Raw genomic sequence first — 57671 nt, forward strand, 5'->3', positions numbered from 1 at the left:
TATTCTCCAAAAATCAAATTAGCTCGAGCTTCGTAAAGGGTATCGGCAGCCTCGTCAGGCCTGTGCTGGCCTGGTCTTCCGGTTCAATGTGAACTCGTGATGCCAGGCCCAATTGCCAAACCCGAGATTCTCAAAGGTGGCGTAGTATACGCTGACTCAGGGATGTGCTCAAGTCCCGAACAAATAAAGATCCCGGAGGATCGCGTAAATTGCCCTAAATCCACCCTCTTTCTGCGAAAGAAACGGTCTCTCCACGCCCAATAACCAGATGGTCAAGCACACGAATATCCATAAATTGGCAGCTTTCTACCAACCTTTGGGTGATTAACTGGTCAGCGCGGCTGGGTTCGGCCCGGCCCGATGGGTGATTATGAGCGAAAATAACACTCGCTGCATTAAGTTTAATGGCCTGGCGCACCACTTCGCGCGGATAAACCTCAACATGGGTGAGTGTTCCGGAAAACATTCTCTGATGTTCAATCACTCTGTTATGGTTATCCAAAAACAACACCATGAAAATTTCCCGCTCCTCTGATGCCAGCTCATTTTGTAAAAACTGCCGGACAACATGAGGATTATTCAGCGTATCCATTTCCGCCAGAGCGGATGCGTGAAAGCGGCAGGCCAACTCAGTAATCGCATTCAGTTCGGCATATTTCGCCACCCCAATTCCGCCCACCTTGCGAATTTGAGCCAAATCAGCGCTTAATAAAGCCCTGAGAGAACCAAAATGAACCAGTAACTGGTGTGCCAACGTCAGCACATGCACACCTCGCTTGCCAGTACGTAAAAATAATGCCAGAAGTTCTACATCCGTCAGCGCTTTCGCACCATATTTCATCAGTTTCTCTCGCGGGGGAAGCCCTGCCACATTCTCCATCACACCTCCTGTTGCCACGCCTGCACGTCAAACCGGTGCCACAATGCCATCTGCATCTCTTCCTGGCGAATGGACAATACGCTGGCTGCGAGCCTGTACGCAGAGAATCAAGGGCAGTAAAACCTCGTTTGCATGATTTGTGGTAACATGCCGCATCTTGTTTTCATACAGACGGGAACATCACCATGGGTTTGTCCGGTAAAAAAATTGTCCTGGGTATTAGTGGCGGCATTGCTGCCTATAAAACCCCTGAACTGGTACGCAGGTTGCGCGACCATGGCGCAGAAGTGCGTGTTGTTATGACCGAAGCGGCAAAAGCGTTCATCACCCCACTCACTCTGCAGGCCGTATCCGGGCACCCGGTATCAGAAAGCTTGCTGGATACTGCAGCAGAAGCAGCAATGGGGCATATTGAGCTGGGCAAGTGGGCAGACCTGGTGATTCTGGCTCCGGCCACAGCTGATTTAATTGCCCGGGTGACTGCCGGCATGGCAAATGACCTGGTCAGCACGATGTGCCTGGCGACACCCGCCCCTGTTGCCGTCGTTCCGGCCATGAACCAGCAGATGTTCCGGGCCACAGCTACCCAACAAAATATTGAACGCCTGGCCGAACGTGGGTTACTTATTTGGGGCCCGGACAGTGGTAGCCAGGCCTGTGGCGACGTAGGGCCAGGCAGAATGCTTGACCCACTGGTAATAGTTGAAATGGCAGAGCAACATTTCAGCCACAGCCAGGACCTGAAAGATCTGAATATCATGATAACAGCAGGCCCAACGCGTGAACCCCTGGATCCCGTAAGGTATATTACCAATCACAGTTCCGGAAAAATGGGTTTTGCTCTTGCTGCTGCCGCAGCAAAGAGAGGGGCCAATGTCACTCTGGTCAGCGGGCCGGTATCACTCCCCACTCCGCAAGGCGTACTGCGTGTTGACGTAACAACCGCGCAGGAAATGAATGCGATTGTGCAGCAATCCGTGCAAAAGCAGGCAATTTTCATTGGCTGTGCCGCCGTCGCCGATTTCCGCGCCGAACAAATCGCTGCGGAGAAAATAAAAAAACAAAGTGATGAAGACGGGTTGATCATAAAAATGGTAAAAAACCCGGATATTATTGCTGGCGTGGCCGGGTTAACGGAAAACCGCCCTTATGTTGTCGGGTTTGCTGCCGAAACAAGTAATGTGGAAGAATATGCCCGGCAAAAACAAACCCGCAAACACCTGGATTTAATCTGCGCAAATGACGTTTCTGTTGCAGGCCAGGGGTTTAATAGTGATATGAATGCGTTGCACCTCTTCTGGCAAGATGGGGATAAAGCGCTGGCGTTAACCAGCAAAACCCAGCTTGGTCAATTGTTACTGGACGAGATCATTACCCGTTATGATGAAAAAAATCGACGTTAAGATTCTGGACCCGCGTGTTGGCCAGCAATTTCCCTTGCCAACTTACGCCACCTCTGGCTCCGCCGGGCTCGATCTGCGCGCCTGTCTTGATGAGGCTTTCGACCTCGCCCCCGGGCAAACCACACTGGTGCCGACCGGGCTGGCTATCCATATTGCAGACCCTTCGCTGGCGGCAGTAATTTTACCGCGCTCCGGGCTTGGTCATAAACACGGTGTTGTGCTGGGTAACCTGGTTGGCCTGATTGATTCCGATTATCAGGGGCAGTTAATGGTATCGGTATGGAACCGTGGGCAAACCACTTTTACTGTCGAGCCCGGTGAGCGCCTGGCACAAATGGTTTTTGTACCGGTCGTACAGGCTGAATTTAATATTGTTGAAGATTTTGCCACTACGGATCGTGGAGAAGGCGGTTTCGGCCATTCTGGCCGCCAATAATAATCCAGGGACAGCCCCGCCAGACATCAGTAATTCGATGATGGCCCCGCAGGAAAATCAGCCTGCGGGTCAGGATTAATGTGTGGGCATTACCTGGTCATTGCTTATTTCAGGGGTATTTTAGAACATGGCAGAAAAACAAACGGCGAAAAGGAATCGTCGCGACGAAATACTGCAGGCGCTGGCCCAAATGCTTGAATCAAGTGATGGCAGCCAACGTATTACCACAGCAAAACTGGCTGCCACGGTGGGTGTTTCTGAAGCCGCACTTTACCGCCATTTTCCCAGCAAAACGCGCATGTTCGATAGCCTTATCGAATTTATCGAAGACAGCCTTATCACTCGTATCAACCTGATATTGAAAGATGAAAAGGATACCACCGCGCGTTTAAGGCTGATCGTGCTGCTTATTTTGGGGTTTGGCGAACGCAACCCAGGGTTAACCCGCATTCTTACCGGCCATGCATTAATGTTTGAACAGGACCGGTTACAGGGGCGTATTAATCAATTGTTTGAACGTATTGAAGCCCAACTGCGCCAGGTGATGCGGGAACGGAAAATGCGTGAAGGAGAAAGCTACACAGTAGATGAAACGCTGTTAGCCAGCCAGTTACTGGCTTTTTGCGAAGGCATGCTGTCACGCTTTGTACGCAGCGAATTTCGTTACCACCCAACAGATGATTTCGAAGCGCGCTGGCCGTTGCTGGCCGCTCAGTTGAATTAAAAAAAGGGCCCTGAAGGCCCTTTTTACTGGTGAGGTTTACACCCCATATTGTTCGCGATATTCACGAACCGACGCCAGGTGTTGAGCCATTTCTGGCTTTTCTTCCAGCCAACTGATGACGTCTTTCAGGGTAATAATGGAAATGACTTTGCAGCGGTAATCGCGCTCCACTTCCTGAATAGCCGAAATATCGCTACGCCCACGTTCCTGGCGGTCCAGCGATATCAGCACCCCGGCAAGGGACGCACCATTCGCCTGAATAATCTCCATTGATTCACGAATAGCTGTACCTGCAGTTATCACATCATCTACCAGCATTACCCGGCCTTGCAGAGCGCTGCCAACCAGGTTTCCCCCTTCACCATGGTCTTTTGCTTCTTTGCGGTTAAAGCAGTAAGGCACATCCCGCTCATGGTGTTCCGCCAATGCGACAGCAGTGGTTGTCGCAATAGGGATCCCTTTATAAGCCGGGCCAAACAGCAGGTCAAAATCAATACCGGAGTCCACCAGCGCCTCAGCATAGAAACGCCCCAAAAGTGCCAGATCACGCCCGGTATTAAACAGCCCCGCATTGAAGAAATAAGGGCTGATACGCCCGGATTTCAGGGTAAACTCACCAAACTTCAATACCTGCTTGTTAAGCGCAAATTCAATAAACTGGCGCTGATACGGTTTCATGGATTCGCTCCTTACTGTAGCAATTCTGTTCATGCACGCAGGTGGGACATCTCTGCCACAATGCGCCAACCCGCGGGCAAAAAAAAGGCGACTCACAGGCCGCCTGAAAATTAATTTTCTAACGCCGCCTTCTGCGACGCGATGATAGATTCGATTCCCCCACGAGCCAAAGCCAGCAACGTGAGAAGCTCTTCATGGCTGAACGGCTCGCCTTCAGCTGTGCCCTGCACTTCAATCATGCGCCCGTCTTCCATCATGACCACGTTCATGTCAGTTTCGGCAACTGAATCTTCCACATACTCCAGGTCACAAACTGCTTCACCATTCACGATACCTACCGATACCGCGGCAACCATCCCTTTCATTGGGTTAGCTTTCAGTTTGCCGTTTGCCACCATAGCGTTCAGGGCATCTGCCAGCGCCACACAGGCACCAGAAATAGAGGCAGTGCGTGTTCCACCATCAGCCTGCAGGACATCGCAGTCCAGCGTGATGGTGTATTCACCCAGCGCTTTCAGGTCTATTGCGGCACGCAATGCACGGGCGATAAGGCGCTGGATTTCCATAGTGCGCCCACCCTGCTTGCCCTTGGCTGCTTCACGCGCGTTACGGGTGTGAGTGGCACGCGGCAACATACCGTATTCTGCGGTTACCCAACCCTGGCCCTGGCCTTTCAGAAAGCGGGGGACGCCTTCTTCTACCGTGGCGGTACACAGTACTTTGGTATCGCCAAAAGCCACCAGAACAGAGCCTTCAGCGTGTTTGGTGTAATGGCGAGTAAGAGTGACGGGGCGTACTTGTGTGTTACTACGGCCTGCTGGACGCATGAGTCTTCTCCGGTCAGAAACGAATGTGGCTGCGCATTATACGGACTTCGCGACCTTATTCCTATCCTGATGGGAGCATGCTGGCTATAATCCCCTCATCCATTTATAAAATTGGTTACTGATATGATCCGTAGCATGACCGCCTACGCCCGGCGTGAAATTAAAGGCGATTGGGGCTCAGCCTCCTGGGAACTGCGCTCAGTCAACCAGCGCTACCTCGAAACCTACCTGCGCCTCCCGGAACAATTTCGCAGTCTTGAACCCGTGGTGCGCGAGCGTATTCGTGCACGCCTGACCCGCGGCAAAATCGAATGCACCCTGCGTTTTGAGCCAGACAGCCATGCTCAGAGTGAGCTGATTCTCAATGAGGAACTGGCAAAACAACTGGTGCAGGCCGGTAACTGGGTAAAAATGCAGAGTGATGAAGGTGAAATCAACCCACTGGATATTCTGCGCTGGCCGGGCGTGATGTCTGCCAAAGAGCAGGATCTTGATGCCATTACCAGTGAAATCATGGGTGGGCTGGAATCCGCACTGGATGACTTTATCGTTGCCCGTGAAACCGAAGGCCAGGCGCTTAAAGTATTAATTGAGCAACGCCTGGAAGGTGTCAGCAAGGAAGTCAGCAAAGTGCGAGCACAAATGCCGGATATTCTGAAATGGCAGCGTGAACGCCTGGTGAGCAAACTGGAAGAAGCGTCCGTACAGTTAGAAAACAACCGTCTTGAGCAGGAACTGGTTCTGATGGCACAACGGATTGATGTGGCTGAAGAGCTGGATCGCCTGGATGCCCACGTTAAAGAAACCTACAACATCCTGAAGAAGAAAGAAGCGGTTGGCCGCCGGCTGGACTTTATGATGCAGGAATTCAACCGTGAGTCGAATACGCTGGCATCTAAATCTATCAATGCCGAAGTAACCAACTCGGCTATTGAGCTGAAAGTGTTAATCGAGCAGATGCGCGAGCAGATCCAGAATATTGAATGATGTTTGTTGGAAGTCAACAACTGACATAAAACGATTCAAAATCAAATTATTATGTAGATTTGAAGGTCATAAAATCCAAAGCTATCCTGTCTTGTTTGGGTAGTTATGGGTAGTAGATTGGGGAGTATTTTCTCGCTATAGTTTGCAGAGTGAGACTGTACTCCCCAATTTTTTTGAGGCTGAAAAGTGGGCAAGTTGCATGATAAAACCGTCAAGAAACTGATCAAGGAAAAACCTTCAGTCCGGCATGCCGATGGTGATGGACTATATCTGATGACCCCCAAGCGCGGCGATGCCTACTGGATGTTGCGCTATACCACCGCGGCCACAAAACTCCGGCGTGAATACACCATAGGCAAGGTAGTTGACTGGTCACTCGCCGATGCCCGGGATGAAGCGGCCAAGCTGAGGTTGGCGATCAAGCGAGAGGGAGCCGATCCGGTTCAGGAAAGACAAAAGGTCAACGGTAATCCCTTCAAGACCCTGAATGATCTGTATGCCGACTATTACCAGCTACGGCAACGGGAAATTGCTACACACGAGAAAGAACGCAGCCTTTACGAACGCGAGATTGCCTGGCGCATTGGCAAAGTCGAGTTGGAGAAGATAAGGCCTCTCGATGTCAGTGAGATCCTGCGCGACATCGCAAACGGCTATGGCGACAAACCGCCGAGGCCAACCATTTCCAACGACGTTATGCGCATGCTCAAGCGCATCTTTGATCACGGCATGAAGTTGGACGTAACCCAGTTCAACCCAGCCAGTCCGTTCCGTCCCAGGGATGCCGGCGGGGAGGAACAAGCCGCTAACTACCCAATGACCGAATCCGAAGTGATTGAGTTCTTCACCAAGCTCAGAGCGATCCCGGCACAGTTCAGCCGCGAAAACTACTTAGCATGTGCCCTGCTGATAGCCACCTGTACCAGAAAAATGGAGCTTTTGGCCGCTCCATGGCACGAGTTTGACTTGACGAATCGGCTGTGGCACCTCCCCAAAGAGCGCACCAAGAAACGCCGTGCTATCGATATCCCACTCAGTGAACCGGCACTGTCATGGCTGGAAGAATTAAAGATCCGCAGTTGTGGCAGTGACTGGGTGTTCCCGGCCAGGCGGATAAGCAGGCAGGCTCGCACTCCCCACGTGTGTGAGAACACCCTGAACCATGCGCTGAAAAAGTTGTTTGAGCAGGGCTTCTTCTCGTTTGATAAGCGCCGGGTCCATGATTTGCGCGGTACCGCCAGAACTATGCTCGGTAAGATGGGGGTTGACGACAGCCTTGCCAAGCGTTGCCTGAATCAGCAAGCTGGAAATAGGGTCGATGAGATCTACAACCGGCATGCCTATTTTGAAGAGCGCAAAGAAGCACATACCAAGCTCGGTGAGTGGCTGGCCCCTTTTGTTAATGGCAGTGAGACAAATAAGATTGTCGATTTTGATGCGGTTTGCAAATCATAATTTTCACGGTATTAATTGGCGTGAAATGACAAATATACAAACTTCCAGAAGCAGATTGGTTTGATAAATTCCTAAATCACGTCAATAATTGACGTATATTTTATTGTTTACAAACCACCCTGAGGCTAGCCATGCTCAATACTGAAGCCAGACAGCAGCTGCAGAAGGTGCTGCCCTTGGATATGGTAGCCACCAAATCATGGCTGGAGGCACAAGGGCTCAACTTGCACTTTCTGGACAATGCTGTGCGCAACCAGACCCTGATCCCTCTTGCAGCAGGTGTTTACTCCAGGCAGGAAGCAAGGCTCTCCTGGAAAGGCATCGTTGCCTCTTTGCAGCGCATGTCCGATGCCCCCATCCATGTCGGAGGCTTAACCGCGTTAGAGCTTGAAGGCCTCGGTCATTACCTGTCCAAGGGAAGCAAACCAAGGGTTCAGCTCTATTCCGATGCTGCGCTCCCCAAGTGGCTGGACAGAATCAAGATCCCAGCGCAGATTGAGTGGCACGGTACGCGCCGCCTGTGGCCTGAGACGCTGATGCAAGACGACAAGTATCTCCGGCAAGACACTTGGCAGGCATCACTCCCCCCACTCCGCTATTCCTGTCCAGAGAAAGCCATTCTGGAACTCTTGGCAGCGATGCCCAAGACCATCAGCTTTGAACATGCTGACCAGCTTATGCAGGGACTTCACAACCTCTCACCACGCAAGTTGGATGCCTTGCTGAAAGCCTGTTGCAGCATCAAGGCGAAGCGGCTCTTTCTCTGGTTGGCAGGAAGGCACCAACACGCCTGGCTCAAGCACCTGAAACCTGATTGTTATGAGTTGGGAACCGGTAAGCGACTGATCGCCAAGGGCGGCAGGCTGGAGCCAACCTGGCAAATCACTGTACCGAAGGAGATGTAAAGCACATGGATAGACAAAGCCATTACTACCGACAAGTCCAGCTATTGCTGCAGCTCATTCCCTTCGTTGCCCGGCATGACTGTTTCGCCCTTAAAGGTGGAACGGCTATCAATTTGTTCGTTCGTGACTTTCCCCGGCTCTCGGTCGATATCGATCTGGTTTTTCTACCCATGATGGAGCGGAATGAGGCCCTGAAGACCATCAAGGACAATCTTGGAGCACTGGCCTCGACCATCATGGTCAGTCTCGAAAATACCAGGGTTATCCGTTCGTTTCAGGATAAAGCGGATGCCCTGCGTCTACTGGTGGAGCGTGATGCCGTTCAAATCAAAATTGAACTCTCACCCGTACTGCGCGGCACGGTTTACGAGCCCCTGGTCATGCCGGTCAGTGAAGCCGTCGAAGAGGAGTTTGGCTTTGCCGAGATGGCCGTGGTGAGCTTCGCGGATTTGTATGCGGGCAAAATTTGCGCAGCGCTGGATCGCCAACACCCGCGAGATCTTTTCGACATCAAGCAGTTGCTCGATAGCGAAGGGCTCACCGATGACCTTCGCAAAGCACTGCTGGTGTACATCATCAGTCACCCGCGGCCTATTGCCGAACTGCTCAGGCCACACTTCAAAGACATTTCCGCTGTCTATGAAGGGGAATTTCGTAACATGGCCGATCAGGACATTCCACAGGCTGAACTGGAGGCGGCACGGGAGCAGCTGGTGAGGCTCATCCATACCTCGCTGACACCACAGGAGCGGGCGTTTTTATTGTCATTCAAAAATCGTACACCCGATTGGTCACTCCTTGAGCTCTCCGGTATCGACCGGTTACCTGCCGTCCGCTGGAAACTGCAAAACTTGGCCAAGATGCCCCCCGAAAAGCATGTAGAAGCTTACGTCCGGCTCGAAAAAATCCTGAAGATATAAAAATCCCCAGCACACCATGTGTCGGGGATCTGATCTTGCTCAAGTGGCCTTTCGCTGTTCAATCCACCACAACAGATCCGAAAGTCGCCACGCCACACAGTGAGCGCTCAGCTTGACCCGTTTGGGCACCAGCCCTTGCCGCTCCATGGTCCACCACTGTGTGCGACTGACGCCGGTAATCGCCCTGCGATCATGCTCTCTGACCAGTCGTTCACACTGGCCAGACTGGCTGAGTACTTGAGCACGGACATCTTCAGTGGGCAATACGAAGGTTTGTTCATTCATTACGTTTTCCTCCGGAGATTGAATGGGAAAAGTGGGAAACTGGGAAATTAGTCATCAAGTTCCAGCTCCTGTATTCCGGCATAGATGCGTTCAGGCCACAGTGCGAAAAAACGATGGGACTTACCTTGGATCATGAGTTTTAGCGTTGCCCGCTCAGGCTCGTTGGTTGCAAGCCATCCCCGCTGGAGCATCGGCATCACCTCACGCATGTACTGGCCAGGCATGTCCAGCTGCCGCAGAAACTGTTTCTTATCGATCAGCCATTGCCGCTCACCATCAAGCTCTCGGATGTAGCCCAGCAAAGAAGTGGCATTTTGATGACCGAGTGGTTGCAGAGCCTTCTCCCATTTCGGCAGCAAAACTTTTAAGCGGGACAGAACTTGGTGTTCCTCAGAGTTCATCACATGACCCCGAGCAGCCAGCCACTGCATCCAAACCTGCTTCACTGAATCGACGGACTCTTCCTCATCCCAGGGCACCAGGTAATTTCTAGAAGCAAGAGAAAGTACCGTTGCAACCAGTGCAAAGCGCTGCAGCACGCGAATTACCTGCGATGACATATTGCTGGTTCGCCACTGATCAACCAACCGCTGGATCTCAGACTTGGCGTAGTGGGCAAGCTCATCCGTCGATGTCAGCAGGTTCATCCATTCGGGGAACAGGCTCCCGTGATACCGGCTGGTCTGCAGCTTCAAATGATCGACAAACAGTTGCGGACACTGAAAGCGATGCAACGCATCAAAAGTGCCAAATCGACCAAAAACAGGTATTTCGACCAAACGGATCTGTTGACCGGCCTTAGGCCGCTTCCCAAGCGATTGAAAAACTTCTGACAGCCAAACTTCACCGCTGCTCAACGCCAATGTCCGCCAGTGAGAAGGTCTGGCGAGTGCTCCGCTTTCCGTTGCCCGCAGCTTACTGGTACCCGCGACTATATGGTAAACAGCAATATCGACGTCCTCTGGCCGTGCCAGGCCAATTTCATCCAGTGCGAGTAACATGTCATGCTGCTCGGCGGCCACCGCCGCCAAGCCATTCGCCGTGGAAATCCAGCTGCGAACGAAAGATCTATCGCTGTAAACCGATGCCGCCAATTCAAGTAGCGATGTCTTCCCGGAGGAGGAAGGCCCGACCAAATGAAAAATACCGTTCTCCACGGCGGCTGGATGTAGCAGCGGCGCGGATAGCGCCACGCCCACCACAAACACCATCAACGGATTTCCGGTACATAGAGCGCCCACCTGTGATTGCCACTGCGCCAAAGTGCCGGCGCATTTCAGCATCGAGTCGTTCAGTTGACCGGCGTAGTAATAAGGTTCAGCGTTTGTACCAACGGACCAATCCTGAGTGACATAAACACTGTCATGCCACCCCGTAGTATCGACACAAATTCCTGAAGGGGCTTTCAGAATCTCTTGCAGCAAATAGCGCTGCAAACGCGACCAGCTTTGTGGATAGGGCTCTAACCAATAGCCCGAATCAATCAGGGCATCACGTACCTGGCGTGACTGATCACCATGTAATACCCGGTTGAATACTATGTCCTGTAGCAAAACACTATCCATGTTGCGCCACTGGATTAACGCACCAAAACCATGTTTACGGGTATTTCGCCGAGTTCTGGCTACAACCCTTATCCACCCGCCAACAATCTGCCAATCGCCCTTTTCAAGGCATTCCAGATGTGCATCAGTTAGACGAAACTCCATTATCGCTTCCTATTACAACTCTGCCATCCAGCGACGAACATCCACCGCTCTGAAACGTACAGCCTTGCCCATTGGATTAGGCTTGATGGGCTGAGGAAACTTGCCAGCTTTGACATAACGGCGCAAAGTTGGCTGGGATAGTTTGGTTAGTGAACACACTTCTTCATACGTGAGTAGATTGTTCAGTGATGCGATATTCATATGTTGGTATCTCCCATAACATCTTGATTTGTCATGAGCGATCATACCGTTCACCGAGTACAATCCTCGTCGCTGGAATTGTCCATTTTGGGCACATTGAGCGATATTTATCGGTGCTGCAAATACAGGAATGAGAACAAAGAATTAAAACTATCAACTCACAAACCAGAATGTAACAAATTGAATTTTAATGACTAAACCCAAACCGTTACATGTCACGCTATTCATTCGTGACATGTAACGCCAGAATTTTTATTCTAAACACTCACAGAACTGTTCAGAATATTCATGGAGAGCGCTATGGCTAAAACACTGAAACAAATGTTGGAAGAACAGCCTGAGCATGTTGTCGCGGCTGCGGCAGAAAAGGCATCATTGATACTGGCAGAGCTGGATAAGAAAAAGCAGCTCGAAGAGGGAGGGAAAATGGATGGCAGTGATCAAAGCTAATCGTCGGTAAAGGTTCGGAAGTCATCATCATAGCTTCCCAAAAGCCATCGTCTCTGATGCCGACGCTTCGCAGACCTTTCCTGCGCAATGCTATGCCGCTGCTTGAACATCCACACGATAATAACCGAAATACCCAGGGCCAATGCCGCAGTCCATTTAAAGCACAGTAGAGCGATCCAAAAGAGCACCATGAGCCTGGGAAGGCGCATATACCAGCAAAGCACACGCCACAACCACACTACCAAAGGCAAACAGATCAACAACCAGACGAAGTTGGTGTTGCCATAGGCCGCCAATCCTGTGACAAAGAGCAGCATCAAGAGAATATTGCCTAGGAATTTCATCGTCGGGGACTCTCCCGAAAAAATTTCACATGTGAAAGTCAGCACGTTTAAAGACAGGCTACCACGGCACAGGAAAATGCAAGCTCTAACCAGCTTAGTTACGTGGTTTTTGATCATCTTCAGACATAGTTTGGTTCGCTTTATAGCTATATAGGCACCAGGCGAACACTGCAGTGAAAAACAGCCAGAGCCCGAACATTCCCCATTCAAAGGCATTCATGATTACCCTCCTGCTAGCGGTATAGAATTCATCATGGATCCAGATCCACGAAATCACAACAACCAATTGAAAGTTATTAACTTTGTTCTGAAAGAACATTTTTAGTGGAAAACGTATTGGCCCACATTCCACACTGGAAAAAAGCTGGCTATTCCTAGCCAATGCCTACCCATTAACTTTCCACATAACTATCTATCTGGAATCTTGGCGCTCAAATTCCACATACGTGGAAACAAAGTTCGAAATCACAGGTTGGAATAAACCCACCGATGCGCCTATCTATCTGGAATCTTGGTGCCAGCATTCCCCTCTGGACTATTACGACTGATATTCCAGAACCTAGATGGAACCTGAGGCGTATGGAACGTTGGCGGATAAATTCCTATCTATCTGGAATTTCAGAGAAGGCAATCGGACTTTCGCGATTACAGCTCACCAAATCACAAATTCGAAGCCTAAGCCCGACGCAATATATGTGGATCATCAAAAACCCATCGAAAAACTACCTCTCAGTCATTATCACTAACGAACACAGGGCAATGACACCCATACTCCATCCAAAAGCGATCTGTTGGTGGCTTTTTGAATGCTGAATCGAGCTGACCGATGACTTAGGGTGTTTTTTGATTGCCCACTATTGGCCGATACTCCGGATTAAAACAGATGAATGGGTACCTATGCGGCATTAAGCGGGTGAAACCAATAGAGGCTCAATGAGTAGTAGCGTATACTCGACAACCAATAGCAATGGTGATAACCACCTCAGCCCCAAATGTCATGGCAGGCCCCACCTATGAGGAGCAAGTAATGTCCGAGATGGATGATCGCTGGTTATCGGTCGATGAGATCAGCCAGTACCTGGGTGTCAGCAGTGACACCGTTTATCGCTGGATTGATAAGCAGGGCATGCCCGCCCACCGCATGGGACGTCTTTGGAAGTTTAAGAAAGATGAAGTTGATGAGTGGGTCAAGGGTGGCGGCGCGGCGGACAGGAGCAAGATGAATGAGCAGGAAGAATAGAAATGACAATTCAGTCGATCTGAATAGAATCCTCCCTGGGAGGCTATCAAGCCCCATGAAAACCACTAGTCCACGACTTCGAAGGGTTGGTAATGGGGCCCTATGGTTAGAATAGTGCAGACAAAGCAAACCATGGAAAGCTGCAGAGGCGACACCTTTGACGGTTGGCCTGCCCGTACCCTGCTGGAGGCGGGCGACATTCCCATTGCCCAAATCGCCGAGCTTGCCCTGCGTGAAGGTCAGAGCTCAAATCCTTTGTACCGGGTCCACCGCTGGTTTGCACGCCGAGTGGGCTCTCAGTTCCGTTCGATCATCACCGCGCTGACCCTTCCCCCTGACAAGACCGACGCCTTTTGGGATACCTATCTCGGAAAGACCTCCGTGCATGGCGCCGTCGTTCTCGATCCCTTCATCGGCGGCGGGACAAGTTTGGTGGAGTCCATGCGCTGCAACGCCCGGGTGATTGGTTTTGATATCGACCCGGTCGCGACCTTTATTACCCGATTTGAATTGGCCGCCTCCCTAATGGAGGATCACTATCCGGAAATCGAGCAGATCTGCAATGAGATCGCCCAACTCATTATGCCGTTGCATCGAACTATGGTGGACGGTGTCGAACGGGATGTTCTTCATCATTTCTGGGTCCAGGTGAAGCAGTGCTCGAATTGCCAGAACGACGTAGAGCTCCATCCCCATTTCCAACTGGCCTACTCCAAAGAGAAGGGCCTGCAGTGGGTATTCTGCAAGGACTGTCATGCGGTCCACGAATTGCCGATTGAACGCAAGGTGCTGCACTGCTCTTGCGGCAAGCGCACCACTATCAGCGCGGGCACGCACGGCAACGGGATCATGACTTGCCCGACCTGCAAGCACACACAAAAGATCGCAGCGGACGACCTTGACGGTGCCGAACGTCCCGCTTGGAGACTCTTTGCCCAGGAGTATCTGGTCGGAACCGGCAAGAACTGCACTAGGCATTTCAAGCGTGTCGAAGAGGCGGACAAGGCATTGTACGACCGAGCCACCCGTAAGCTGCGGATGATCGGGGGTGGCTTGCTTGTGCCGGCGAGAAGCATTCCCCGCGAGGGGCGTTCGGATGGACGACCTCTGATCCACGGGATTCGGCATTACGCAGACTTTTTCAATGACCGGCAGAAGCTCCACCTGCACCTTCTCGGTTCGGCCATTGGCCGAGTGGAAAGCGATGAGGCGCGGCGCTGCCTTGAGTTGGCCTTCAGTGAGCATCTCACCACGAACTGCATGTACACGGCCTATGCGTTTGGCTATCGCAGAACGAGCCCAATGTTCTCCATTCACTCATACCGGCACATCACTCGTCCGGTTGAGCTGAACCCTTGGCAGGATGGCGTTGGACGGGGGACGTTCATCAACACAGTCCGGAAAATATCAAAGGCAATTGCCTTTGCCAAAGCGCCCGAGGAGCTGCATCCGGAAGGCACCAGAGTCGCTTATGAAGATGATTTCGAGCGCGAACAAGCCTGCCTTGGCTCTGTCGATGATGTATTGAGCGGCAGCGCCACGGCGGCTATTGAAACCCAGTCTTCCGAGGAACTCCATTTACTACCGGACGGCTCAGTGGATCTCGTGCTGACCGATCCGCCGTATTTCGACAATCTGAGCTACTCGGAACTCTCGGACTTCTATTTGGCCTGGCATCAGGCTTTGAGAATCGCACCGCCCCCGTATGACGATAACGTCACTTCGGCTCCGATACTGCAGAACCTGGCCATCACGCGACGGTCCGACGAAGCCATCAAGGGATACCAGGAACGGCTTCAGCAGATTTTCATGGAATGCAATCGAGTGCTTAAGCCGGATGGGATCTGCGTGTTCACCTACCATCATAAACTCGCATCGGCGTGGGATGCTCTCGGCACGGCTCTACTTCATTCGGGACTCTCGGTAACCAAGGTGCTGCCCATGCGTGGCGAAGGCCAAGGAGGCCTTCACACTTACGATGGCACCATCAAGTGGGACGCGGTGCTGGTCTGTCGCAAGAAGAAAGGCGTCATCAAGAGGGGCGTTCCGGTCATCAGCGAAACCGCCTTCAAAGACGCTGTCTTGGAGGCGGAATCTCACTTTGAGGCCTTGTCCGCCCATAAACGGATCGGCTTCAAAATACCTGATTTCACAAATTTGGCTCGGGCGTTGGTCGTCAGTAGAGGTTTCTTAGGCGAGGCGGATACCAGCACACGACCGATGTCGGATGCATTGAAGAACATACCAACCCCGGGAGAGTTGTGATGGCGAAACTCGATAAAGGAACGCTTGCCCTAACATTCAAATTCGATTGTGACCGGTTTCTCCGGTTTCGACTGGCCAGTGATGCTGAAAGGGACTCACTTGGGATCTCTGCCGAAACCTACAAACGCCCTGGTATTGAACTTATCAAAGCAGCCGGGCGGCGTTGGGAAGCCGACAAATACCAGGATCTGATCGACACCTCGGATGATGGGAAAGTTGTGTTCCTTCTCGAGGACAAGGTCGATGATCTTCTGGGACGGAAGCCCTTCAAGAAAATCCAGAACCTTTTTGACATCCTCCGGCAACAGGAGCCACCCCAGGCAATTATCGAGGCGGAGTTCACGGTTCCCACAAACATCACTCCCGGCCTTCAAAAGGCATACGACGATTTCGGTCTCGACCAGGTAAGAGTGCGCCCGGACATCCTTTGGATACATCCAGGTGGTACTGGTGCGCCGCTGATTGGCAATGGGACTGTGCCTGAATACGAAATCCATATCATTGATGTGAAAATGGCTGCGGAGCCATCCCTGCGGCACTTCACGGAAGTGACCTACTACGCTCTGGCATTGGCCACAGCCATCCAGCAAGAAGGTCTTGGCGGCAGATATGCCGTTTCGGCGGAAGGCACCATCTGGCCAGGAAGCCATGACATCAATGCGTTCAGGAATCTGGTCCAGCTTTATCAGGCCAAGGGAGCCGCAGATCCTGTTTCCAAGGCCCTCAGCGAAACGTTGATTCGGGTTCCGTATGAGGTCTATGAAGTCCACGTGAAGCAGTTTTTCGAGGATCGTCTTCTCAGGGTTCTGCAGACCGACATGGAGGATGCCAGTTGGCATGTCGGTCCCAAGTGCCAGCTTTGCGACTACGTTCGCTATTGCCGAGATAAGGCATCTGAATGCGATCATCTTTCCCGGCTGGCCTGGCTCAATCAAGGGCAGGCGGAACTTCTCCGTTCAAATGGCATTACCACTACGGCGGGACTGACTGAAGCCGTGACTACCGCCGATGATCGGTGGCAATCCGTTATCGACTCCAGCCACCAGTTGCGGGCGGATGGGCCAGCGCTGGCAACTCGCGCCCGTTCCTTGACCGAGGGGGCACCCTTGCTGGTCGATGGACGGCGCAGCGCCATGATCCCCGCGTGGACTGACCAAAGCATCTTTATCACGATTCATTTCGACCCGGGCTCTGGTATCTCCTTTGCACTGGGCGCGGCGCGGCTCTATTTCCCGCACGGCCGCAAGCCGGGCGATCCTCCGGTGACGGACGAAAAGATTTTCATCGTTGACCGTGTCGATGCGATGAACCCGGAAACGGAGCGCGAGAGGCTGAAGGAATTTGCGACCGTGGTTTCTGAGTGGTTAGATGAGGTGTCGACCGTCAATACAGGTCTACCCGCCCGTGACCGGCTATCTTCCCATATCTTCTTCTGGGACATGCTGGAGATGCGACAGCTCAAGCGCATGTTCGAGCGTCATATGCAGAACCCTGACGTGATCGAACTGATCGAGATACTTACCCGATTCTTCCCACCGGACAGCCTGTTGCCCGATCCGGATGCTTTCAAGTCCCAGCCTGGGACAATCGTCAAGGAAGTCCTGCGAATGCTCGTTGGGCTGCCGGTTGCCCACGATTACTCCCTGTTTGATGCAGCGAACAGTTTCTTCCCAAATGTTCGGGAGGATGGAACCCCGTATAAATTCGATCTGCCTTTTGGGTTCGCTACCCCAATGAGCGATCAGATCCCCTTCGAACGTGCCTATGAGCTGTGGCAGGACAAAATTTTCGTCCGCCATTTCAATAAACTTCACCCTACTGACCCGTCCAAGTGGAGACGCTACACCCGGGACGAACTCTACGATGGCATTAAGCGGGCCACTAAGGTTCACCTGCAAGCTTTGCAGCACATCGTCCGGCGACTGCGTGAAAATTACAAAGACCGGTTGGTGCTGAAAAAGAGCGGCTTCTCTGCCGCACGATCCTCCCAGGCAAGTGTTCCGGAGGCGGCAAGAAGCCTGATCGCTTTTGAAAAGCTCAATGTCGCATGCCAGGAAATGGAGAACCGGAACACTCGCTCAATGCCCGTCGATGAACGGGAGGCGAGGTTTTTCTCGATACGCGGGTTGACCTTGAAGCCTCAAGCAGAGGCTGATCCGATCATCGATGAGATCAAGTTCGCGAATCCACAGTACCAACACGAAACGCTCTATGTTTTCGATTTTTCACCGACCAGCAGGGATTCCAGAATCAAGGAAGGCGAATTTACCGTCGCGCTGTCCAACGAGAATGAATACGTGGATCTCGACGAACCGTGGCGTCGGCGACTTGGACTGGGTTTCCAGGATGCAGAAGAACTGCTGGGCGAACACGGCCTGACCGAGCGGTGGATGACGAACAAGTCGATAGGGGCATTGCTTCAGGTAGAGGTCATTCGGTTGGAGGCCATGCAGGACAATCCCTATGTGGTTCTTAAGCCAGGTCACCAGGTGCTCTTTCAGTTTGCCGTCGCCCAAGGACTCGTGGCACTCGACTCACCGCTTGTCCTCGATCCGATGTACCGGGACTTCTCGAGCGACAGGATAGAAAAAGCATTGAGGTCTGTCGGCGGCAAGGCAGCACCGATCAAACGTGCCAGGAAGCGGAGGTAAGGCAATGGCTAAGAGACCGACAAAAATGACCGAACCAGCCCATAGCCTGATGTATACACCCGGCTCGCTGGCAGCAGGAAAAACATTCGCCGACACCAACCAGTTGTACGCGAAGGTAACACCATATCTGAAGGATGCCTTTAACGAAAAGCAGGAATCCCTTTTTCACGATGCATTCGGAAACAGGATTTCTTTGCTTTGGGGGCCGCCGGGTACAGGAAAGACCACGGTCTTGGCCGGGACTATTCTTGGGTGGATTGAACATTACGCCGAGGCGGGAATTCCGCTGCGTGTCGGTATCGGGTCTAGCAACTACAACGCTATCGATAACGTCCTCAACGAAGTCCTGGAACTGATCAACAGGCGGACGGCCACGGTCGGAGCGTTAGCTTGCCCAGTTCGTGTTACAAGGGTGAGGAGCGCCTCCTCCGCGCCTCCCTTGAGTGATCAGATCGAAGATATGCCGAGTACCTCCGCAAGGGCTCAGGGCTTTGTGAATGCCCTGAAAGGCGACGATCCCGGGATCATCATCGTAGGGGGCACCTGGCAGCAACTTGGGCGACTTGCCGAGAAAGATCACCAGGATAGCGAACCGACAGCCGAATGGTTTGATCTTCTGGTGATCGACGAGGCATCACAGGTTCAGGTTGCTGCGGCTGCGGCCTACTTTCTGCTTTTGAAGCCTGATGGGCATGTTGTCCTTGCAGGTGAAGACCGGCAGCTTGGGCCGATCTACGGCTTCCAGATGAAGGATAGCGTTCAAGGGCTGTTTGACTGTATTTTCTCTTACATGAAGGAGACCCACGGCATCACCCCGGTGCAGCTTAAACACAACTACCGGACCAACGTGGAAATTTCCGCATGGCCCTGTAAGCGTTTTTATAAGAACGAATACGAGGCGTTCTTCCCCGAGAGAAAGCTGGATCTCGCCATCAATATTGATGGAAGACCAGCCGACTGGCCTGAGCAGTTGCCATGGTCCGACCAGTTTCTCCGCATTCTGGACCCAGCCTGCCCTGTGGTGGTGATCAGCTACTCCGCCAACACCTATACATTATCGAACCCTTTCGAGGCGCAGATCGTTTCCGCTTTGACCCTTTTGTACAAGAAGCTGGTCGACGCACAACAGTTTGGAGTAAGCGCCCAGAAGTTTTGGACGCAGAAAATCGGCATCGTCACTCCCCACCGAGCCCAGATGGCATCCATCAGAAATCTGCTCGTGGACGCAGCCGGTATGACGATGGACCCGCCTCCATTTGTGGACACTGTAGACCGGTTCCAGGGTCAGGAACGCGACCTCATCCTTTCCAGTTACGTGGTGGCCGACCGGGATTTTGTTGCGTCAGAAGATGCGTTCATCCTAAGCCCACGACGATTCAATGTGACGCTGACCCGAGCGAGAAGCAAGTTTGTGATGCTTATTAGCGACGCGCTTCTCCAGTATCTGCCATCCGATCCGGACGTGGCCCGTGACGCCGCTCACCTACAGCTCTTCGCCGAGCAATATTGCAGTTCGGTATTCGACACCATCGACTTGCCGTTCTTTGAACGCGGGGTTCTGTCGACCATGAGATGCAAACTAAGGGGGCGATGTGAGAATGGAGGGGAATAGATATTATGAATTCTAAACCTGAAGACGTCGGAGCCAGAGCCTGTTGGCTTGTCGGAGCAATATATGGAAAAAGTAGTCGTCTCACTGCTGCTCGAATTGAGAAGAAAGATCTTTAACGCTGGGAACGGATTGTAAATGCCCTGGACTTCAGATCATACCAAATGGCTCATCGATACCGGTGAGCGACTAAAGACCGCCGATGGCAAGGAGGTCGAGGTCTGGGAGCTTCGTCATGAGAAAGATGAGGCCGTGCTATCGGCCTGGGCGAAACACTTTCGAAATCATTACTGTCTGGATACCGAGATCGATTTCCTCCGGGGTAAACGCCCGCGACCGGACTATCTGACCAATATCAAGTTCCCTTGCAGAACATCCAAACTCGGCCCAGGAATCAGAGCAGGAGATTTCGGGGAAATTCTGGTTTCCGATTACCTGCAATGGCTTCTCGGTTACTGGGTACCCAGGGTACGGTGGTCATCAAAGGTTGTTCGAGATGAATCGCCCAAGGGCAGCGATGTCATTGGATTCCGATTTCACAAAAAAAACGGCGAAGCCTCCACCAAGGACGTGTTGTTTGTTTTTGAATCCAAGACAAAATTCTCCGCCTCTACAATCAATCGCCTGCAGGATGCCATCAACGATTCTGCCAAGGATCACATTCGCATCGATGAATCACTGAACTTCATCAAGCAAAAGCTCTTTGAAAAAAGGGAAATCGAACAGGCTCAAAGGATCGAGAGATTTCAAAGCCCAGTAGATATGCCCTACAAGGAAACCTACGGCGCTGCAGCCATCATTTCAGACGAATTTTTCGACGCCGAAGAATTGGCTGCAGCTGACTGCGGGAAAATTCCCAAGTCAGCAAAATCAAAGGAGTTCTTCCCTCATCCAAATGGTGACAGCCTAGTTCTCTTGGTTATCAAGGGACCCAGCATGATGGACCTTGTCCACGAGCTCTACAGGAGGGCTGCGGATGAGGCCTGATAGAAAATCCAATCGTCTTTTGGGTGTTACTCGATCAAAAGCAAAGATGATCGAGTACCATGTACCTGAAGAATATCAGGAGATAGATTTATCACTACATCCTAATAAGCTCTTCACCATTTCGATTGGCCTGCTTGGTGACCTCGCCGCCGCCATCAACCGGGTGGAGCCAGATCCCGATTCCCTCGCAGAGCTAAAAAACAATCTGCTATTTTCCGCCCGTTTTTTCGACTCCTACCTCCAATCAAAGCTGAACGAGACACTTGATCCATACCTAGTGCTTCTGGGCTCCGCCTCCTTTTACCTGTGTGATCTTCCCGGAAGCGCGTCGGTATTGGCGAAGCGCATCGATGGCGACTGCCCGGATCTGGATGGCGATAGTTTGGAGTACCTGTTGCTCTGGTTGCTGCAGGCCGATCTGGGAACCTATTTTGATGGAGCTGAGGGGCCGTTCGGCGGATTCATCGACGGGATTTCAAAGTGGATTCTCCAGTTTTTTGAGGATGGGAACGGCGAAAAAAATCTCCTCGATTTGGCCATGAAGCTGCGGGACGCCGTCTATGAATTCGGCACGCCCAGGCAGCTTCTTTTTGGTGATGTGATCGCAGCCGTTCTGAGGAAAAAGCTGGAAAACTCCGCCTGGAAGGCTTTGCCGTCATATTCCGGGCTGCCCCGAGACAAATGGCTCCATGCGCTGCAAAAGGATTCGTTCATCAAGGAACTCTGGCCTGCACAACACCTTTTGGGCCAGGCGGATGTTCTCAAAGGCGAGTCTGCCATCATTCAAATGCCCACCAGCGCTGGCAAAACGAAGGCAACGGAGCTGATCCTTCGAAGCGCGTTTCTGGCCGACCGCGTGTCACTGGCCATCATCATCGCCCCGTTCAGGGCACTGTGCCATGAGATCAAGAACAGTCTCGTCGAGGCATTCCACAACGAACCCACTAGGGTGGATGAGTTATCCGATGCCCTACAGACCGACTTCGAGATTGCCGAACTCCTGGGGCACAAACAGATTCTGGTTATAACCCCCGAGAAGCTGCTTTATGTTCTTCGGCATGCTCCCGAGCTGGCTACCCACGTTGGCCTGCTGGTTTTTGATGAAGGCCACCAGTTCGACAGCGGCACCCGAGGCATCACATACGAGCTGCTCCTGACGTCGCTGCGCTCCATGATTCCTGAAGGAACCCAGAAGGTGCTGATCTCAGCGGTCATCAGCAACGCCGAGGCTGTTGGAGAATGGCTGAACGGGGAGCCCAATGTCGTCGAAGGAACAACCCTGATTCCGACTTTCAGGTCGGTCGGGTTCGCGAGCTGGCTCGATCAGTTGGGAAGGATCGAGTACGTCGACAGCCGTGATGCCGAACAAGGCGAGTTTTTCGTTCCCAGGGTGATTGAAAGATTCAATCTCGGGAAAAGAGGCAGAGAGCAGAAAGAACGTCATTTTCCAGAGAGGGACGATGGCCAGGCCATTGCACTCTATCTCGGTATAAAACTGGCCCCTAATGGAAGCATCGCCATCTTCTGTGGCAAAAAATCAACAGCGACAAGCATCTGTGAAAAAGCGGTAGAATTCATTGATCGTGGTATTCCGTTTCCACTCCCACAAGAATTCTCAAATCAAATGGAGGTTGAACGGCTCCATTACCTCCATGCTGCGAATCTTGGACCTGAAGCATCGGCTTCAATGAGTGCTGAGCATGGCATATTTTCTCATCATGGCAATACACCACATGGTATCCGCCTTTCAGTGGAACACGCTATGCGTGAAAACCTCGTGCGGTTCGTTGTTTGCACCTCCACACTGGCGCAGGGCGTAAATCTCCCAATTCGGTACCTCATTGTTACCAGCGTCTACCAGGGCATGGAGCGCATCAAGGTTCGCGATTTCCACAATCTCATTGGCCGAGCGGGCCGAGCGGGGATGCATACTGAAGGCAGCATTTTGTTTGCCGACCCTATTGTGTATGACAAGCGCCGCAACCGAAAAGACGGTTGGCGGTGGGATATAGTCAAGGAGCTGCTTGATCCAACCAAGTCAGAGGAATGCGCAAGCAGCCTCTTTCAACTGATCCCTCTGGTTATCCGGAATGACCGTACCAAGTCAAAAGACAAAATGAATCATTCGTTGACATGGGACATCCTGTCTTTTGCCAAAGCTCATATAGCCGGGTGGGATTCCCTGAATGAAATTATCACCAAGATTGCTAAACAATACGGTGGAAACGGTTTCACGGTCGATGCGGTTAAACCGCAATTCGAATTTTTCAGCCTGACTCTCGCCTCCATCGAAGGCTTTCTTCTCTCCAACTGGGATGCTGTTGATAATGGGTTGACGGAGGAAGACATTGCTGATCTCGCGGAACAGACATTGGCGTACTTCTTGGCTGATGATGAGAAACGGGAACAGATTCAAGAATTGTTCAAGCTTCTGGCGGAAAACATATCAGAGAATATTACTGACGTTAATCGGCGAAAAGCATTTGGCAAAACACTCTATGGTGTCAACGATGCCAAGGCGATTGAGGGGTGGGTTCAAGATAACGCTGATGAACTTCTTGACGCCCAAAATGGAGACGAAGCTTTTGACCTCGTGTGGCCATTAATAATGGGGCATGTACACAACAAAGCTTTCAATAAGTTCGACAAGAAGAACGTCCTGAAAGAAATTACGAAGAAGTGGATTTCAGGAACCCCATTTCATCAGCTTTTCAGAATTGCCGACAATAATAAATGCAAGCTCGGTAAGGGGAAGAGGCCCAGGAAAGTCAAAATCGAAAATATCATTGATATCTGCGAGGGCGGTCTTGCCTACGATGGGGCTCTTCTTGTGAGTGCATTGTGTGAATTTGTAGAAATGCTGGACCGCGAAGGAACAGATGACCCGATCAATCGTCTCCAAATTTTCCAAAAGCGACTGAAATATGGTCTGCCGAACGAAACCACCATTGCCCTTTACGAGCTTGGCTTTTCGGACCGCGTCATCGCTCAGGACCTCGCCGCATCCTTGAACCTGGCAGCGACTCAGAAGAGGGATCTCGTGAAGGCGCTGAAAAAAGATCGGGACGGAGCCAGGGCGGTAATGGAGAAATACCCAAGCTATTTCCAGGAGAGGATGAATGAACTCCTGTAGTAGAAATCCAGATCATCAACCAAGGCTATCTCGCGCTCTACTGTTGGCCAGATTGTTGGCGGACCGCAGAGCCTACGGCAGTTCTCTGGGAAAGCTCGCATTTCTCCAGGAGTGGGCATGAACAAGCAGACGCAGCCATCACCAAGAGAACATCATTTCTACGTTGCAATAGCCAAGTTCCTTTTCCACCATCCGGAGCATGGCATTGTATCGGTGCGGGACCCGATCAAGATCAAGGATGCAGAGCGGTACGGACTCAGCCCTCTCTTACTCTACGGATTGACGGTTGCCGGGTTACCCATTCGATGGATGACCTTTACCCCGGTCGATCAGCCCAAGGCTTTCCAGGATGCTCTTCTGGAAGCCTGGAATAACGCTGAGGGATTGCGTGGCCGACCGGACATCCTGCGGATCAACAGGCACCTCGCGACGGCCAGCCCTGAACTGGTAGGGGAAATGGCAAAAATCGGAGTCCAGGTCGAAGTCGCCAATGCCAGGGAGAAATCCCTTCCCGCGTCCCTGCGCTCAGCCCAGGACGCCAGCCGGTGGCTGCTGAGGAAGCACGACGGAAATGACTGCTCTCTTAACGGGTCCATCCAGGCCCTTTGCCGGTACGCTCAGGATGACCACGATTTTCGTGTCAGGGAGGGCCACAGAGGCGTGAACAGTCGCGAGGTGGAAGACAGGCTCCAGCAGTGGCTGGCCTTACCGGCGCAAGTGACAGTGCCAACAGTGACCAACGGGCTCGACTGGGCACCTGGTCCATGGCTGTCTTCCTGGCAGACCTCCCTGCCGCCAGATCAGCCCCGATATTTCAACCTCGATGGGTTTGATGGCAGTACCTGGCTACTGACAGGTGAGAAGGCAGCGGAGGATATCGTTGAGGATGAAGATGTCTGGGCCGACAGTGACTATGACAACGCGGCCGAAATCGCCAAGAACCTTGTGGCGTGCTGGCCCAATTCACCTGCAGAGATTGCCAAGTGTGCCGGGATCACCCTGCGGGAACTCCAATGGTTCACTTCGGGGAAGGCGTCCCTTGACCGGCATGCGCGTTTTGACCTGGAAGCCTTACTCGGCATCGAATACGACGAAAGTATGGGCAGATATGTGGAGGCCGGACCTTATGTCCTAGTGGCCCACAAACCACTGGCCCTAAAAGAAGTCTATGAAGGCATTTCCAGCGGTGGAGATGCATGTCCCTGTGAGATTGTCCCTCGTCTGGGAACTTCCGACCCAAGCTGGCGATACGTGTTGATCAACACTTATGGAGAGCCCCCGAGCATTGTGATGGCACCTCGCGGAGCAAAAATCACGGAGCGCCTTTCTGAGTTGCTAATGAATTATGGGGGCATCAAGGCTGTCGCTCCGGGGTTCTACCGAGATGTCGTTTCTACCTGCGCCCGGGCCTGCCGTGAACCTGCGGGTAATATTCGTGAGATGAACGATTTCGCGAAGCGCTACGAAGCGCATTGGGCAGGTTGCGCCTGGCAACCGGAATGAACCGACATGGTTAAGTCAAAGCATAGAGATTAGTATTGTCAGGTTGGTGTTCCCACTTTCCCAGTTTTCCCACCTCAACAAGCCTGAGGTGGGCTTGTTGGCATAATGTTCACTCAGCACAAACCCAATAAGATTTTTGCTTGTGGGTAGTAAAGCGGGTAGTGAACACAGCAGAAATATGGAAAATAAACTTAAGATATTGTTTTAATTAGATTATTAAATTTTAATTTACGAGCAGATCCAGAATATTGAATAATATCTCAGCTAAAAATAAGAAGCCCATATCACTATGGGCTTCTTATTTAAGCTAATGGCAAATGCAGGGTTAACCGGCGATTGCCATACCGACTGTCATATGCAGGCCATAGAACACACCGCGGCTAATCAGTTCACCTGCCAGCACCAGAACAAAAGCCAGTGACAAGACAGGCACGGCAGGGTAATACCCTTTTAACTGTGGTACCACCCAACACACCAGCGCGGCGGCCAGCAGCAGCAGGCTCCATGCCATCAGTGCACCATATTGCGGAACTAACGCCTGAGCTTGTTGCACGGAACTGTGAATCGTTGCCAGTTCACTCCCCTGCATTACCGCCACCACCGCACTCCCCAGCAAAGCAACCAGGGAAACCGCAGGCAACAGGCGCATACCCCAGCCTTCAACCCCCACTATGCGCAGCAGCAGATAGCCAAGTAATGGTCCACCCATCAACATAGTCAGGAAAAAGCGTAACCCAGTCCATATTGAATACCAGGTTGGCACTGTATCTATCGTGTTGTAAACCCTTGCCATCATCCAGACAAACACCACACCCAGCACCATGGTTACCACCAGCCATAATGTTCGCAGCGGCTGAGAAAGCTTATTAACGACCGCCAGTAACCAGCCAATACCGCCAATAGCAAAAAAGAGTGAGCCACTGGCTATTTCATTACTCAGAGCCGAAGCGCCTATCCGGTTTAACGAGTTAAATGCCCGCATGGGTGAGCCCAGGTGCATCATGGAGGCAATAAACCCGATTCCCATCAATACCCACAGGCCCAACATTGCGAGAGTGACTCTCTTCTGCCGTTCTGCGCCGGGACTGGTACACAGCAGCACCAGTGCCATAACAATGAAACCACCTGCCACACACTGCCCCAGCACAGTAAACAGCATCAGTGGCCATTCACTCCATCCGTTACCCATTTTACACCTCCTTCGGGTTTGCCAGATAACCGCTGGTATCCCCCGTAGGGCGGCTGTTGGCGTTAGGTTTTATGACAATACTCGGTTTCGTAAAGTGTGCAGACGGCAATGGTGCAACTGCCGCCAGCTCACCATATTTCTTACGCAGTTCCTCAATTGGCCCAAAATCCAGCGCCCTGAGTGGGCAAGATTCGACACAAATCGGCTTTTTGCCTTGTGCAACACGGGAATAACAGCCATCACACTTGGTCATATGCCCTTTGGCGGCATTGTATTGCGGTGCCCCATAAGGACATGCCATATGGCAGTAACGGCAGCCAATACATACATCTTCATTGACCACGACAAAGCCATCTTCCCGCTTGTGCATCGCGCCACTGGGGCACACTTTCGTACAGGCCGGATCCTCGCAATGGTTACAGGCAATAGATAAATAGTAAGCAAACACATTTTGATGCCAGACACCGTTATCTTCCTACCAGTCACCTCCCGCATATTCATAAATGCGACGAAAACTCACATCCGGCGTTAAGTCTTTGTAATCTTTACAGGCCAGCTCACAGGTTTTGCAACCGGTGCACCGACTGGAATCAATAAAAAATCCATACTGGGTTGTCATCGGTTACTCCTTACAACTTTTCAACCTGGACGAGGTTAGTGTGTGACGGGTTGCCTTTTGCCAGTGGTGACGGGCGTTGGGTTGTCAGTACGTTGATGCTGCCAGCCTGATCGACCCTTTGGCTATCCGGGGAGTACCAGGCTCCCTCACCCAGAGCGACAACACCGGGTAAAATACGTGGCGTCACTTTTGCCTCAATGTGAACCTCTCCCCGGCCATTAAAAATCCGCACGCGATCACCGTTAGCGATGCCGCGAGCCTGAGCATCCCTGGGGTTAATCCACATCTCCTGGCGGCAGGCGGCTTTTAAAACGTCCACATTGCCGTAGGTTGAGTGTGTGCGGGCTTTGTAATGAAAACCGGTTAATTGCAACGGCCACTGTTTTGCTAATGGGTCGTCATAGTTTTCAAACCCGGCACTGTAAACAGGCAGCGGGTCGACCACATCGCCTTTATCCAGTTGCCAGGTCGCGGCGATCTCAGCCAGTTGTGCGGAGTAAATTTCAATTTTCCCGGAAGGTGTGGTGAGCGGATTGGCCACAGGGTTCTCACGAAAAGCTTTGTACGCAACGTGATGCCCTTCAGGATCACGCTGTTTAAAAATCCCCTGTTCACGGAAAGTTTCGAAAGACGGCAAATCAGGAATCGCTTTGCGCGACAGCTCATGGAGATGGCGCATCCACTCTTCCTGAGTACGCCCTTCGGTAAATTTCTCTTCCACACCCAGGCGTTTTGCCAGGGCGCTGGTCATCTCATAAATAGTTTTGCATTCAAAACGCGGCTTAATGACCTGGTCATTAAAAATCACATAGGACATATTTCCGCAAGAGGCATCCAGCGCGAAATCCATCTGTTCAGACGCGGTACAATCTGGCAATAAAATATCGGCATATTTTGCCGAGGCAGTCATATGGCAATCAATCACCACAATCATTTCACACTTCTTCTCATCCTGAAGAATTTCGTGAGTGCGGTTAATTTGCGAGTGCTGGTTCACCAGGCAGTTACCGGCATAGTTCCAAATCATCTTGATGGGAACATCCAGTTTGTCTTTCCCGCGCACACCATCACGAATGGCCGTCATTTCAGGTCCGCGCTCAATCGCATCGGTCCACATAAACATTGAAATGCTGGTTTGCACCGGATTATCAAGCGTTGGCATCCGTTCGAATGGCACTTCATAAGACCCTTCGCGAGCACCACTGTTGCCCCCGGAAATACCCACGTTACCGGTCAAAATCGGCAGCATGGCGATAGCCCGGGAAACCAGTTCCCCATTGGAGTGGCGTTGTGGCCCCCATCCTTGAGAAATAAAAGCCGGTTTTACTGAACCGATCTCTCGTGCCAGTTGAATGATACGCGAGGCCGGAATACCGGTGATGGGTGCCGCCCAGTCAGGTGTTTTCGCCACGCCGTCGTTGCCTTGCCCAAGTATATAGGCTTTGTAATGGCTGTTTGCGGGCGCACCAGGTGGCAATGTTTTTTCGTCATAACCAACACAGTATTTATCAAGGAATGCCTGGTCGACGAGGTTCTCAGTAATCAAAACCCAGGCAATTGCCGTAGCCAACGCACCGTCAGTCCCAGGCCGGACAGGGATCCACTCATCTTCACGCCCGGCGCCTGTATCATTATAGCGCGGGTCGATAATAATCATTCGCGCATTAGATTTCTGGCGGGCCTGTTCAACATAGTAGGTCACCCCGCCACCACTCATGCGCGTTTCGCCCGGGTTGTTACCAAACAATACGACCAGTTTGCTGTTTTCGATGTCAGACGGGCTGTTACCATCTGCCCAACCACCGTAGGTGTAGTTCAGCCCGGCTGCAATTTGGGCTGTTGAATAATCACCGTAATGGTTCAGGTAGCCACCCACGCAGTTCATCAGGCGGGCAATCAGTGTTTTTCCTGGTGGCCAGGAGCGGGTCATCGTGCCGCCCAACGTCCCGGTACCATAATTAAGGTAGATAGATTCGTTACCGTAGTCTTTAATCAGGCGCTGTGTGTTGCTGGCGATAATGTCATAAGCTTCATCCCAGCTAATGCGCTTAAATTTCCCTTCCCCCCGTTTGCCCACTCGTTTCATTGGGTACTTCAGACGGTCAGGGTTATAAACCCGGCGACGCATAGATCGGCCACGCAGGCAAGCCCGAACCTGGTGCAAACCATCGTAATCATCATTGCCAGTGTTGTCGGTTTCCACATAACGGATTTCACCGTTAACAACATGCATACGTAGCGGGCAACGGCTACCACAGTTAACAGTACAGGCACTCCAGATTACCTTTTCCTGAGAGCCTGCCGGAGCAATTACATCTGCGGCACAAACCAGACGGGAAAAGGGCAAAGAAAATGCGCTACCAGCCAGTGCCAGGCCACCAATTGCAGTCCCTTTCATTAGGCCTCGTCGGCTGACTTCTGCTTCCAGCAAAGCATCAGGGGTTTTATGGCTCATAAATACTCACCTTGCTTATTTTCGTCATTGATGCAATTCAAGCGCTATATAAAAATTTATATAATGGTTTGAATTATCAGTTTATTTCTTTTTCAGTGTGAGTATTACGCTGCCCGGGGAATCAATAGTTTGCTTATTATCAATCCTGCCGTTGAAACCCGTAGATAAGGTGTAATTCTGAGATCCCGGGCAGAAAAATCAGGCTTTAAAAATAGTTAGCAATGGTGATAACGAATATCACTCTCAATTATTTTTAATCTTTTTCGCATTATGGCTGGGCGGATTTACTGGCAAGCTTTTGGCATATAGAAAATCTTAATTTATCAATTTGCCTGTAAGCTCACTGATTTGGCTTAACGATACCAGGGTACTGGTCGTTCGGGATGATTGGTGTGTTGTGGTCGGTTTGACTTATTCAGGCTCAGAACATCAATTAACTCTGAATTATTTACCAGATTTTCCCCGGCCACATTCCCTGGCTCACTGCATAATAATAGTTACATTGTTGCCACACAAACCTATACAGTAGCGTCGCCTTTTTATCAGTGCTTTTGTTATCATTAACCTTCTGCAGGCTGTGAAAACTAAATAATGCGCACTGTCTACCCTGTCCCTTGCCATCCTGACGGCCCGTTTTAAGAAACGTAGCTGTCATGCGTGTCGCCTGAAATGACAACAATAATTTATTAGCTTTTGATATAAGAGGAAAAATATGGACTGGGAAACCTGGCGCTTTGTTATCGGGGTCACACTGCCCAACCTGCTGCTACTCCTTGCTGGCATCATATTGCGTCGTGCAGGGCTGATGAACGATACATTCATTGATGGTGCCTCAAAAATTGTCTTTGTTGTTGCGCTGCCCTGCTTACTGTTTTTCAGTATCGCCACACAAAAAATCTCTCTGGCACAGAATATGCCTCTGGCTTTGTACGGGCTGCTGGGGACGACATTATCCTGGTTGTTCCTTGAGCTTATTGCACCTTTATTGGTAAAAGAGCGCAAGGAGCGGGGTATCTTTGTTCAGGGCGGGTTTCGCGCCAATACCGCGATTGTCGGCCTGGCTTATGCGTCAATGGCCTATGGCAAAGCTGGTATAGCTACAGGCTCACTCTATATGGCGACAACAGTTATTCTGTTTAACCTTTTATCTGTCATTTCATTGACCCGCACTTTGCAGGGGAACGGGAAAAAAGCGCCGTCACTGGCTTCAGTTTTAAGCGGTGTTGTAAAAAACCCGCTGATTATCAGTCTGGTGCTTGGGCTGGCCTGGAATGCTACTGGCCTTTCTATCCCACATCCTGTATTTCAGACTGGTGAACTGATTTCCGCGACAGCACTGCCACTGGCCATGATGTGTGCCGGTGCGTCACTGGACCTGCGTAGTATGTTTAGATCATCCAATACGGCGTTATATGCCAGTCTGGCGCGTGTCGTGGTGGTTCCGACAGGATTAACCTTCGGTGGGTGGCTCTGTGGCTTTGAGGGAACAACACTCGGCGTCATCTTCCTGTTTTCCGCCACGCCTGCCGCGGCCGCCAGTTACGTAATGACTCGGGCAATGGGTGGGAATGCCGTACTTGCCGCCAATATTATTGGTTTGACCATGGTTGGTTCAATTGTCACAACATCTCTGGGCTTGTTTATTTTAAGAACCCTGCACCTGGGTTAACCGGGTTCTTTCAGCCAAAAGTGAAGGACGAGTCATTTTATCCTGTTAGCCACACATACTTATCATGGTATAACCATTCTGGTATATATCAATCAGAGTCGTGAATGAAGATGGTGTTTCCCCTTTCACAACAATTAGGTGCTTTTTTAAAAGAACGGCGCCAAAGCCTGGATGCCCGTGCACTGGGGTATCTCTCTCAACGCCGCCGGACTCTGGGGCTGCGCCGGGAAGAAGTCGCTCAGCGTGCCAGTATTAGCGTAACCTGGTATACCTGGCTTGAGCAGGGCCGGGGCGGCGCACCTTCAGTTCCCGTGCTCGAACGCCTGAGTCAGGCACTGTTGCTGACAGACACCGAACGTGAGCATCTGTTTTTATTGGGTGTTGGTCACCCACCTCAGACAAAACACCAGGAAAATCAGGTAATACCCACCCATCTTCAGCATGTACTGAATACGCTTAACCCTTGCCCCGCGCTGATAAAAAATCTTACCTGGGACGTACTGGCATGGAATGACGCAGCCCGCCTGGTATTGACGGATTACACACGCCTTGAGCCTGAGCAACGGAATATTTTGCGGCTTATCTTCTCGCATGAACCGGTACGCCAGCATCAGGCGGACTGGGAAGCAGTGGCCCGTATGGTGGTTGGTGCGTTTCGGGCTGATATTGCCCGCGTTGGCGAAAGCCAACGTATACAACACCTGGTTCAGGAGCTTTCTGCTAAAAGTGCATTTTTTGCAACCCTTTGGGAAACACACAACGTACAGGACTTAAGTGAAGGGATTAAATACCTGCACCGCTCAGACTGTGGGACTCTCGCGCTGAATTACTCATCTTTTGGCATTCATGCGCGACCAGATTTAAGCCTGCTGGTATACAGCCCTGCAACAGATGAAGATGCCAGCAAAATAGCAACAATATTCTCTGGTGCTCACAAAGCTATTTGAATAAATACCCTTGCTCAAGTACCCAAAAAACGCTTACAACCAGGACATATCAATGGTTTTCACCATCGCAGAGCAAAAACTTGCGGTAAAGGGAAGACATCCAGTACGAAGCAATCTTCTAACTTAGTGTTGCCAGCACATTGCACAGCCATACTGTTAACATGGTGAAATGTGAAACCATCCATGAACGTGCAATCGTCCACGCAGAAATCGTTATGTAAGGCAAACCGCTGCCAAATATACGTGTTTGTGAAGACCAGAAAACCGGCTCTGGCAAAGCAATGCCTGCATTCCCCGGAACTGAAACATGTTAGATGAAAATGTTGGTATCTTTAACAGCGACGACGTGCTGTAGACTATGCAGATTCGTTATCAAGGTGAAGTAGATACCATCTTTATTCCTGGTGTACGCTACCACCCTCTGGATCTGTCACAAACACCAGAATACAACCGTGGATTCTGCAAACGGGGATGTCCTGCACGGCTATCTATGGCAGCACAGTTCCGTTTGAAATCGCATTTTGAACGTTCGAAATTTAAAGAAGTGGATATGAAATGCTTTCTGTCAGATTTCGAATAAGGAGTTATTGAATGACCACACAACGTATCATCATCGGGATCAGTGGCGCATCCGGTTTCCAGTATGGCGTAAAAGCCCTTGAGTTACTGCAAGGGAAAGGTCTTGAAGTGCACCTTGTTGTTTCCAAAGGTGCAGAAAGGACCTGCGAACTGGAAACGGATTACGAACTGGACAAGGTGATGGCGCTGGCGGATGTTGTGCATCCCATCGGCAATCTTGGGGCGTCAATATCCAGTGGTTCATTCAAAACCCTGGGTATGCTGGTTGCGCCCTGTTCTATGCGTTCCCTTGGAGCTATCGCCCACTGCCTGACTGATAATCTACTGACCCGGGCAGCAGATGTGGTGTTAAAAGAGCGTCGTCGCCTTGTTCTTCTCACGAGGGAAACCCCGCTCAACCTTGGGCACCTGCGTAATATGCAGGCAGTTACGGAAATGGGCGGGGTTATTTTCCCGCCTGTCCCGGCACTCTACCAGCGCCCACAAACAACCGATGAAATTATCACGCACAGTGTGGCCCGGGTTCTGGACTTATTTGATCTGGATGTGAAAAATATTCCGCGCTGGGGTGAAGGTAACCTTCATCATAATAAATAAAACACAGTAAACCCCCTTCAGGGATGTACTACAGGATAAGAAACAACAATGCTAATCGGTCCTTTTGTTAATGGAGCTGCAATTATAATTGGCGGCCTGGCAGGAGCCTCAGCTGGTCGAATTCTTCCGGAACGTGTCCGAACCGCACTACCTTTAACCTTTGGGCTATGCTCCGTTGGGTTGGGCATAAAATTGGTCATTGAAGTGAAATATATGCCCGCTGTTGTTCTGGCTATGGTCATCGGCGCTGTACTTGGCGAATTGTTCTATGTTGAAAAAGGGATTGGTAAAGTAGCTGGCCTGACCCGCGGTATTGTCAACCGCTTTTTACCCCCGGTTACAGGACTAACCCACGAAGAATTTACTGAGAAATTTGTTGCCATCCTGGTGCTATTTTGTGCCAGTGGCACGGGTATATTTGGTGCTATGCACGAAGGGATGACAGGTGATCCATCAATCCTGTATATCAAAACGATACTGGATCTGTTCACCTCTGCAATTTTCGCCGCCATGCTGGGTTATGCCGTATTGACCATTGCGATTCCACAGATCATTACTCAGATTCTGCTGGCAATGCTGGCTGTCTTTATTTTACCAATAACTACACCAGAGATGATGGCTGACTTCTCCTGTGCTGGCGGCCTTATCATGATTGCGACAGGTCTGCGTATCTGCAATATCAAGCTGTTTCCTGTAGCAAACATGCTACCGGGCCTCTTACTGGTGATGCCGTTCTCCTACCTTTGGGCATCCTTAGTCGCATAAAACGTTAAGCATGGTTCAGGGTTTCAGGGCCATGCTATTTCCGTCAGAATGTGGCAGACCGACCCGATTGTTGCCCATCAGTTATACTTCACATTTCCAGATATCCCTGGCCTGATACGAGATTTTTATGATTCAACAAGAACATGTGGTGCTGCTCAATGCCCAAGGCAAACCAAAAGGAGTCATGGAGAAGTACGCCGCGCATAATGAGAACACCCCGCTTCACCTGGCTTTTTCTTGTTGGATATTTAATGCGCAAGGGCAATATTTACTGACCCGCAGAGCATTAGCCAAAAAGGCCTGGCCTGGTGTGTGGACTAATTCTGTTTGCGGTCACCCTCAATGGGAAGAAACGCAGGAAGAGGCGATTCACCGCCGTTGCCTGTACGAAACAGGGGTGAATGTTGAAAACATAACGCCCGTCAGCCCACACTTTCGTTATTGTGAAACAGATGCCAGCGGGATTATGGAAAATGAGATTTGCCCGGTATATGCAGCCCTGGCCGTTAATAAAGTTCAACCTCATCCTGAAGAAGTGATGGATTACCACTGGTTCCAGTTGGATGATGTCATTGCATCCGTGCGTCATACACCATGGGTTTTTTCCCCCTGGATGGTACAACTTGTTTCCGATTCCAGTGCCCTAAGTGCCCTGAACACTTTTGTGAAAAATATTATCAGTTCTCAGCGGTAAAAATGCCGGGCAAACCACCCGGCTGTGCAATAACAAGTAGCAGTTATATAAGCGGCTTAACACGACCGAAAGCCGTAGCGGTGGCAGAATGCGATGAAACGCAATTAATTCTGTTGGTTAAGAAGTTTAGGTTTGATGTATTTTCCACAAATAATAGAAGAATCAATTAATCGCCCTTAAAGATATATCTAAAAAATATCATCTGTGAATCCAGCGATACCTTCCTCACCCAGCCAACCCACAAGGTGGCTGACCTCGGGTGAATGTACGACACGCAGAATCTCTTTCGCTCGCCCTGGCCCAATCCCGGCAAGGCGCTGCCAGTCAGCCTGGGTACGCAGTGCAACCTGAGCCCAGTGTTCATCAGCAAAAGACCGAAAATAGTGTTCCGGGAGTGGAACACCCAGTGCTCTGACCCAACGGACAAAAGGTTGCTGGCGAGTATGCAATAACTGTTGCCACAGATTGACGGTATGGGCGGCTGAGATACCCGGTGTTCGTGCCAGGGCTTCTTCATTTAATTGTAGCCAGGAAAAAATATGCTCAAATTGGTGATGTTCAGTAAGAGCACGCCATCGCCCCGGCCCAAAACCTTTCAGGTCAAGTGCCTGAGGTTGTGCTAACCCGTTCAGCCGGGCAAGGAATTGCTCCTTGCAATACTCAGGCTGAGGAGAAAAACAACTTAACGCATGAAAACGTGTTGAATCGGGTGGGTCTGGTTTGATTCGTTCAGCCACACGCCATAACACATCATCCAGACGGGGGATTCCCTGCCCAGCCAGGCTGATTACAACCTGATCCCCTGGCGCGATGTCCCATTCCTGCCAGCGCTGGACGGACCCAAGGCTAACCTTCTTCACCTGCTTATCATCTATTTGCACCGGATGAAGGGTTGCCACAACGGTCACTTTGCCTGTACGCCCAACAGTAAAATGGATCCGTTTCACCTCAGCAATTTGTTGTTGAGGGGGGTATTTCCAGGCAACCAGCCAGCTATTCTCACCGGGACGCCAGTATTCTGCCGGCGCGGCATGTTCTGCTCTAATAATGATGCCATCGGTAGCAAAAGGTAAGGGAGAACGGAACCATGTGTCACGCCAGTGCGCAACATCAGCTACGGACGCCACCGGCTGTGACCAGCCAGATGTCAAAGTGAACCCAGCCTCAGATAACACAGAAAATTGCCGGGACAACTCTTGCGGGCCATCCGGCCAGGCCCAGATAAAAAGACCAATACGGCTAAGGTGTAACCCGGGTGCCTTACGCATCATCGCACCCGCGACATAAGCCCTGGCATTCAAACTACCATCACGTTGTTGCACATGCCCAGGCACCCCAGCCTGCAAAAAAAGCTCACCCTGCAGCACAGCATTGGCCAGTAAACCTTGCGTTTTTTGGGGCAAACCGGTGAGAAACGGGATCCGGTCGCTCCAGTCTTCTCCCTGCAACCCATCCCCACGGCTAAGCAGTCGGGTGGGTTTTCCATCCTGATAAACCAGTGTAATGGCCACACCATCTACTTTAGGTTGTACCCACAACGCCGTTTTTCCTGACATCCAGCGAGCCACAGCAGCCATGTCTGATAACTTTTTAACCCCTGTATGAGCAACAGGATGCCAGTGCTTCCCAGGCCTGGCCTGAATGGCATCATTTCCTGCTGCCGCATACTGAAAGCAACGCTGCCAAAACGCCAGGCGGCTACGAATCTGGTCATAAAGTTCATCGTCAATTTCACTCACACCGTTTTGCCAGTATGCGGTATCCCACGCGGATACCTGAGCAGACAACGCGGATATTTCATGGCCTGCGCGCAGGGGTGACCAGTTCGGGCACTGGGCCTGCACGAAAGAAATGCACAGCAACTGAATGAGTAATAAAACTATTTTCATACTCACCTCCTGAGTCCGTTCACTGTACGCGACAGAAAAGAGTGCGAATATGTTGAAAAGATACGTTTGCGAAACATGCCGAAAACAAACTGGTGTGTTGCATTCTGCACAACAAAAATCAGGAATCCCGAACGAAAAATAAAGAAATTACAGCCTGAAAACAGACAAAAGCTACGTAATGGCGGGAGGTTGTGTATAATAAGCGCGTATTACTCACTTCTTTATTTCGAATCGAATACTCATGGCTCAAGGCACGCTTTATATTGTTTCCGCGCCAAGTGGTGCGGGGAAATCCAGTCTCATTCAGGCGTTACTGAAAACTCAGCCACTGTATGACACACAGGTTTCCGTTTCTCATACCACCCGTTCTGCGCGCCCGGGCGAAATTCATGGTGAACACTACTATTTTGTTAACCATGACGAGTTTCGACAAATGATTGCAGAAGACGCTTTTCTGGAACATGCGGAAGTCTTTGGGAATTACTACGGCACGTCTCGCCACACTATTGAACAAGTCCTGTCGACGGGTGTGGATGTTTTTCTGGATATCGACTGGCAAGGTGCCCAGCAAATCCGCAACAAAATGCCGCAAGCGCGCAGTATTTTCATTCTTCCACCATCAAAAGTGGAACTGGACCGCCGCTTGCGTGGCCGTGGTCAGGATAGTGAAGACGTCATTACCCGCCGGATGGCTCAGGCTGTTGCGGAAATGAGCCACTATGCCGAGTATGATTACCTTATTGTGAATGATGACTTTGATACCGCCCTGGGCGATTTAAAGACTATCATTCGGGCTGAACGCCTGCGTATGGGGCGACAAAAGCAACGTCATGATGCTTTAATCAGCAAACTATTGGCAGACTGAACCCGGATTCAGTATCATGCCCAGTCATTTCTTCACCTGTGGAGCACTTTAAATATGGCACGCGTAACTGTTCAGGACGCTGTAGAGAAAATTGGTAACCGTTTTGACCTGGTACTGGTCGCTGCGCGTCGCGCCCGCCAAATGCAGGCAGGCGGCAAAGATCCGCTGGTACCGGAAGAAAACGATAAACCCACCGTTATCGCACTGCGTGAAATCGAAGAAGGTTTGATTAACAACCAAATCCTCGATGTGCGTGAACGCCAGGAACAGCAAGAGCAGGAAGCCGCTGAATTGCAGGCTGTTACCGCGATTGCTGAAGGTCGTCGTTAATAACTCTGTAGGCACCCCTTGTACCTGTTTGAAAGCCTTAATCAACTGATTCAACATTACTTGCCTGAGGACCAAATTAAGCGCCTCAGGCAGGCATATCTTGTTGCGCGTGATGCTCACGAGGGGCAAACTCGTTCAAGTGGTGAACCCTATATAACGCACCCTGTCGCTGTAGCTTGTATTCTGGCCGAAATGAAACTCGACCACGAAACACTCATGGCGGCACTGCTGCACGATGTTATCGAAGATACTCCGGCAACCTACCAGGATATGGAACAGTTGTTTGGGAAAACTGTTGCCGAACTGGTCGAAGGGGTATCAAAACTCGATAAACTGAAATTCCGCGATAAGAAAGAAGCGCAGGCTGAAAACTTTCGCAAAATGATCATGGCGATGGTGCAGGATATCCGCGTCATTCTGATCAAGCTTGCAGACCGTACCCACAACATGCGCACGCTGGGATCTTTACGCCCGGATAAACGCCGCCGTATTGCACGAGAAACGCTGGAAATATACAGCCCACTGGCTCACCGCTTAGGTATTCATCACCTGAAAACTGAGCTGGAAGAGTTAGGTTTCGAAGCACTCTACCCTAACCGTTATCGGGTCATCAAAGAAGTGGTAAAAGCGGCGCGCGGTAACCGCAAAGAGATGATCCAGAAAATCCTTTCTGAAATTGAAGGGCGGTTGCAAGAGGCAGGTATAGCCTGTCGCGTCAGTGGCCGGGAAAAGCACCTTTATTCGATTTACTGCAAAATGGTGCTGAAAGAGCAACGCTTTCATTCCATCATGGATATCTATGCTTTTCGCGTAATCGTTAAAGATGTGGACACCTGTTACCGTGTTTTGGGGCAGATGCACAGCCTGTATAAACCCCGTCCGGGCCGGGTTAAAGACTACATAGCTATACCAAAAGCCAACGGATACCAGTCATTGCATACCTCAATGATTGGCCCCCATGGTGTACCCGTTGAAGTCCAGATCCGTACAGAAGATATGGACCAAATGGCGGAGATGGGGGTAGCTGCGCACTGGGCCTATAAAGGCCATGGTGAAAGCAGTACTACCGCGCAAATTCGGGCTCAGCGCTGGATGCAAAGCCTGCTCGAATTACAACAAAGCGCCGGTAACTCGTTTGAATTTATCGAAAGTGTGAAATCTGATCTGTTCCCGGATGAGATTTACGTTTTCACCCCGGAAGGGCGTATTGTTGAGCTCCCTGCCGGTGCCACCCCCGTCGATTTTGCCTATGCGGTACACACAGACATTGGTCATGCCTGTGTCGGTGCCCGTGTAGACCGCCAGCCTTATCCACTTTCCCAACCGCTTTCCAGCGGGCAAACTGTGGAAATCATCACAGCACCGGGGGCTCGTCCTAATGCCGCATGGCTGAACTTTGTGGTCAGTTCGCGGGCACGGGCTAAAATCCGCCAGGCGCTCAAGAACCTCAAGCGTGATGACTCTGTAAGCCTGGGCCGCCGCCTGTTAAGCCATGCATTAGGTGGGAGCCGTAAGCTTGCTGAGATCCCGGCAGAGAATCTGCAACGGGAACTGGAACGCATGAAGCTCGGGTCTCTGGATGACCTGTTGGCAGAGATTGGCCTCGGTAACGCCATGAGTGTTGTGGTGGCAAAAAATCTGACTCACGGTGAAAACAGTGTACAGCATCAAGCGCCATCCGCTGAAAACCGGGCTCACCTGCCAATAAAAGGCGCTGATGGTGTGATGGTGACATTTGCAAAATGCTGCCGTCCAATTCCTGGCGACCCAATTATTGCACATGTCAGTCCGGGGAAAGGGCTGGTTATTCACCATGAATCCTGCCGTAACATCAAGGGATACCAGAAAGAGCCAGAAAAATTCATGGCTGTTGAGTGGGATAAGGAAACCGAGCAAGAATTTATCACCGAAATCAAGGTGGATATGTTCAACCACCAGGGCGCTCTGGCTAACCTGACCGCTGCGATTAATGCTTCTGGTTCTAATATTCAAAGCCTGAATACTGAAGAGAAAGATGGGCGGGTGTACAGTGCATTTATTCGCCTGACAGCCCGGGATCGCGTACATCTGGCTAATATTATGCGCAAAATCCGCGTCATGCCGGACGTCATTAAAGTTAACCGCAACAGAAATTAAGCGTTTATGAATCCACAACGTTATGCGCGTATCTGCGAAATGCTCGCCCACCGCCAGCCAGACCTGACTGTGTGCATGGAGCAGGTCCATAAACCGCATAACGTATCGGCTATCATTCGTACTGCAGATGCCGTGGGCGTACAGGAAGTTCATGCCGTATGGCCTGGGCACAAGTTGCGTACCACGGTGTCTACAGCAGCCGGAAGTAATAGCTGGGTAGATGTTAAAACGCACCGCACTATCCAAAACGCTGTCACAACGCTCAAAGCGCGTGGCATGCAGATCCTCGCCACTCATCTTTCAGATAGCGCCGTTGATTTTCGGGAAATCGACTACACTCGCCCTACCTGCATTCTTATGGGCCAGGAAAAAACAGGCATTACTCAGGAAGCGCTGGCACTGGCTGATCAGGACATTATCATTCCGATGACTGGCATGGTGCAGTCGTTAAATGTTTCTGTTGCATCGGCACTCATTCTGTATGAAGCACAACGCCAGCGCCAAAACGCAGGTATGTATGCACGGGAAAACAGTATGTTGCCAGACAGCGTTCAGCAACGGCTTTTGTTTGAAGGTGGTTACCCGGTGCTGGCTAAAGTCGCCAAACGCAAAGGCCTGCCCTACCCGCTGATTAACCATGCCGGGGAAATAGAGGCAGAGGCCAGTTGGTGGGCCAGAATGCAGTCAGCGGAATAATGCCATGAAAGGCCGCCTGCTGGATGCCATCCCTCTCAGTACACTGACTGGTGTAGGTGCCAGCCAGAGCAATAAACTGGCAAAAATCGGCCTTCATACCATCCAGGATCTCCTGCTACATCTCCCGTTACGCTACGAAGACCGCACGCAACTCTATGCAATAGGGGATTTGCTGCCAGGTGTTTACGCAACCGTTGAGGGGGAAGTACTGAACTGCACCGTGCAATTTGGCAGGCGTCGCATGATGGTATGCCAGATAAGCGATGGTAGCGGTATTCTGACCATGCGGTTTTTCAATTTTAATGCAGCAATGAAAAACAGCCTGGCAACAGGGCGGCGAGTACTGGCTTATGGCGAAGCAAAGCGCGGTAACCACGGGGCAGAGATGATTCACCCGGAGTATCGTTTACAGGATGATGCCAGTGCGCCTGCATTACAGGAAACGCTGACCCCGGTTTACCCCACAACAGAAGGTGTGCGCCAGGCTACGCTACGTAAACTCACCGACCAGGCGCTGGAACTGCTGGACAGCTGCGCCATTGCAGAGCTATTGCCACAAGAGCTGGCACAGGGAATGCTGAGCCTTCAGCAGGCATTGCACACACTCCACCGCCCCCCGCCTTCATTACAACTGGCTGATCTGGAAGCCGGGCAACATCCTGCTCAGCGCCGCCTGATTATGGAAGAGTTACTGGCGCATAACCTGAGTATGCTGGCGTTAAGGGCAGGAGCACGGCGTTATCACGCACGCCCTTTGCCTGAAGATGATGCACTCAAGCATAACTTTCTCACCCAGCTCCCTTTTGCTCCCACAGGCGCGCAGCAACGCGTTGTGGCGGAAATTGAGCGGGATATGGCACAGGATACACCGATGATGCGTCTGGTTCAGGGCGATGTCGGGTCAGGGAAGACGCTGGTTTCCGCCCTTGCAGCGTTACGTGCGATTGCCGATGGGTGCCAGGTGGCATTAATGGCACCCACTGAATTACTGGCTGAACAGCATGCAGCTAACTTTGCAGCCTGGTTTGAACCACTCGGGATTCAGGTGGGCTGGCTGGCGGGAAAACAGAAGGGTAAAGCACGTCAGGCTCAACAGGAAGCCATCGCCAGCGGCCAGGTACAAATGATTGTTGGCACCCATGCTATTTTCCAGGAACAGGTTGAGTTTCATAACCTGGCTCTGGTAATTATTGATGAACAGCACCGCTTTGGGGTCCACCAGCGCCTGGCTTTGTGGGAAAAAGGTGAGAAACAAGGCTTCCACCCACACCAGTTAATTATGACCGCAACCCCTATACCCCGCACACTTGCGATGACAGCCTATGCAGATCTGGATACCTCGGTAATTGATGAATTACCACCGGGCAGAACACCAGTGACAACGGTTGCCATTCCTGATTCTCGCCGCCCGGATATTATTGAGCGCGTTCGCCATGCCTGTGCACAAGAAGGGCGTCAGGCTTACTGGGTGTGTACGTTGATTGAAGAATCTGAGCTACTGGAAGCCCAGGCAGCGGAAGCGACATGGGAGGAGCTAAAAAACACGTTGCCAGATTTATCTGTTGGTCTGGTTCATGGCCGCATGAAACCGCAAGAAAAGCAGGCGGTCATGCAGGATTTTAAATCCGGAAAACTGCATCTGCTAGTTGCTACCACGGTAATTGAAGTTGGGGTTGATGTTCCCAACGCCAGTCTGATGATCATTGAAAACCCGGAGCGCCTTGGGCTGGCCCAGTTACACCAGTTACGAGGGCGTGTTGGCCGTGGTGCGGTAGCCTCACATTGTGTCCTGCTCTACAAATCACCGTTATCCAAAACGGCGCAAATGCGTTTGCAGGTGCTGCGCGACAGTAACGATGGGTTTGTGATTGCTCAAAAAGACCTGGAAATTCGAGGGCCGGGGGAATTACTGGGCACCAGGCAAACCGGGAATGCCGAGTTTAAAGTCGCAGACCTGTTACGCGACCAGAGAATGATACCGGAAGTACAACGCGTAGCGCGCCACATTCATGAAAAATACCCCCAACAGGCACTCGCTCTCATTGAGCGCTGGATGCCAGAAACTGAGCGTTATTCTAATGCCTGATACCCCACGGTTATCAAAACCGCAGGGTATTGTTTAACATGCAATGTGTTATGCACCAAAAATTGGCAGTAATAAATAGAGCTTAATGACCAGCGCATTCACAATATCAATGAAGAATGCACCCACCATGGGAACCACCAGAAACGCCATATGTGATGGCCCGAAACGGTCAGTAATTGCCTGCATATTCGCAATAGCCGTTGGCGTTGCCCCCAGGCCAAATCCACAATGCCCGGCAGCCAGTACAGACGCATCATAGTTCTTGCCCATCAATCGCCATGTCACGAAGATAGCATACAGCGCCATGGACAGTGCCTGCACCGCCAGAATCGCCAGCATCGGCAATGCCAGAGAAGCCAGTTCCCATAATTTCAGGCTCATTAATGCCATGGCAAGAAACAAGGAAAGACTGACGTTACCGAGAACTGATACCGCTCGATCAAATACCTGGTAGAAACCAATAGCAGATAGAGTATTACTGAGGATGACACCGACAAACAACACGCAAACAAATGTAGGCAGTTCAAGTACTGTCCCTTGCAACAGCTGAGCGACAATGCGCCCCAGTGTCAAGCAAATGGCAATCATGGCAATGGTTTCCACCAGTACCAGTGAAGTGATCATGCGGCCAATATCTGGCTTTTCGAATGCAGTGGGTACAGCGTTATCATCCGGAGTACCGTCCGGTGTGGATGAATGTTTGACCAGATAACGTGCGACCGGGCCACCAATCAGCCCACCCAGCACCAAACCAAATGTTGCGCAGGCCATTGCCACTTCAGTCGCATTTTCAAACCCGTAACGCTCGGTAAACAGTTTACTCCACGCAGCACCTGTACCATGCCCACCAGACAGCGTAATCGACCCGGCCAACAATCCCATTAACGGGTCAAGCCCCAACACCTTTGCCATACCAATACCGATGGCGTTCTGCATTAGTAACAGACCGACAACAACAATCAAAAATGTACCAAGGACTTTGCCGCCCGAGCGCAGACTGGCGATATTGGCATTCAACCCAATAGTGGCAAAAAAAGCCAGCATTAACGGGTCTTTCAACGACATATCAAACTCAACTTCCCAGTCAGTTGTGAGTTTGAGCAATAGCAATGCCAGAGCGACCAGTAAGCCACCCGCGACGGGTTCAGGAATAGTGTATTTTTTCAGGATTGGTACGGTTTGAACCAGTTTGCGCCCCAGCAATAGGACAAGGGTCGCCGCGACCAGCGTAGATAAGGTATCGAGATGAAACATATTGAAATACTCCATGTGCGCATCAGTTGCTGCACGCTATCGTCCTGTAATAAGAAATATCACCAAAAAGTGGATAGACGCATCATTCTAACTAAAAAACAGCCAGAGATTAGCATAAAAACCAGATTTGCCGTTATTAACATCGTTGTTACAAAAAGCAACCGTTTGCTTTTACCATTTAGTCCGATAAAATCACCGCTTTTCCACCATGAGATATCCCAATAATGTCCGCCAGCCATTCAGAAGCAGAAAGTGCGCAAACGGTTGCCCAGCCATTGCGTAACAGTGAACTTATTTATCACCTGGAAGACAGGCCGCCTTTGCCGCAAACCTTGTTTGCTGCCTGCCAGCACTTGTTGGCCATGTTTGTCGCGGTAATCACTCCTGCACTATTAATCTGCCAGGCGCTGGGGTTACCAGCTGCGGATACTCAACACATCATTAGCATGTCGCTATTTGCTTCCGGTGTGGCATCTATCATTCAAATTAAAGCCTGGGGACCAGTCGGTTCAGGTTTATTATCCATTCAGGGAACCAGCTTTAACTTCGTATCTCCATTAATTATGGGAGGCCTGGCACTGAAAAATGGCGGTGCGGATATCCCTACAATGATGGCGGCGCTGTTTGGCACATTGATGCTGGCAAGCTGTACCGAAATGGTACTGTCGCGCGTTCTGCACCTTGCCCGGCGCATTATCACACCACTGGTTTCCGGCGTAGTGGTCATGATTATCGGGTTATCACTGATTCAGGTCGGCCTGACGTCTATTGGTGGTGGTTACGCTGCCATGAACGACCACAGCTTTGGCTCCCCTAAAAACCTGTTACTGGCTGGGATAGTTCTGGCCGTCATTATTCTGCTTAACCGCCAGCGTAACCCTTATTTACGGGTTGCATCGCTGGTGATTGCCATGGCAATCGGCTACCTTGCTGCAGGGCTTATGGGCATGCTGCCCGACAACACCACAGCCGCTAACCAGTCGCTGATTATGGTTCCAACGCCGCTTTATTACGGCCTCGGCTTTGACTGGAATCTGTTGGTTCCGCTGATGTTGGTATTTATGGTGACCTCGCTGGAAACAATTGGTGATATTACGGCCACATCGGATGTCTCAGAACAACCGGTGTCCGGGCCGTTATACATGAAGCGCCTGAAAGGTGGTGTCCTGGCAAATGGCCTGAACTCAATGGTTTCCGCTATTTTCAATACCTTCCCGAACTCCTGCTTTGGGCAAAACAACGGAGTGATTCAGTTAACCGGTGTAGCAAGCCGCTATGTCGGTTTTGTGGTTGCACTGATGCTCATCATTTTGGGCCTGTTTCCAGCTGTGAGTGGATTTGTACAACATATTCCTGAACCTGTTCTGGGTGGTGCCACCATTGTGATGTTTGGCACCATAGCTGCTTCAGGTGTCCGAATTGTGTCTCGTGAACCGTTAAACCGCCGTGCCATTCTGATAATTGCATTGTCGCTGGCGGTGGGTTTGGGCGTTTCTCAGCAGCCGTTGATTCTACAGTTTGCGCCTGACTGGCTGAAAAATATGCTCTCTTCCGGGATTGCCGCAGGTGGGATCACCGCTATCCTGCTTAACCTGATTTTCCCGCAAGAAAAAGAAAAACAATAACGGCTGTGTTATTCGGTATTAGCCCGGTTGCAAAACCGGGCTAATACCAACATGTTTTCCCGGCATTCTGCCTGTTTTCTCGCCATTCCTTGCTTACGGATGTAACTCCTCACATATCCACCCTTGAGGTCTGTATATTTTTAAGGCATAACACCCGAATGATATCTGCGCAGGATGGAAGACTATGAAATTCGCAGGAAAGTTAATTTTCGCACTGCTGCTCGTCGTCTTTGCGGTGCTGGTTGCAGGGTATTTTGTGGTGCAAACCCCGTGGGGCACCGGAAAAATTGTCCGCTGGGTGAATAACAACACAGGTTATGATTTAAAAATTCAGTCTGTTTCGCACTCCTGGCGTTCCCCGGACCATGTCATGTTGTCTGGTGTTACATTTGGCAGAAAGGGCCATTCAGCCACCCTGGTGGCAAAGCAGGTGGATATTGGCCTGAGTGCACGGCAGTTTTCAGAGCCTCTGCATGTGGATACCATCCTGTTAGAGGGCGGTACCCTGAACTTATTACCTTCTGCCGCACCACTACCTTTTCAGGCTGAGCGGTTACAACTCACCAACATGGCTATTAACAGCCCGGAGACTGGCTGGGATCTCACCGCACAGCGGGTAAGTGGTGGGCTGGTGCCCTGGAAACCTGAACCCGGCAGTATTCTGGGGCGAAACACCCAAATACAGCTCAGTGCCGGTTCGTTGTCACTGAATGGTATCCCGGCTACAAATGTACTGATACAGGGCAAAATCGCTCAGCAGGAAGTTATTCTGCAAACCGTGGGCGCTGATATCGCACGCGGAGCATTAACAGCCAGTGCCCGGCGCAATTCTGACGGTAGTTGGGAAATTGAGATGCTACGGCTTAATGATATTCGCCTGCAAACGGCTAAATCACTGGTGGATTTTCTGGCCCCGTTAACCACCCCACCTTCATTAATGATTGACCGGCTGGAAGTGACCGGCGCTCGCATGGAAGGGCCACAATGGGCAATTACCGATTTGAACTTCAGCCTGCGCAACCTGACCCTGGCAAAAGGCGAATGGAGCAGCAGTGACGGGCAAATATCCCTGAATGCCAGCGATATTATTTATGGGCCGTTCCAGTTCACAGACCCAATTTTTAATGCAGATTTGTCTGCAGATGGCATCAAAATCCGCCAGTTTTCGTCACGCTGGGAGCGCGGGATGATTCGTGCCGACGGGCAGTGGTTGCGACAATCTCATACTCTGGCACTGAATGAGGTTGCCGTTGCCGGGCTGGAATACACACTACCCGCACAGTGGAAAACCTGGTGGCAAACCGCTTTGCCAGACTGGCTTCGGACGCTGACTGTTGGGCGTTTTTCCGCCAGCCGTAATTTACTGATTGATATTAATCCCGATTTTCCCTTCCAGTTTACCTCACTGGATGGTGATGGCACTGGCCTTACACTGGTAAAAGATAATCAGTGGGGAATCTGGCAGGGTAAGCTGAACTTTGCCGCCGCAGGGGCAACCTTCAATAAAGTAGATGTCCGGCGACCATCTGTCAGTTTGACGGCCACACCTGATAATATTGCAGTAACAGAGCTCAGCGCGTTTACAGATAAAGGGTTGCTTGATGCTAAAGCGCAGGTAAGCCAGACAGCAGAACGGGCAATCTCGTTACAGCTTTCAGGGAAAGGGGTTCCCCTGAATATTCTGCATAACTGGGGTTGGCCAGACGTTCCGCTTTCTGGCAATGGTAACCTGCAATTGTCACTGCAAGGTCGTTTACAGGCCGGGTTACCCCTTGCGCCCGGCATGAATGGCACACTACACCTGACAGACAGCAAAGGCGAGCAGGCTCAGCAAACCATGCATCAGGGAACCGTCACGGGGAGTTAACCCTTACTCCTCCTCATTCCCACCCGCTTCCAGCGCACCGAACGGTTGCGCCGGAAGCACCATATACACCCCTTCGAATACTGCTCCCAGATGGTCATCGCCAAATAATTTAACCTGCAACTGTACGCGTGATTTGCGCCCACGGGCCAGGCGGTCAAGATCACCACTGAGTGTTTCAAGGCTGGCCTCAGCCCCCGGTTTACCGGCGATCGGCTTGCTGTAGCGAATGTGTGCATCAGCCAAAATAATGGTTCCGCCTAAATGGCGCTCACGTAGCATCAGCCAGATAAGCCCCCAACCGGTCAGTGTTGCCAGCGAGAATAAGCTCCCGGCAAATAAGGTATGATGCGGGTTTTGGTTACCTGTTTCCGGCATGGTGGTAATAAACTTCTGCCCGGTATACTGCAAAATGCGCACACCCATTTTCTCACTCAATGGAATGTGCTGATACCAGGCCTGCTGAAGCTGACCACACCAGTCGGCACGGTGCAAAATATCATCCAGTGTCTGGATGGGTTTTATCATCAGAAAATGGCGTACCGGTGTAGTCTGAGGCGTGGTTATTTCCCCCTGGTTCACGAAGCCCAGTTTGGCAAAGAACTCAACAGCATCTTCACGGGCACTACAAACCACACGTTTTACACCTTCCTGCCGGGCAACAGATTCCAGTGTCATCGCCACCAGTGTCCCCAGGCCTTTATCCTGAACGGAGGGATCAACAGCCATAAAGCGAATCGCTGCTTCATTATCAGCATTCACATACAGCCGGCCAACTGCGACAGGATTACCTTCTTCATCCACAACCATTTGATGGTGCGCCATTGCATCCCAGGCATCACGTTCAGAGCCTTTTGGCTGGTGCAAAGGTTTGCGCAGCATCTCCCAGCGAAATTGGTAGTAGCGTTCAAGTTCTTCTTCTGTTTGTGGTACGCGCAGGTGATACATATGCGTATTCTCTCTTGTCGCCCGATATCGTTGCAGGGCCAGGTGGTTCATGTTTGCAACCAGAACGTTACCGGGCCGTCATTCACCAAAGACACCTTCATATCCGCAGCAAAACGCCCGGTTTCCGTTGCGACTCCCTGCATACGGCAACGCTCAACAAAATATTCGTAAAATGCATTCGCCATGTCTGGTGGTGCACCACGAGAAAACCCCGGACGCATGCCACGGCTGGTATCTGCCGGCAATGTAAACTGAGAAACCACCAGAACGCTGCCACCAGCCTGCTGAACATTCAGGTTCATTTTGTCATTTTCGTCCTGAAAAATGCGGTAACCAAGCACACGCTCACACAAACGATCTGCTTTCTGGTGGGTATCTTCTTTTTCGACACCTAATAACACTAAAAGTCCGGGACCAATCTGACCAGTAATCATGTCATCCACCTTTACGCAGGCTTCAGACACACGTTGTATTAAAGCAATCATGATGAATTCTTATTGGATGAATGGAGACAATCAAGTCAGGTAACCGGGTTGTGTTCAGCAAACCAGGCAGGAATACGTTTACGATCATCGACTAATACACTGGTTATACCCAATTGCTGAGCCGCATTAATATTCTCATGGTTGTCATCAAAAAATACGGCATCACTGGCTGCCACACCTTCCTGGCTCAGGACATATTGATAAATCTCAGGTTCAGGTTTACGCATCCCGATTTCATGAGAAAGGTAGACATGTGAAGCAGCATCATCCACTTCAGGCCAGCGCTCACGCCAGAACAACGTATGCAACAGGTTGGTATTAGACAACACCACCACTCGCTGTTGCTGCGAGCGCAATGAGCGCATGATATCGATAACCTCAGGGCGCAAACCCACAAATACAGCCTGCCAGCCTTCAGTAAATTGCTCCGGGCTCAGGGGTAAACACAGTTCATGTGACATATTCTGAATAAACACATCATCACTAATTTCCCCACGCTCATGGCGCTGAAAACTCTCCCCCATATGAAAACGCTCCTTTACTCTGGCCAGCGGTACATGGGTATAGTGGCTCCAGGTGCCAAGCACACGGTTAAAGTCGATATCGATAATGACATTCCCAAGGTCAAAGATATAAAGCATTGCATCTTCTCCAGTGAGGCCATGGAGAATTAACTGTAGCGGTAATCGCTTGATTTGACTATCCGGCAGGTAACAAGAAGGCATAAAAAAACCCCGCCAAAAAAGACGGGGTTCTGTACCAGCGAAAGAAAAACGTGATTATTCTTTCGGACCGCGAGTGGCGCGACGGCGATCGTTTTCAGTCAGATGACGTTTACGCAGACGAACAGAAGTTGGCGTTACTTCTACCAGTTCGTCATCATCGATAAACTCCAGCGCCTGCTCCAGGGTCATTTTAACCGGCGGAGACAGAGTAGTCGCTTCGTCAGTACCGGATGCACGCATGTTGGTCAGTTTTTTACCCGTCAGGCAGTTCACAGTCAGGTCGTTAGAGCGGCTGTGAATACCGATGATCTGGCCTTCATACACTTCAGCACCATGGCCGAGGAACAACTTACCGCGATCCTGCAGGCTGTACAGTGCATAAGCAACTGCTTTACCCTGACCATTGGAAATCAGTACGCCGTTCTGGCGCTGACCGATTTCACCCGGACGCAGGTCATCATAGTGGCTGAATGAAGCGTAAAGCAGACCAGTACCAGAAGTCATGGTCATGAATTCAGTACGGAAGCCAATCAGACCACGGCTTGGAATGATGTAATCAAGACGAACGCGGCCTTTGCCATCTGGCATCATGTCACGCATTTCACCTTTACGCAGGCCCAGTGCTTCCATTACAGAACCCTGGTGCTGTTCTTCGATATCCAGCGTTACCTGCTCAAACGGTTCCTGAGTACGGCCATCAATTTCACGGAAGATAACTTTAGGACGAGACACCGCCAGTTCGAAACCTTCACGACGCATGTTTTCAATCAGGACAGACAGGTGCAGTTCACCACGACCAGAAACACGGAAAGCATCCGGGTCTGGGGTTTCTTCAACACGCAGAGCTACGTTGTGCACCAGTTCTTTTTTCAGTCGGTCAAGAATCTGACGGGAAGTAACGAACTTACCTTCTTTACCACAGAACGGAGAGGTGTTTACGCAGAAGAACATGGTCACAGTCGGTTCATCGACTGTCAACGCAGGCAGAGCTTCTACATTGTTCGGATCACAGATGGTGTCGGAAATATTCAGATCACCCAGACCCGTGATTGCAATGATATCGCCGGCTTCAGCAGAAGCAGACTCAATACGTTGCAGACCCATGTGGCCCAGAACCTGGCCAACTTTGCCATTACGACGTTTGCCTTCGCTGTCGACAATGGTGACTTGCTGGTTCGGTTTAACCACGCCGCGTTTGATACGCCCAATGCCGATAACACCAACATAGTTGTTGTAATCCAGCTGGGAGATTTGCATCTGGAACGGGCCATTCAGGTCAACACTTGGCGGTGCCACATGTTTGACAATGGCTTCGAACAGCGGAGTCATGTCTTCAGCCATGTCTTCGTGATCAAGACCTGCGATACCATTTAACGCAGAAGCGTAAACAATAGGGAAGTCCAGCTGTTCGTCAGTTGCACCCAGGTTAACGAACAGGTCGAACACCTGATCAACAACCCAGTCAGGGCGTGCGCCAGGACGGTCAACTTTGTTGATAACCACAATTGGTTTCAGACCGTAGGCAAACGCTTTTTGCGTTACGAAACGAGTCTGCGGCATCGGGCCATCCATTGCGTCTACCAGCAGCAGAACTGAGTCAACCATGGACATAACGCGTTCTACTTCACCACCAAAGTCGGCGTGCCCTGGGGTGTCCACGATATTGATGCGGTAGTCGCGCCAGTTAATGGCGGTATTTTTCGCGAGGATGGTAATCCCACGCTCTTTCTCCAGGTCGTTGGAGTCCATGACGCGCTCGGTCAGCTCATTACGCTCACCAAACGTGCCAGATTGTTGCAGCAGCTTGTCGACCAGGGTGGTTTTACCATGGTCAACGTGCGCAATAATGGCGATGTTACGCAGATTTTCGATCACAACTTTGCCTCAGGCATTAGGAATAGCGCGCTATTGTACACGTATTAATCGAAGGACTGAACAGGATCACAAACATCTATTGCTAACAAGCTTACATTTCAGGGTTTGTGATCATTTTCACGAAGCACAGATTTGCACCAGTGCGCATTTATGCACCACAAAAGCGCATCACATTAGCACGCATGCACTATAATAGTGCATACTTTCCATTGTGGTGCAGTGCGTTTTCACGGTGGTGCGCATCATAACGCCTTTTGGGCTATTTTTGAAAGTTGGCACAGTTTTCGCTTAATCAAAATTACGGCAAACGCATTTTTTGAAGTGTTTGAAGTATTCGTTACCACGACGACAATGACAATTCCAGGAGATTTAAGTATGTCCGCAGAACACGTTTTGACGATGCTGAATGAACATGATGTGAAGTTCGTTGATTTGCGCTTCACCGATACTAAAGGCAAAGAACAGCACGTCACTATTCCAGCCCACCAGGTTAACGCTGACTTTTTCGAAGAAGGCAAAATGTTCGATGGTTCTTCCATCGGTGGCTGGAAAGGTATCAACGAATCAGACATGGTACTGATGCCAGACGCCTCTACCGCTGTTCTGGATCCATTCTATGAAGAGCCGACTCTGATCATCCGTTGCGACATTCTGGAACCTGCTACCATGCAGGGCTATGACCGCGACCCGCGCTCTATCGCAAAACGTGCTGAAGAATACCTGCGTTCTACCGGTATTGCTGATACCGTTCTGTTTGGGCCTGAGCCTGAATTCTTCCTGTTCGATGATGTTCGCTTCAAAAGTGACATCTCCGGTTGCCACGTTGCTATCGATGATATTGAAGCAGCATGGAACTCTGATACCAAATACGAAGGCGGTAACAAAGGTCACCGTCCTGCTGTGAAAGGTGGTTACTTCCCGGTTCCGCCAGTAGACTCATCACAAGACATCCGTTCTCAAATGTGTCTGACCATGGAACAGATGGGCCTGGTTGTTGAAGCTCACCACCACGAAGTTGCGACTGCTGGCCAGAACGAAGTGGCTACCCGCTTCAATACCCTGACCAAAAAAGCTGACGAAATCCAGATCTACAAATATGTGGTGCACAACGTTGCTCACGCATTTGGTAAAACAGCGACCTTTATGCCAAAACCGATGTTTGGTGATAACGGTTCTGGTATGCACTGCCACATGTCTCTGTCCAAAAACGGTGTAAACCTGTTCTCTGGCGACAAATATGCTGGCCTGTCAGAAGAAGCGCTGTTCTACATTGGTGGTGTTATCAAACACGCTAAAGCAATCAACGCCCTGGCTAACCCATCAACCAACTCTTACAAACGCCTGGTTCCGGGTTATGAAGCACCGGTTATGCTGGCTTACTCTGCCCGTAACCGTTCTGCCTCAATCCGTATTCCGGTGGTTGCATCTCCGAAAGCTCGCCGTATCGAAGTTCGCTTCCCGGACCCGGCTGCTAACCCGTACCTGTGCTTTGCTGCACTGATGATGGCTGGCCTGGACGGTATCAAAAACAAAATCCATCCTGGCGAAGCAATGGACAAAAACCTGTATGACCTGCCTGCAGAAGAAGCAGCAGAAATCCCACAGGTTGCAGGCTCTCTGGAAGAAGCACTGAACGCACTTGATGCAGACCGTGAGTTCCTGACTGCTGGTGGTGTATTCACTGATGATGCCATCGACGCTTACCTGGAACTGCGTCGTGCAGAAAACGATCGTGTGCGTATGACTCCGCATCCGGTTGAATTCGAGCTGTACTACAGCGTCTGATTTATTAAAGAGTCATTTTTTGTTGCCGTGGAAACTTTCAGCCCATCTTCGGATGGGCTTTTTTCTCCGACAATAAAGTTTTTTGCCTCTTTTTTGTACCAATATCTACAAAGCACCAAAACAGTGCACAACATTCGGAGACTGCTGAATGGCAAGCGGCGCACTGCCCGATGCTGGGCAGATCCTTAATTCTCTCATCAACAGCATTCTGCTGGTTGATGACAACCTGGCGGTTCACTATGCGAACCCGGCAGCGCAGCAACTTCTGGCGCAAAGTTCCCGCAAACTTTATGGAACGCCATTACCAGAATTGCTGAGCTACTTTTCGCTCAATATCGGGCTGATGCAAGAAAGCCTGAATGCCGGCCAGGGTTTTACTGATAACGAAGTGACGTTGGTGATTGATGGGCGCTCACATATTTTGTCGCTCACAGCGCAACGGTTGCCAGAAGGCTATATTCTGCTGGAAATGGCTCCGATGGATAACCAGCGTCGCCTGAGCCAGGAACAGTTGCAACAAGCGCAACAGGTCGCAGCCCGCGATTTAGTCAGAGGGCTGGCTCATGAAATTAAAAACCCGTTAGGTGGACTACGTGGTGCGGCGCAGTTACTCAATAAAGCGTTGCCAGACCCATCACTCACAGAATACACCAAGGTGATTATTGAGCAGGCAGACCGCCTGCGTAATCTGGTGGACAGATTGCTTGGCCCACAACAACCAGGCATGCATGTAACAGAAAGCATTCATAAAGTTGCCGAGCGGGTCGTTAAATTAGTGTCAATGGAACTGCCCGATAACGTTACCCTGGTCAGAGATTATGACCCCAGTCTTCCTGAGTTAGCGCATGACCCGGATCAAATTGAGCAGGTGTTACTCAACATCGTTCGTAATGCCCTCCAGGCGCTGGGGGAAGAGGGTGGTGAAATTACGCTGCGTACTCGTACGGCATTCCAGTTAACACTGCATGGTGTTCGTTACCGCCTTGCGGCCCGCATTGATATAGAAGATAACGGGCCCGGTATACCAGCACATTTACAGGATACGCTGTTCTACCCCATGGTCAGTGGCCGCGAAGGAGGTACTGGTTTAGGGTTATCCATTGCGCGCAATTTAATTGATCAGCATTCGGGAAAAATCGAATTTAACAGTTGGCCAGGCCATACCGAATTCTCGGTATACCTGCCCATTCGCCAGTGAGGTCTTTATGCAACGAGGGATAGTCTGGATCGTTGATGACGATAGCTCCATCCGTTGGGTGCTTGAACGCGCGCTCACTGGAGCCGGGTTGAGTTGTACCACCTTTGAAAATGGGAATGAAGTGCTGGATGCACTCGCGACAAAAACCCCGGATGTATTGTTGTCCGATATCAGGATGCCTGGCATGGATGGCCTGGCATTGTTAAAACAAATCAAACAACGCCACCCAATGTTACCGGTCATCATTATGACGGCACATTCCGATCTGGATGCTGCGGTAAGCGCCTACCAGCAAGGGGCTTTTGATTACCTGCCGAAACCTTTTGATATCGATGAAGCTGTCGCTCTGGTTGAACGTGCAATCAGCCATTATCAGGAGCAGCAGCAACCACGTAATGCACCTGTAAACGGCCCGACAACCGATATTATTGGTGAGGCGCCGGCAATGCAGGATGTATTTCGCATTATTGGCCGGTTATCCCGTTCTTCAATTAGTGTATTGATTAACGGTGAATCCGGTACTGGTAAAGAGCTGGTTGCCCATGCACTCCACCGCCACAGCCCGCGAGTGAAAGCGCCATTCATCGCACTGAATATGGCTGCCATTCCCAAGGACTTAATTGAATCAGAGCTGTTTGGTCATGAGAAAGGGGCATTTACCGGAGCCAACCAAATTCGCCAGGGGCGCTTTGAACAGGCAGATGGTGGCACACTGTTTCTTGATGAAATTGGTGATATGCCTCTTGATGTTCAAACACGCCTGTTGCGTGTGCTGGCCGACGGGCAATTTTACCGGGTGGGTGGCTATGCGCCGGTAAAAGTCGATGTACGTATTATTGCCGCAACGCACCAAAACCTGGAGCAACGAGTCCTGGAAGGGAAATTTCGTGAAGACCTTTTCCACCGGCTTAATGTTATCCGTGTTCATCTCCCACCGTTGCGTGAACGCAGGGAAGATATTCCTCGCCTTGCTCGCCATTTCCTGCAAATTGCGGCCCGGGAGTTAGGTGTGGAAACCAAACAACTGCACCCGGAAACAGAAGCAGCATTAACCAGGCTGGCCTGGCCCGGGAACGTGCGGCAATTAGAGAATACCTGTCGCTGGCTGACCGTTATGGCTGCTGGTCAGGAAGTGTTGATTCAGGACTTGCCCACAGAGCTATTTGAAAGTGTCGTGCCGGACAGTCCGACCCAGGCACTACCAGACAGTTGGGCTACGTTGCTGGCACAATGGGCAGACAGAGCACTGCGTTCCGGTCATCAAAACTTATTGTCTGAAGCACAACCAGAAATGGAACGGACATTATTGACGACAGCACTGCGTCATACCCAGGGCCATAAACAGGAAGCTGCACGTTTATTAGGCTGGGGAAGAAACACGCTGACCAGGAAGTTGAAAGAGTTAGGGATGGAGTGATGGTATGAATTGTAAAGATGCAAAGCTATCAGCAAATTGCTGCTATTTTGTACTTTACTGTCTCGTCAGGTTCAGTATGATCTATCGCGTTCACGCTGGAGAAACATCATGCTGGAATCCTTAATTCAGGTTGTGTCGCAAGGCGCAGACGCAGGCCTTGCTGCAAGCCATACCCCACAAACTGCGGTGGCAGCACTATTATGTGCAGCACTGATAAACTTCTTTAATTGAAGTCTGTTTGTGCTGTACAAATAAAAAAGCGGGATATTTATATTCCCGCTTTTTTATTGTTAAATCACCCGAGAAAATTGCTGCTGGCGTGCCTTTTGCCGTAAATACGAGTCGAAGCACATACATATATTACGAATCAGCAACCGCCCTTTTGCCGTTACCTGAACCGAGCAGTCATCTGTCGCCACCAGGCCATCTTTCTCAAGGGGAGCAAGCAATGCCAGGTCTTCAGAAAAATAATCATCAAACTGAAGTTGCCACAGCTGCGCAATATCATTTTTGTTAAGCCGGAAATTACATATCAGGTTTTTAATCACATCACGGCGAATACAGTCATCACGGGTCAACGAGATACCACGCCAGAGCGCATTTCCCCGTTCTTCAACTTGCTGGTAATAGCTTTTTAGTTCTTTCTGGTTCTGGCTATAACTATCCCCGATCATGCTAATCGCTGACACTCCCATACCCAATAAATCGGTATCCCCCTGAGTGGTGTACCCCTGAAAATTGCGGTGCAGAATACCAGCCCGTTGGGCTACAGCCAGTTCATCATCGGGGCGGGCAAAATGGTCCATACCAATAAACTGATAGCCGGATTCAGTAAGAAATTGAATAGTTTGCTGGAGGATATCCAGTTTCTGGCTGGCTGATGGCAAATCGCCATCTTTGATTTTGCGCTGTGCCGCAAATAATGACGGCAGATGTGCATAATTAAACACACTCAACCGGTCCGGGTTTAATTCCGCCACACGCTGTAAAGTAAACGCAAAGCTTTCCGGTGTCTGCTTCGGCAGACCATAGATTAAGTCGATATTAGTTGATGTAAACCCAAGGGATTTTGCCCGGTTCACCAGCGTAAAAATGAAGTCTTCATCCTGCTCACGGTTAACCAGGCGCTGAACTTCTTTATTAAAATCCTGGACTCCCATGCTTAGCCGGTTAAACCCTTCAGCACGCAAATGATCGAGAATATCCAGTTCTATTTCCCGGGGGTCAACTTCAATAGAAATTTCAGCCTGTGGCGCAAAATGAAAATTCTCACGCAACAACGACATCAGGCGAGTTATCTGGTCTTTAAGCAAAAAGGTCGGTGTACCGCCACCCCAGTGCAATTGGGTTACAGTGCGGGAAGCAAAAAGTGGTGACTGGTGCCGGA

47 protein-coding genes and 2 pseudogenes (1 of these 49 only partly in view) are annotated in these 57671 nt (G+C 50.9%); 32 read left to right on the plus strand and 17 right to left on the minus strand.

Translation table 11 applies throughout. The features are described 5' to 3' along the window. Positions 1-214: 214 nt before the first annotated feature. A complete protein-coding gene (gene radC / locus MPHASIOC01_RS27085; RefSeq protein WP_064596201.1) occupies positions 215-880 on the minus strand; it encodes a DNA repair protein RadC in 666 nt (221 codons plus the stop codon). Positions 881-1065: 185 nt separating this feature from the next. On the opposite strand from radC, the gene coaBC reads away from it, so the two are divergent. The 3 genes from coaBC (at position 1066) to slmA (ending at position 3443) form a co-directional block, all read left to right on the plus strand. Then, a complete protein-coding gene (coaBC, locus tag MPHASIOC01_RS27090; protein ID WP_064596203.1) occupies positions 1066-2283 on the plus strand; it encodes a bifunctional phosphopantothenoylcysteine decarboxylase/phosphopantothenate--cysteine ligase CoaBC in 1218 nt (405 codons plus the stop codon). Then, entirely contained in the window at positions 2261-2719 is a 459-nt protein-coding gene (gene dut, locus MPHASIOC01_RS27095; RefSeq protein WP_064596207.1) for a dUTP diphosphatase, read from the plus strand. The genes coaBC and dut overlap by 23 nt, the downstream gene beginning before the upstream one ends. 127 nt (positions 2720-2846) lie before the next feature. After that, a complete protein-coding gene (slmA, locus tag MPHASIOC01_RS27100; RefSeq protein WP_036115693.1) occupies positions 2847-3443 on the plus strand; it encodes a nucleoid occlusion factor SlmA in 597 nt (198 codons plus the stop codon). Positions 3444-3479: 36 nt separating this feature from the next. Here slmA and pyrE read toward each other — a convergent pair whose 3' ends face one another. Both pyrE and rph read right to left on the minus strand, forming a co-directional pair. Continuing rightward, complete coding sequence (gene pyrE / locus MPHASIOC01_RS27105) at positions 3480-4121, minus strand: orotate phosphoribosyltransferase (protein ID WP_353613655.1); 642 nt, start codon at positions 4119-4121, stop codon at positions 3480-3482. A 110-nt stretch (positions 4122-4231) separates the two neighbouring features. Continuing rightward, a complete protein-coding gene (rph, locus tag MPHASIOC01_RS27110; RefSeq protein WP_064596211.1) occupies positions 4232-4948 on the minus strand; it encodes a ribonuclease PH in 717 nt (238 codons plus the stop codon). A 123-nt stretch (positions 4949-5071) separates the two neighbouring features. On the opposite strand from rph, the gene MPHASIOC01_RS27115 reads away from it, so the two are divergent. From MPHASIOC01_RS27115 to MPHASIOC01_RS27130, 4 genes are all read left to right on the plus strand, one after another. Then, positions 5072-5935 carry a YicC/YloC family endoribonuclease gene (locus MPHASIOC01_RS27115; protein WP_064596213.1) on the plus strand — a complete coding sequence of 288 codons (864 nt, stop codon included), beginning with the start codon at positions 5072-5074 and terminating at the stop codon, positions 5933-5935. Positions 5936-6121: 186 nt separating this feature from the next. Beyond that, complete coding sequence (locus MPHASIOC01_RS27120) at positions 6122-7390, plus strand: site-specific integrase (RefSeq protein WP_220066441.1); 1269 nt, start codon at positions 6122-6124, stop codon at positions 7388-7390. Positions 7391-7521: 131 nt separating this feature from the next. Beyond that, entirely contained in the window at positions 7522-8295 is a 774-nt protein-coding gene (locus MPHASIOC01_RS27125) for a type IV toxin-antitoxin system AbiEi family antitoxin (RefSeq protein ID WP_110027399.1), read from the plus strand. Between the two features lie 5 nt (positions 8296-8300). Further along, entirely contained in the window at positions 8301-9215 is a 915-nt protein-coding gene (locus tag MPHASIOC01_RS27130) for a nucleotidyl transferase AbiEii/AbiGii toxin family protein (protein WP_220066440.1), read from the plus strand. A 39-nt stretch (positions 9216-9254) separates the two neighbouring features. Here the strand turns inward: MPHASIOC01_RS27130 and MPHASIOC01_RS27135 are convergent, their stop codons facing one another. The 3 genes from MPHASIOC01_RS27135 to MPHASIOC01_RS27145 are packed head-to-tail and all read right to left on the minus strand — an operon-like array spanning position 9255 to position 11410. Further along, positions 9255-9500, minus strand: a complete 246-nt coding sequence (locus MPHASIOC01_RS27135; RefSeq protein WP_208136440.1) for an AlpA family transcriptional regulator — start codon at positions 9498-9500, stop codon at positions 9255-9257. A 47-nt stretch (positions 9501-9547) separates the two neighbouring features. Continuing rightward, positions 9548-11209: a DUF927 domain-containing protein gene (locus MPHASIOC01_RS27140; protein ID WP_110027403.1), complete on the minus strand. Its 1662-nt coding sequence runs from the start codon at positions 11207-11209 to the stop codon at positions 9548-9550. Positions 11210-11221: 12 nt separating this feature from the next. Continuing rightward, complete coding sequence (locus tag MPHASIOC01_RS27145; RefSeq protein ID WP_110027404.1) at positions 11222-11410, minus strand: AlpA family transcriptional regulator; 189 nt, start codon at positions 11408-11410, stop codon at positions 11222-11224. A 300-nt stretch (positions 11411-11710) separates the two neighbouring features. Here MPHASIOC01_RS27145 and MPHASIOC01_RS27150 point away from each other — a divergent pair, with 300 nt between their 5' ends. After that, positions 11711-11860: a hypothetical protein gene (locus tag MPHASIOC01_RS27150; protein WP_170123795.1), complete on the plus strand. Its 150-nt coding sequence runs from the start codon at positions 11711-11713 to the stop codon at positions 11858-11860. On the opposite strand, the gene MPHASIOC01_RS27155 is transcribed toward MPHASIOC01_RS27150, so the two are convergent. Beyond that, positions 11857-12204 (minus strand): hypothetical protein, encoded by a 348-nt coding sequence (locus tag MPHASIOC01_RS27155; protein WP_110027406.1) that lies wholly within the window; start codon positions 12202-12204, stop codon positions 11857-11859. The two genes, MPHASIOC01_RS27150 and MPHASIOC01_RS27155, sit on opposite strands and share 4 nt — an antisense overlap. A 1027-nt stretch (positions 12205-13231) precedes the next feature. Here MPHASIOC01_RS27155 and MPHASIOC01_RS27160 point away from each other — a divergent pair. From MPHASIOC01_RS27160 to MPHASIOC01_RS27190, 7 genes are all read left to right on the plus strand, one after another. Continuing rightward, positions 13232-13444, plus strand: coding sequence for a helix-turn-helix domain-containing protein (locus tag MPHASIOC01_RS27160; protein ID WP_001293242.1), 213 nt, complete (start codon positions 13232-13234; stop codon positions 13442-13444). A 114-nt stretch (positions 13445-13558) separates the two neighbouring features. Continuing rightward, positions 13559-15709 (plus strand): hypothetical protein, encoded by a 2151-nt coding sequence (locus MPHASIOC01_RS27165; RefSeq protein WP_220066439.1) that lies wholly within the window; start codon positions 13559-13561, stop codon positions 15707-15709. Further along, positions 15709-18360 (plus strand): hypothetical protein, encoded by a 2652-nt coding sequence (locus tag MPHASIOC01_RS27170; protein WP_220066438.1) that lies wholly within the window; start codon positions 15709-15711, stop codon positions 18358-18360. Before MPHASIOC01_RS27165 ends, MPHASIOC01_RS27170 begins: the two co-directional genes overlap by 1 nt. Before the next feature lie 4 nt (positions 18361-18364). Next, a complete protein-coding gene (locus tag MPHASIOC01_RS27175) occupies positions 18365-19972 on the plus strand; it encodes an AAA domain-containing protein (RefSeq protein WP_353613656.1) in 1608 nt (535 codons plus the stop codon). A gap of 135 nt (positions 19973-20107) precedes the next feature. Next, positions 20108-20956, plus strand: a complete 849-nt coding sequence (locus MPHASIOC01_RS27180) for a Hachiman antiphage defense system protein HamA (RefSeq protein ID WP_110027412.1) — start codon at positions 20108-20110, stop codon at positions 20954-20956. Further along, the gene (locus MPHASIOC01_RS27185) at positions 20946-24089 is read left to right on the plus strand and encodes a DEAD/DEAH box helicase (protein WP_319861581.1); all 3144 of its coding nucleotides are present in this window, start codon (positions 20946-20948) and stop codon (positions 24087-24089) included. The genes MPHASIOC01_RS27180 and MPHASIOC01_RS27185 overlap by 11 nt, the downstream gene beginning before the upstream one ends. A gap of 309 nt (positions 24090-24398) precedes the next feature. Beyond that, positions 24399-25592: a hypothetical protein gene (locus MPHASIOC01_RS27190; RefSeq protein ID WP_220067776.1), complete on the plus strand. Its 1194-nt coding sequence runs from the start codon at positions 24399-24401 to the stop codon at positions 25590-25592. A gap of 325 nt (positions 25593-25917) precedes the next feature. Here the strand turns inward: MPHASIOC01_RS27190 and MPHASIOC01_RS27195 are convergent, their stop codons facing one another. The 3 genes and pseudogenes from MPHASIOC01_RS27195 to dmsA form a co-directional block, all read right to left on the minus strand. Further along, the gene (locus tag MPHASIOC01_RS27195) at positions 25918-26781 is read right to left on the minus strand and encodes a DmsC/YnfH family molybdoenzyme membrane anchor subunit (protein WP_353613657.1); all 864 of its coding nucleotides are present in this window, start codon (positions 26779-26781) and stop codon (positions 25918-25920) included. A 1-nt stretch (position 26782) separates the two neighbouring features. Continuing rightward, a pseudogene (locus tag MPHASIOC01_RS27200) lies at positions 26783-27400 on the minus strand (DMSO/selenate family reductase complex B subunit). Positions 27401-27410: 10 nt separating this feature from the next. Further along, complete coding sequence (gene dmsA, locus MPHASIOC01_RS27205; protein ID WP_064596225.1) at positions 27411-29855, minus strand: dimethylsulfoxide reductase subunit A; 2445 nt, start codon at positions 29853-29855, stop codon at positions 27411-27413. Positions 29856-30567: 712 nt separating this feature from the next. Between dmsA and MPHASIOC01_RS27210 the strand changes: the two genes are divergently transcribed. The 6 genes and pseudogenes from MPHASIOC01_RS27210 (at position 30568) to idi (ending at position 35106) form a co-directional block, all read left to right on the plus strand. Continuing rightward, entirely contained in the window at positions 30568-31524 is a 957-nt protein-coding gene (locus MPHASIOC01_RS27210) for an AEC family transporter (protein ID WP_064596227.1), read from the plus strand. Between the two features lie 110 nt (positions 31525-31634). Then, positions 31635-32471, plus strand: a complete 837-nt coding sequence (locus tag MPHASIOC01_RS27215) for a helix-turn-helix transcriptional regulator (protein WP_064596288.1) — start codon at positions 31635-31637, stop codon at positions 32469-32471. 122 nt (positions 32472-32593) lie between these two features. Next, positions 32594-33051 (plus strand): annotated as a pseudogene (locus MPHASIOC01_RS27735) (hypothetical protein); the annotation flags it as partial. 11 nt (positions 33052-33062) lie between these two features. After that, complete coding sequence (locus tag MPHASIOC01_RS27225; protein WP_064596232.1) at positions 33063-33647, plus strand: UbiX family flavin prenyltransferase; 585 nt, start codon at positions 33063-33065, stop codon at positions 33645-33647. A gap of 48 nt (positions 33648-33695) precedes the next feature. Beyond that, positions 33696-34412: a DUF554 domain-containing protein gene (locus tag MPHASIOC01_RS27230; RefSeq protein WP_064596234.1), complete on the plus strand. Its 717-nt coding sequence runs from the start codon at positions 33696-33698 to the stop codon at positions 34410-34412. Positions 34413-34539: 127 nt separating this feature from the next. After that, on the plus strand, positions 34540-35106 hold the full coding sequence (gene idi, locus MPHASIOC01_RS27235) for an isopentenyl-diphosphate Delta-isomerase (RefSeq protein WP_369937474.1): 567 nt from the start codon (positions 34540-34542) through the stop codon (positions 35104-35106). 188 nt (positions 35107-35294) lie between these two features. On the opposite strand, the gene ligB is transcribed toward idi, so the two are convergent. After that, positions 35295-36995, minus strand: coding sequence for an NAD-dependent DNA ligase LigB (gene ligB / locus MPHASIOC01_RS27240; protein WP_353613659.1), 1701 nt, complete (start codon positions 36993-36995; stop codon positions 35295-35297). A 241-nt stretch (positions 36996-37236) separates the two neighbouring features. On the opposite strand from ligB, the gene gmk reads away from it, so the two are divergent. From gmk to recG, 5 genes are read left to right on the plus strand one after another with little or no spacing between them, the layout of a single operon-like run. After that, complete coding sequence (gene gmk, locus MPHASIOC01_RS27245) at positions 37237-37860, plus strand: guanylate kinase (protein ID WP_064596238.1); 624 nt, start codon at positions 37237-37239, stop codon at positions 37858-37860. Positions 37861-37914: 54 nt separating this feature from the next. Beyond that, the gene (gene rpoZ, locus MPHASIOC01_RS27250; protein ID WP_036115651.1) at positions 37915-38190 is read left to right on the plus strand and encodes a DNA-directed RNA polymerase subunit omega; all 276 of its coding nucleotides are present in this window, start codon (positions 37915-37917) and stop codon (positions 38188-38190) included. Between the two features lie 18 nt (positions 38191-38208). After that, positions 38209-40326 (plus strand): bifunctional GTP diphosphokinase/guanosine-3',5'-bis pyrophosphate 3'-pyrophosphohydrolase, encoded by a 2118-nt coding sequence (spoT, locus tag MPHASIOC01_RS27255; protein WP_353613660.1) that lies wholly within the window; start codon positions 38209-38211, stop codon positions 40324-40326. Positions 40327-40332: 6 nt separating this feature from the next. After that, the gene (trmH, locus tag MPHASIOC01_RS27260; RefSeq protein ID WP_353613661.1) at positions 40333-41022 is read left to right on the plus strand and encodes a tRNA (guanosine(18)-2'-O)-methyltransferase TrmH; all 690 of its coding nucleotides are present in this window, start codon (positions 40333-40335) and stop codon (positions 41020-41022) included. Positions 41023-41026: 4 nt separating this feature from the next. After that, entirely contained in the window at positions 41027-43108 is a 2082-nt protein-coding gene (gene recG, locus MPHASIOC01_RS27265) for an ATP-dependent DNA helicase RecG (RefSeq protein ID WP_353613662.1), read from the plus strand. Positions 43109-43156: 48 nt separating this feature from the next. On the opposite strand, the gene gltS is transcribed toward recG, so the two are convergent. After that, positions 43157-44362 carry a sodium/glutamate symporter gene (gene gltS / locus MPHASIOC01_RS27270; protein WP_064596247.1) on the minus strand — a complete coding sequence of 402 codons (1206 nt, stop codon included), beginning with the start codon at positions 44360-44362 and terminating at the stop codon, positions 43157-43159. Between the two features lie 224 nt (positions 44363-44586). Between gltS and MPHASIOC01_RS27275 the strand changes: the two genes are divergently transcribed. Beyond that, complete coding sequence (locus MPHASIOC01_RS27275; RefSeq protein WP_353613663.1) at positions 44587-45987, plus strand: uracil-xanthine permease family protein; 1401 nt, start codon at positions 44587-44589, stop codon at positions 45985-45987. Positions 45988-46171: 184 nt separating this feature from the next. Further along, entirely contained in the window at positions 46172-47854 is a 1683-nt protein-coding gene (locus MPHASIOC01_RS27280; RefSeq protein WP_064596252.1) for an AsmA family protein, read from the plus strand. A 3-nt stretch (positions 47855-47857) separates the two neighbouring features. Here MPHASIOC01_RS27280 and fabY read toward each other — a convergent pair whose 3' ends face one another. The 4 genes from fabY to typA form a co-directional block, all read right to left on the minus strand. Further along, the gene (gene fabY, locus MPHASIOC01_RS27285) at positions 47858-48799 is read right to left on the minus strand and encodes a fatty acid biosynthesis protein FabY (protein WP_064596254.1); all 942 of its coding nucleotides are present in this window, start codon (positions 48797-48799) and stop codon (positions 47858-47860) included. Between the two features lie 47 nt (positions 48800-48846). After that, positions 48847-49284 carry a D-aminoacyl-tRNA deacylase gene (dtd, locus tag MPHASIOC01_RS27290; RefSeq protein ID WP_064596256.1) on the minus strand — a complete coding sequence of 146 codons (438 nt, stop codon included), beginning with the start codon at positions 49282-49284 and terminating at the stop codon, positions 48847-48849. 35 nt (positions 49285-49319) lie between these two features. Beyond that, complete coding sequence (yihX, locus tag MPHASIOC01_RS27295; RefSeq protein ID WP_064596260.1) at positions 49320-49925, minus strand: glucose-1-phosphatase; 606 nt, start codon at positions 49923-49925, stop codon at positions 49320-49322. Between the two features lie 138 nt (positions 49926-50063). Then, the gene (gene typA / locus MPHASIOC01_RS27300) at positions 50064-51884 is read right to left on the minus strand and encodes a ribosome-dependent GTPase TypA (RefSeq protein WP_064596261.1); all 1821 of its coding nucleotides are present in this window, start codon (positions 51882-51884) and stop codon (positions 50064-50066) included. 375 nt (positions 51885-52259) lie between these two features. Between typA and glnA the strand changes: the two genes are divergently transcribed. The 4 genes from glnA to MPHASIOC01_RS27320 all read left to right on the plus strand — a co-directional run bounded on the left by glnA (position 52260) and on the right by MPHASIOC01_RS27320 (position 56515). Next, positions 52260-53669: a glutamate--ammonia ligase gene (gene glnA, locus MPHASIOC01_RS27305; RefSeq protein ID WP_064596292.1), complete on the plus strand. Its 1410-nt coding sequence runs from the start codon at positions 52260-52262 to the stop codon at positions 53667-53669. A 148-nt stretch (positions 53670-53817) separates the two neighbouring features. Further along, positions 53818-54867 (plus strand): nitrogen regulation protein NR(II), encoded by a 1050-nt coding sequence (gene glnL, locus MPHASIOC01_RS27310; protein ID WP_064596262.1) that lies wholly within the window; start codon positions 53818-53820, stop codon positions 54865-54867. Positions 54868-54874: 7 nt separating this feature from the next. After that, positions 54875-56284 (plus strand): nitrogen regulation protein NR(I), encoded by a 1410-nt coding sequence (gene glnG / locus MPHASIOC01_RS27315; protein ID WP_036115612.1) that lies wholly within the window; start codon positions 54875-54877, stop codon positions 56282-56284. 108 nt (positions 56285-56392) lie between these two features. Beyond that, complete coding sequence (locus tag MPHASIOC01_RS27320; protein WP_156519018.1) at positions 56393-56515, plus strand: YshB family small membrane protein; 123 nt, start codon at positions 56393-56395, stop codon at positions 56513-56515. A gap of 59 nt (positions 56516-56574) precedes the next feature. On the opposite strand, the gene hemN is transcribed toward MPHASIOC01_RS27320, so the two are convergent. Then, on the minus strand, positions 56575-57671 hold the 3' portion of the coding sequence (gene hemN, locus MPHASIOC01_RS27325) for an oxygen-independent coproporphyrinogen III oxidase (RefSeq protein ID WP_353613664.1). 277 nt of this gene lie beyond the right edge of the window; only the last 1097 of its 1374 coding nucleotides appear in the window; its start codon lies beyond the right edge, outside the window; it ends in the stop codon at positions 56575-56577.

The sequence above is a fragment of the Mangrovibacter phragmitis genome (genome assembly GCF_040429585.1).
In the GTDB taxonomy this organism is placed as follows: Bacteria; Pseudomonadota; Gammaproteobacteria; order Enterobacterales; family Enterobacteriaceae; genus Mangrovibacter; species Mangrovibacter phragmitis.

Coding starts and splice junctions, on each gene's coding strand:
- radC (WP_064596201.1), bottom strand. CDS start 880: ATGGAGAATGTGGCAGGGCTTCCCCCGCGAGAGAAACTGATGAAATAT.
- coaBC (WP_064596203.1), top strand. CDS start 1,066: ATGGGTTTGTCCGGTAAAAAAATTGTCCTGGGTATTAGTGGCGGCATT.
- dut (WP_064596207.1), top strand. CDS start 2,261: ATGATGAAAAAAATCGACGTTAAGATTCTGGACCCGCGTGTTGGCCAG.
- slmA (WP_036115693.1), top strand. CDS start 2,847: ATGGCAGAAAAACAAACGGCGAAAAGGAATCGTCGCGACGAAATACTG.
- pyrE (WP_353613655.1), bottom strand. CDS start 4,121: ATGAAACCGTATCAGCGCCAGTTTATTGAATTTGCGCTTAACAAGCAG.
- rph (WP_064596211.1), bottom strand. CDS start 4,948: ATGCGTCCAGCAGGCCGTAGTAACACACAAGTACGCCCCGTCACTCTT.
- MPHASIOC01_RS27115 (WP_064596213.1), top strand. CDS start 5,072: ATGATCCGTAGCATGACCGCCTACGCCCGGCGTGAAATTAAAGGCGAT.
- MPHASIOC01_RS27125 (WP_110027399.1), top strand. CDS start 7,522: ATGCTCAATACTGAAGCCAGACAGCAGCTGCAGAAGGTGCTGCCCTTG.
- MPHASIOC01_RS27130 (WP_220066440.1), top strand. CDS start 8,301: ATGGATAGACAAAGCCATTACTACCGACAAGTCCAGCTATTGCTGCAG.
- MPHASIOC01_RS27135 (WP_208136440.1), bottom strand. CDS start 9,500: ATGAATGAACAAACCTTCGTATTGCCCACTGAAGATGTCCGTGCTCAA.
- MPHASIOC01_RS27140 (WP_110027403.1), bottom strand. CDS start 11,209: ATGGAGTTTCGTCTAACTGATGCACATCTGGAATGCCTTGAAAAGGGC.
- MPHASIOC01_RS27145 (WP_110027404.1), bottom strand. CDS start 11,410: ATGAATATCGCATCACTGAACAATCTACTCACGTATGAAGAAGTGTGT.
- MPHASIOC01_RS27150 (WP_170123795.1), top strand. CDS start 11,711: ATGGCTAAAACACTGAAACAAATGTTGGAAGAACAGCCTGAGCATGTT.
- MPHASIOC01_RS27155 (WP_110027406.1), bottom strand. CDS start 12,204: ATGAAATTCCTAGGCAATATTCTCTTGATGCTGCTCTTTGTCACAGGA.
- MPHASIOC01_RS27160 (WP_001293242.1), top strand. CDS start 13,232: ATGTCCGAGATGGATGATCGCTGGTTATCGGTCGATGAGATCAGCCAG.
- MPHASIOC01_RS27170 (WP_220066438.1), top strand. CDS start 15,709: ATGGCGAAACTCGATAAAGGAACGCTTGCCCTAACATTCAAATTCGAT.
- MPHASIOC01_RS27175 (WP_353613656.1), top strand. CDS start 18,365: ATGGCTAAGAGACCGACAAAAATGACCGAACCAGCCCATAGCCTGATG.
- MPHASIOC01_RS27180 (WP_110027412.1), top strand. CDS start 20,108: ATGCCCTGGACTTCAGATCATACCAAATGGCTCATCGATACCGGTGAG.
- MPHASIOC01_RS27185 (WP_319861581.1), top strand. CDS start 20,946: ATGAGGCCTGATAGAAAATCCAATCGTCTTTTGGGTGTTACTCGATCA.
- MPHASIOC01_RS27190 (WP_220067776.1), top strand. CDS start 24,399: ATGACCTTTACCCCGGTCGATCAGCCCAAGGCTTTCCAGGATGCTCTT.
- MPHASIOC01_RS27195 (WP_353613657.1), bottom strand. CDS start 26,781: ATGGGTAACGGATGGAGTGAATGGCCACTGATGCTGTTTACTGTGCTG.
- dmsA (WP_064596225.1), bottom strand. CDS start 29,855: ATGAGCCATAAAACCCCTGATGCTTTGCTGGAAGCAGAAGTCAGCCGA.
- MPHASIOC01_RS27210 (WP_064596227.1), top strand. CDS start 30,568: ATGGACTGGGAAACCTGGCGCTTTGTTATCGGGGTCACACTGCCCAAC.
- MPHASIOC01_RS27215 (WP_064596288.1), top strand. CDS start 31,635: ATGGTGTTTCCCCTTTCACAACAATTAGGTGCTTTTTTAAAAGAACGG.
- MPHASIOC01_RS27225 (WP_064596232.1), top strand. CDS start 33,063: ATGACCACACAACGTATCATCATCGGGATCAGTGGCGCATCCGGTTTC.
- MPHASIOC01_RS27230 (WP_064596234.1), top strand. CDS start 33,696: ATGCTAATCGGTCCTTTTGTTAATGGAGCTGCAATTATAATTGGCGGC.
- idi (WP_369937474.1), top strand. CDS start 34,540: ATGATTCAACAAGAACATGTGGTGCTGCTCAATGCCCAAGGCAAACCA.
- ligB (WP_353613659.1), bottom strand. CDS start 36,995: ATGAAAATAGTTTTATTACTCATTCAGTTGCTGTGCATTTCTTTCGTG.
- gmk (WP_064596238.1), top strand. CDS start 37,237: ATGGCTCAAGGCACGCTTTATATTGTTTCCGCGCCAAGTGGTGCGGGG.
- rpoZ (WP_036115651.1), top strand. CDS start 37,915: ATGGCACGCGTAACTGTTCAGGACGCTGTAGAGAAAATTGGTAACCGT.
- trmH (WP_353613661.1), top strand. CDS start 40,333: ATGAATCCACAACGTTATGCGCGTATCTGCGAAATGCTCGCCCACCGC.
- recG (WP_353613662.1), top strand. CDS start 41,027: ATGAAAGGCCGCCTGCTGGATGCCATCCCTCTCAGTACACTGACTGGT.
- gltS (WP_064596247.1), bottom strand. CDS start 44,362: ATGTTTCATCTCGATACCTTATCTACGCTGGTCGCGGCGACCCTTGTC.
- MPHASIOC01_RS27275 (WP_353613663.1), top strand. CDS start 44,587: ATGTCCGCCAGCCATTCAGAAGCAGAAAGTGCGCAAACGGTTGCCCAG.
- MPHASIOC01_RS27280 (WP_064596252.1), top strand. CDS start 46,172: ATGAAATTCGCAGGAAAGTTAATTTTCGCACTGCTGCTCGTCGTCTTT.
- fabY (WP_064596254.1), bottom strand. CDS start 48,799: ATGTATCACCTGCGCGTACCACAAACAGAAGAAGAACTTGAACGCTAC.
- dtd (WP_064596256.1), bottom strand. CDS start 49,284: ATGATTGCTTTAATACAACGTGTGTCTGAAGCCTGCGTAAAGGTGGAT.
- yihX (WP_064596260.1), bottom strand. CDS start 49,925: ATGCTTTATATCTTTGACCTTGGGAATGTCATTATCGATATCGACTTT.
- glnA (WP_064596292.1), top strand. CDS start 52,260: ATGTCCGCAGAACACGTTTTGACGATGCTGAATGAACATGATGTGAAG.
- glnL (WP_064596262.1), top strand. CDS start 53,818: ATGGCAAGCGGCGCACTGCCCGATGCTGGGCAGATCCTTAATTCTCTC.
- glnG (WP_036115612.1), top strand. CDS start 54,875: ATGCAACGAGGGATAGTCTGGATCGTTGATGACGATAGCTCCATCCGT.
- MPHASIOC01_RS27320 (WP_156519018.1), top strand. CDS start 56,393: ATGCTGGAATCCTTAATTCAGGTTGTGTCGCAAGGCGCAGACGCAGGC.